The following is a 55,907-nucleotide window of genomic DNA, read 5'->3' on the forward strand; positions in this document are numbered from 1 at the left end:
GGTCTTCCGCGCCTCGGCCAGGGCCGGGTTCCAGAACGCAGAAACCGCGTAGTTGCCGGGCCTCTCGAGAGCCAACCCCATCAGCACCATCGCGAGTTGCGGGTGCTTGCAGTAGCCGGCGTTGAGAGCCGCGTTGACCAGCTGAAAGTGGCCGCCGTCCCCATATTTATTGGCCGCCCACTGTTTGACCTTCGCCGAAGGCATCGCGAGCAGAGTCTCGTCGGCCTTGAAAGCCAGCAAGTCATCGCCTGTCCCGATACCCTGCTGGCGAGCAAATTGGATGGCAGCCCATTCATTTCCTAGGCAGAGCTGGGCCCAGAAGGCGTAAGACGAAAATGCCAGATGACGGCCTGGCTCGCTTGCTGCCAACCTGCCGTAGAGATCGACAGCTTCGTCATACTGTTCCGATTGCAGAAAACCCCAGACGAACGCCGGATCGTGCCGATATATCGGGTCGATGAGAGCCGCCGAGTTGAGCAAGGCGAGGCCCTTCTTTGTGCGTCCGACACTAAAGGCGTAAAGTGCCAGCAGCTTGGGCAACTCAGGGTCGTTACCTTTGTCGAGCTGGGCGGCGAGCTGCATGCTCGCCTCACATGAGCGGAAGTCTCGCCGATTGTTATAGTACCAGCCGCGCGCGACATGTCCGACCCACAGGTTCGGGTTGGCGGCGACAGCGCGTTGGGTGGACTTGTCCTGTTCGAGCAGCAGTTCCAGCGCCTCCTTCCTCGAACCGGCATGGGCTGCGCGGATTCCGTAAGACGTCGACATCGCGCCCAGTGCCTTGATGTAGGCAGGATCGATCGAAATGGCCCGCTCGAGGTAGCGCATTGGCACGGTCTGATCTGGATGAAGCTGATGCACCCTGAATTGCAGGTAGGCAGCGAACGCTTCGGGGTCATCGGTACCACCATATTCGGCAGAATTTGCACCGACATCGAAGGAGACGCTGAGTGCGTCGGCAATCGACGCCGCGATTTGCTCCTGCACGTCGAACAAATCGGCCAACCGATGATCGAAGGTCTGCGACCACAAAATCTCGCCCTCGGAGCTTGAGAGCCGCGCGGCCACGCGCAGCCGGTCGCCGTTGCTGCGCAGGGTTCCATCGATAATGTAGGCGTTCTCGAAAACGTCGGTGACCACCTGGCCTTCACGATCGGCGGTGCCGATCCTCAGTTCAGGCATTCGCCGCAGTCTGACGATCAGCTCGTCGGTGATTCCGCTGGCGAGCGCTGCTTCGGTCTGATCTCCGGGCCCGCCTGCTGCCAACGCCCGTAGTACTACCGGTATTCGGTGTTCGCCCCGACCGACTCGCGGATCTTGCGGTTCGGCAATCCCGGGGGTGACGTTTGAGGCCGCTATCGCGCTAGGGTCGAGCGCAAGCTGATAGCCGATGCTGCGGATGGTCTTGAGTCGATGAGCCTCAGGACCGAGCGCCTTTCGTACAGCCACGATGTGTACCTGCAGGGCGTTCTCTTCGACGACAATGCCCGGCCAGACTGCGTCGAGCAGCTCGTCTTTCGTGACAATCGCACCTTGAGCTTCCGCCAGAAAAGACAAGACGTCGAGCGCGCGCTTGCCGAGAGGCTCCCGGCGACCACCCACAAGCAATTGCCGGTGCGGCTGGAGCATTCGGGATCCAAGTCGAACCTCGTCCAAACGTTCGTCCCCCGGACTATCGGCGGCGAGAGGTTACCATAGGTCGCTTGCCTTGATGAGGAGAAAGCTGGGCCTTCCGGTGGGCCAAAAGTAATCGTTGATACGCGCGACTGCGCACAGGCTTTCAGGAAAACTTCAGCGAACCTTCACGGAACCCCCAAGGAGCCTGAAGTCCGCTCGTCCTACATCCGGCGGGCTGACGGAGCGCTTCTCCTACCAAAGCGCCCCCGAGGAAATCCGGCGGCCACGGTCGTCTCTGAGCTCGAGAAGGAGGACTGACATGCGCAAGATCATCGTACCGGCCCTTGCCACTCTGACGTTGGCCATCAGCACCGCACCGGCTTCGGCAGAGACCCGCTCGATCCCAGTGCAATATACAGACCTCAACTTGAACAGCCCGGAAGGTATGGCGACCCTGGAGGGGCGTATCGAAGCAGCCGCCAAGCGGATTTGCGGCAAGGCCGAAGTGCGCCGCGTGCAGGATGGCGTCGATCATCAGCGTTGCGTCCGGGAAACCCAGGCGTCGGTCACTCTTGAAGTCGCACGGCTATCCGACACGAGCCGGGCACTGGCGTTCAGAACGAGCCGTTGATCGGCGATAGGACGCCTCGAATGCGCCGGCCCTCCCCGTGCCGGCGCGTTCCAGTTTATGTGCAGAAGCCCGCGGCACGGAGATGGCCTACTGTGGCCGATAGGGGACTGTCCGCTGATTGACGCCCTAACCGGTTAAGCAAACGGCCGGATTGGAAGCGTCCAGGTGTGACAGTCATTGACCTGAAAGGGTGGAAAGAACTGCCAAGACATCTCCTTGGCCGGTACGACGACCAATTCTGTTGACGGTGGTCAGTTCACGGGACGCCAGCCATGCTAAGCGGTTTGGGAGGATCGCACAGCGGCGAGCCAGACGGTCGTTAGGCCTGGAGGTACCCCAGCATGTCTTCGTGGATTGAAGGTCGTATCGGCTGGGTGGCAATCAGCCTCGCGGCCGTGCCCACCGCGACGGCCGGCGCGGCGGCCGTCGCGACGTCGCAGGCCCGAGACCCCGCCTATGAGGCCGCACGCCGACAAGGGCTCGTCGGGGAACGCGTGGACGGGTATCTTGGCTTTGTGGTTCCGCCTTCGCCGGAGTTGCGGAGGCTGGTTCGCGATATCAACATAAAGCGCAAGGCCCTCTTCATCGAGAGAGCCAAGACCGAGGGCGTGACGGCCGAGGCGTACGCGTTCACCGCCGGTTGCATCGCCATCGGGCGAACCGCCCCGGGCGAGAAGTACCAGGCGCCCGACGGCACCTGGCAAACGCGCGGACTTGACCCCCCAATCCGCGACAGCCGCTGTCCGTAGGGAGCTTCGGTCCCGGGATGTCAGTCAGTATGGTGACGCCTTCGCCGCAACGGCATCTTCGGCAACCGGCAATTCGATCGTAAAACGACATCCGGCGCCGGTCGCCTGGCCCCTTACCGTTGCGCCTACCGAGCGAGCGATCTTCCTGACCAGGACCATCCCCATCCCGGGCGTCACGGCATCGATGGGTGGTGGCGAACCGCCCCCGTCGTCCTCGACCACCACGCTGATCGCTTCCTCGGACGACTGGCGCAGACGGACGGCTACGCGAGTGCGCCTTCCTTCCGAATCCGCGTGCTTGAAGCTGTTGAGAATGAGCTCGTGGACGATCAGAGCCATGGCCGTAGCACTCTGGGGAGGGAGATCGCATCCGACCGTATCCACCTGGATGACCGGCGAGGTGCTGCTGTCGAGCAGCCTCGCGGTCTTTCCACACAGCTGGATAAGCAAGTCGCCCAGATCGACCGAGCCCGCTCGTCGACGGCACAGCAGATCATGAATGCGGGCGATGAGGCCGATCCGTTCGGCCACGTCGGCGGCCAGAAGCTTGAGATCGATCTCGTGGGAAGACCGGATCGGGGCGTAAGCCAGACTGGCGACGAGCTGAAGGCTGTTCTTTACCCGGTGATCGGTCTCCTGCTGATGCAACTCCAGCAAGGCGATGCGCTGATCGCGTTCCAGAACCATGTGCTCCAGCGCCGCGAGGGTCCCATGCAAATCGGGTAACGGCGGCAGCACGTCGACCGTGGTCTCTGAACGCTTCGCCGCCCGTGGATCTTCACTGCTCGCCATGGGTCACTGCCTCCGTCCCACGTGCATTCCGCTGCAAATGCTGTGGGCCGGTTTCGGCGATTCGACGATCCGGACGATAACTAGGTAGGGTTCCTCGCCGATCTTGCGGCGGGACGATTGACTTCGCTGCGCGGCCGTACACCGGCCGCCAACGCGATTTGTATCAGCTCGGGCAGGTCGCTCGCATCGAGCCGGTTCATGACCTGCGAGCGGTATAGCTCCACCGTGCGCGGACTGATGCCGAGCTCCTTGGCGATAGTCTTGTTTGTCCCTCCCTTGACCAGTCCCTCGAGTACTTCGCGTTCGCGAACCGTGAGGCGGGCGACGCGCGTCGCCGACTCCATCGCGGTCGAGTGAATCCGGCCCAGTCCGTGCATCTCCGCCATCGCCGAAGCGACCGCGGCCTTGAGCCTGTCATCTTCGAACGGTGGAATGAGGTAATCGGAGGCACCCGCCTTCATGGCAGCGATGATGGAATCGGGATCTGCAATCTCAGGCCCGATCACGACAGTGGGAAGAGTGACCGCGCGCGCCTTCAGCTCGCGGGGAATCTGCATTCCGTCCGTGGCCTTCATGCGAAGGTCGATAAGCACACACCCCGGCGTGAGCACCGGAGCGATGTCGATCAGCGCCGACGTGGACTCGAACGAACGCACCTGGAATCCGGCACCCCGCAGCATGTTCGTGAGCCGGCCGAATTCCGCGCCAGGCTTGCCGAGCGTGTAGACGTGGTTGCCGTCGTACAAGGTCAGGTCTTCGATAATGCCGCCAATGCGCGGAACCTGTCCGACATCGCCGCGAATGGGAAAGCTGGTATCGCGCAGCCAGCGAACCGATCCGTCCGGGCGGATGATGCGATACTCATGGAGGATGAGCTCACCGGCCTTTACCGATTCCAGCGCCGCGCACACCGATTGCAGGTCGTCCGGATGGATGCGCGCAAGCCAGTCATCCAGCCCCTTGGGAGCATCCTGGATGGGTTCGCCCCAAATTCGTTCATAGGCCGGGCTGCGATACTCGATCATGTTGCTGACAGGATTGATGATCCACAGCAGGTTCGCGCTGTACTCGGCGAAGGCGCGGAACCGCGCCTCGCTAGCCCGGATCGACGCTTCCGCCCGGCGGTTTTCGGACACGTCGACGACGGCACCGATAAAGGCGGTTGCCTTTCCCTGCTCGAAGGTGGTCTGACCCGATGTCGAGACGTAGCGTTCGACCCCGTCATCACGACCAATGACGCGATATTCTATATCATATCGCCCGTCGCCCGAGGGATCCAGACAGGCCGTGATGGCCTGGTCGACGCGCTCGCGATCGTCGGGGTGGATGCCGGCCTCGAATGCGAGCCGGTCGACCGGCTCGCCCGCCGGCAATCCCCACATGGCCCGCAGGCGATCATCCCATTCAAGCGCATCGCTCACCGGATTCCAGGAGTAGACCGCCAGCCCGAACAGGTCGCTCGCCTCGCGTAGCTTGGCTTCGTAAAGCCTGAGCCTTGCGGCGGTGCCGTCGCAGTCCTCCGGCTCAGGCTCCTCTCCTGTCAAGACTAGAAGATTCTCGACGGACATCGTCCGGTCGCCGTGGAGCCCGCGCTGACCGGCAAGGTATTCGGGCGTCATCGAGGAACGCCGCGGCTTCTCGTCAAGCCGTTCGGATTGCGAATGCTCCAAGGCGGAGATGTCCGACGCAATGCAGCCCCCGCCGATAAATTCGCCATCCGGCCCAAAGATTCCGAAAATCGACCAAGGCACCGCCTTGTTTTGCGTGGCATCGGCGAAATGCCGGACCTTGAGCTCGCCTTTCCAGCGGCGGGCGCGGATCACGGTCGGGAAGACGATGTCGTCGATAATCGCCTGGCTCTCGGGAACGAAGAAATCGGTGAACTTCAGGCTTTCGATGTCGGCATCCCGCGGCAGGCCGACCAGATCGCGCCCGGTGCGGTTCAGGAAAATGGGGCTGAAATTTGCATCGCACACCGCTACGAAAACCGGGGCGTGCTTGAGAACGGCGAGCGACAGCTCCGCTGGCTTAGAGGATGGCGCTCCGGTGTTGCCGGACTGACCTGATTGGCGCCCGTTTTCGGGCGCTCCTATTGATTTTTGTCTATTCGCCATATCGATTGCGCAGCACCCCTGCGGGCGTCACGCGTGTGACCGCGCCTCGGGCGTGCGTTACGGAAATGTAAAAGCCAGTGAACGCGGATTGTTCCCTAGGAACGTCCCTACTCGATTGCAGCGGCCGGGCGAGTTGAACGCGCCGTACCGACGTTTGCGCTCCGCTTGGCCGTATCGAACAGGCCCTTCATCCGGTCGAACAGACCGCTGGCACTGCCTTGGCCCTGCGTCTTGTCCTCGATTTCCGTGAGCGCCTCGTAGAGGCCGCCGAGCTCCTGCCGGCTCGCGTAACCGAGCGCCTGCGCCAAATCGAGCTGCTGGCGCGCCTCGGCGAGCAGTGAGCGCACGCGCGCAGCCTCCTGCGGCGACCGCTGCGCCTGTTCGGCAGCCGGTCGCGCGCGTTCGAGCAGATGCTCCGCGCGAACCAGGGGCAGCGGAATGATCGTCTCTTCGATCACCAGCGTCCCTAGCGCGGCCTCAAGGGTCTCGATGGCTTCCAGCGGCCGTCCGCTCTTGATGAGCGCCGCCGCCTGCCTCAGGCCGCCCGGGTAGGTGGCGAGGGGCAGCTTGGTGACGCTGTACACGTGCTCGCTGGCGAGATCCTCGATCAACCTGCGCCCTTCCTGCAACCGGCCATCGTCGAGTGCCTCCTCGGCCGCCTTGCGCAAGGCGTCGACGTCCCCTGGCGTAGCGATGAGATCGTGAGTCCTTAACTCGACAGCCACCGGCACCAACGCGAGTTCGGGATCGGCCGTGACGACGACTTCGAGCTTTCCGGTAGCGCGCGCCAGCGCGTCGGCCGCACCGTCGAAGTCTTTCTCGGCGAGCATCCCCAGCGCCGCGTATGTCTCGTCAAGCGCCTGCGCGGCATCGCCGACGAGAGCCTTTCGAGTTTCGGCGAGCGCCTCGTACGTCTGGGGCTCGCTTGAGAGGGCGTCCGCTCGCGATGAGCTGGCCTCGGAAGCTAAGGCAGATGTCGCGTCGTCGGCCTCGCGCTCGCAGCCGGCGAGCAGAAGCCCGAGCGCGAGTGCAAGCGAACAGGCGGTCCAGGGACGGGCGACGCGAGGGCTATATGTGGAACCGGGCATGAGACTTCTCCCTTGGCTATTCCCTCCGCCATCGTTCCTAGCTCGTATCCAGGCCTGCCTGCGCTGACGATCGTCAAGGCGGCGTCCTTCGCCGCGCCTAGTTTGCCTGCTCCTCAAAGGAATGGAGACGACACATGGCCAACGACAATGACATCAAGCGTGACGTGGAAGCCCAGCTCCGCTGGGATCCCGACATCGATACCACCGACATCTCGGTGTCGGTCCACGACGGCGTCGTCACGCTCACCGGATTCGTCCGCAGCTACAGCCAGAAATACGAAGCCGAAAAGGAGGCGAAGTCCGTGCGCGGGGTCCGCGGCGTGGCGAACGACATCGAGGTCAAGCTGCCGAGCCTCAACCAGCGCGCCGATCCGGAGATCGCGCGCGAGGCGGCCGAGGCGCTCAAGCGCGAGCTGCCCTATTCGAGTGAGCAGATCAAGGTCGTCGCCCGCGATGGTTGGCTGACGCTCGAAGGCGAGGTCGACTGGAAGTTCCAGAGCGAGCGCGCGGAAAAGGCGGTCCGCCGGATCAAAGGCCTCAAGGGCGTGAGCAACCTGATCAAGATCAAGCCGCGGGCCGCGCCGAGCGAGGTCAAGGAGCGGATCGAGGAAGCCCTCAAGCGGACTGCCGAGATCGATGCGCAAAAGATCACCGTCGAGGTGTCGGGCAACGAAGTGACGCTGCGCGGCACGGTGCGCTCCTGGCTCGAGCGTCTGAGCGTAGAGCACCCATCACATCTCGACATCAGGAGGTTGCAATGACGACGGTGTTTGACCTTGGAATCGAACGCGACCCGGACATTGGCCGACTTGCCGAGCTGTGGTGGGTGGTCGCCTTGCGCGGGGCCTTTGCCGTCGCGCTCGGCATCATGGCCGTGATCTGGCCGATCGCGACCCTGTTCACGCTCGTACTGGTGTTCGCGGCCTATTGCGTCGTGGACGGGGTGTTTTCGATCATCCTCGCGGTGCGCGGAGCCAAGCGCCACGAACGATTCTGGTGGTGGTCCGCGCTCTACGCCGTGGCCGCGTTGGCTGCCGCGGCAGTCGCGGTTCTCTATCCCGAGATCACCATGCTGGTCTTCGTGGCCACTTTGATCGCTTGGGCGCTGCTCCACGGGGCCTTCGCGATTGCCGCGGCAGTCCGGCTCGGCCGCGCGAATGGTCGGGCGTGGCTCGCCGCCAGCGGGGTCGCCTCGCTGATCCTCGCGGCGTTGTTGGTGGCGTGGCCGGCGATCGGGCTGTTCACGTTGACCTGGATGTTCGCGTTCTACGCCCTCACGGCAGGCATCACGCTGCTGGGATTGGCGCTTCGCCTGCGCGCGCGGCATTCGCTCGCGAGAAGCGGCAAGTTCGGCGAGCTGGAGACACCGGGCGCCACCTGAGGGCGGCAGCCGGTCTGGCCAAGTTCGGCGCGGCGGGGCAGGCGATGGCCGACCTCGTCGCGCGCCCGGCACCCTACGATCGACCCGCTCCCCCTAGCCTGCGCCAGCGCCGAAGCGTGCTGTCAAGCCATCGATGACGGCTTGGACCGACAGGCATTTGTAGAGCACCACGAAACCCTGCATTGCCCTCAGGAAGTCCTGCTGACGTGACGCGAAGCTGTCCGCCATCTGCACCAGAACGGGATTCTCGTCACACAGCATTTCGGCTGCCAAGGCGATGAACTGTTCTTCGCCAAATTCCTCGATGAGAGTGTCGATCACATCGAGCGTCTGCGCGGCGATGCGCGGCACGACCCCCCCTCTGTCACGGGCGTCCAGAGCCAGGATGCGGTAGAATTTGGCAAAGCCAGTGAAGGCGCCCGCCTCGTCGCCGTCATCCCTGGCGCAGCGCTTCGCAATGGCGAGATAATGGGGGTTTTCGGCACGCAGCTGCTCGACGATCTCCGCGACGCAGGCCTGTGGGCCAACGTCGTCGAAGTCCCGGGCTACGCGCTCCCAATGCCGCTCGGAAACAGGCTGAAGGGTGGTCATTGCTGGGCTCCAAGAACTGACTGGGAAGACCGTATGTAGGGCTCGCCACCCGCTTTCGCAAAGACGGGCGCGCGAGGCCGACACGGGAATATTGATAACCGTCATTGTTCCGCGGGGCTCGCCGTGTTTCTCCACACAGCTGGCAGAGGAGCACGACATGGCAGTTCGATCGATAGACAAGAGCCAGTGGAACGCCTTTCTCGCAGGCCTGTCCGATGCGCTGATCGGCAAGCGCGCCGAGATAGAGGTAGGTTCGCTGGACCTCGGCGATCAGATCCTCGTCGAGCGGCTCCCTCTCGTAGCGATCAGCTACGATCCCAGGGACGACCTCATCAGTGTCCGTCTGGAAAGCCTGGATCACCTGATCCGGTCGCCTCGCGAGCTTTACGTCGACGTCGGCCTGGGCGGCCTGTCGTATCTGGAAGTAGTCGACGGCGAAGGCGCTCGCCAGATCATCAAGCTGACGGATCCGCTGGCGCTCCCCGATCCCGACAGCCTCGCCCGATAGTCGGGGTTTCCCCTAGGTATCGTCCGGATACCCTAACGACCCAAGGCCCCCCATTTGAATAACGGCCAGTCAGCAGACTGGTTTGGCCGCGGGGGTTGGTGTGCGGGGCATTCCGGAGTTTCGTCATGCTCGCAGCGGACGTCTTTGCACTGACGCTCACGTCATCTCTCCCCGGCTCGGTCGAGAACGCGCGGCAAGCCATCGCGGAGCTGCGTTCGATCGCGACGACCACCAGCTGCAGGCCGGAGCAGCACTGCGACGGTGGAAGCTGCCCGGTCGCCGGCTGGGTCGAGTCTGGCATGATCCGCAAGTACGTCGTGCACGCGAACGGGCAGCGCCGCATCATCGATCTGCTGATGCCGGGCGACTTCTTCGGCCTGTCGAATGGCGACGAGCGCGACAGTTCCTTGCAGGCGGTGGCGAACGGTACGCGCGTTGCCCGTTGCTCGCGCCGGCGGCTGCTTGACCTGGCCGAGCGCAACAGGACTGTCGGTCAACTTCTACAGGAACGCGCGCAGCACGCGATTGCCCGTCTCGAAACCCACCTGCTGGTGCAGGGCCGCACGAGAGCCCCTGAAAAGGTAGGGGCCTATCTGCTATGCCTGGCCAGGAGGCTCGGCTCTCCTGCTGCCGACCTGGACCTGCCGATCACCCGCTACGACATCGCCGATCATCTCGGGATCGCGGTCGAGACCGTATGCCGTGCGATCACCGAGTTGCGGAACGCGGGCGCCATCGATCTGAACTCGCCGCGCAGGATCTCGATACGCGACGCGCACATGCTCGACCACGAAGGGTGACGATCGTCAAGGCGCGGCGCCGCTGCGTGGCTAGCTTCCGACCCAGCGAGGAGTTCCCCATGACAAATCACCGAATGCCCGCATCAGCCGATCGCGTCGACACCAGTCCCCGCGATTCCTTTCCAGCCGGCGATCGGCCGAGCTGGACCCACGCTGGCGACAGAGCGCAGGTCCACGTGGCCGAATCCCGGCGCGTTGCGGTCCCGCCGCTGTCCTCGGTCGATCACGTTCGCGGCGATCCGCAAGCGCAACGGGTTCTCATCGAATACGGCGACTACCAGTGCCCGTACTGCGCCCTTGCCGAGCCCGTCGTGGTCGAAGTCCTTCGGCGGCACAATCGCGGCCTCTTGCAGGCTTTTCGCCATTTCCCCCTCGAGGCGATCCATCCGATGGCCAAGCCTGCCGCGGAAACGGCGGAGTTCGCCGGAGCCCATGGCGACTTCTGGTCGATGCACGGCGCCCTCATGGCCCATTCGTCCACCCTCAGCCTCCCGGTGATATTCAACCTCTCGGCGCTACTCGGCCTCTCCGCCGCCCGGTTGCGCGACGCCCTGTCCGGCGGAGCGTGCGCGGCCAAGGTCAGACGCGATTTTGCGATGGGTCTCCAGGGCGGGGTGAGGGGCACGCCCACGTTCTTCATCGACGGGGAGCTTTACGAGGGCCCTGTCACCGCCGACGGGCTGAACGCGGCGCTGGACCGGCCAGCCGGCCTCGTGATCGGGTCGCCGACAATAACCATCCGGACATAGGAGGTCGGCATGATCCGCTCCGCTCGCTGGATCGAGCTTGTCGCTTGCCCCGGAAGGGAGCGCGATGTCGCCGCCTTCCTGATCGATGCGCTGCCTGTCGCCCAGCGCGATGAGGGAGTCAGATGCTGGTTCGGAATCCGGCTCGACCACAGCACATTTGCCATTTTCTATGCCTTCGACAGCGGGGAAGTGGGGGAGGCGCAGTTTTCTGCAGCCTTTGCCGAGGTGCTGAAGGATCGATCGGGAAGCCTGTTGTCGCAGGAACCGAAGATCCGCAGCGCCGACGTCCTTGCGGCAAAACTTCGGGAGGGCGACTGATATACCCGTCGCCGGCCTCGCTTTCAGTCAGACAGGCGTGGATTACCCGGACCAGCTGCCTCACCGGCGGCGGCGACCTGCTTGGTCGAGCCACCGAGGTTCCGGGGCGCTCGAGCCCCGCGACAGTCCCGGAGAGGATCACGAACAGACGGGGCCCCTCTTCACCCGTCGTCGTAACGCGGTCTCCTTTGGCGAAGCGCACGATGCAGCCGAACGCTCTTAGCTTCTCTCGTTCCTTTTTTCGCGAGAACGGGCAGGATCTGCTCGCGCTTGTCCTCCCCTTGGTAGTCCGGAACGCCATCACCCCTCGCCTGCCACAGACTATCAAAGGCTCGTTCGATGCCCGGAATGACGATCGTCAAGGCGGGGGCGGCGATGGGCGAGGACAACCTGGGTCCCCCATCATGCTTGAAGGAGATCGATCATGGCTACCCAACTTCCCACGCCGATGCGGCAGCGCGGAAGCCTGCAGAAAATGGCAGTAGACCCGTTGCTCATGGTGCAACGCGACATGGACCGCCTGTTCGGCAATCTCGTGCGCAGCATGGTCGGCAACGAGGCTGGCAACGGCGAGCTGGCCATGACACCGCGCATCGATGTTCGCCAGACCGATGGCGGCCTCGAGATAGACGCCGAGTTGCCCGGCGCCGACGAACAGGATGTGGAGGTATCCCTCGACGGTGACGAGCTCACCCTAACCGGCGAGATCAGACGCGAGCGCCAGGACGAGAACAGCGGCTATCGCCTGGCCGAGCGTCATGTCGGCCGTTTCCGGCGTGTCATCCAATTGCCGTTCGAGCCCGATCCCGACAAGGTCGATGCCGGATTCCGGAACGGGCTCCTGACCATAACCATTGCCCAACCGCCGCAGCAGGACCGCGTCAAGCGCATCGTGGTCAATTCCGGCGAGCGCGGGGCATCCGCGTCCCAACACGGGGACGACGAGAAGGAGCCGCCGCAAGCCCAGAAAGAAACCGCTGACGCCTGACGGTGGCCCAAGCGAGCCCCCCGCCAATCTCGGAGCGATCAGGAATCCTCGTGAATCCTGGAAAAGGTGGGGGGAAGCGGGTGCGGCGGCCTCGCGCCCCGATTTCCGCCCTCCTCCGAGAACCCCCCTCCTCCTTTCGCCCGGAAGGCAGGGTCGTGCCGGAAGTTTGCGCTCGATCTGCTCCCGGGTTCGCTACGCATCCATCGTGCGACGACGATGATAGTGCTGGTCCGCGATCAGCGGACGGCAAATATGCTCGACGGCCGCGATGGTTTCGGCCAGGCGCCGTGCCAGGACATCGTCCGCGTCATCCACCCAGCCGATCGCGTCTTCCCATCGATCCCGTTCGGTGTCGGAGGCCAGCTGGTCCGGGTCGCGGATGAGGGACTCGGCAGACGACATGACCTCACCATGGATCGCGCGCATTTCCTCGAACGGATGCGACGAACTCTCTCCGAAATAGGCCATGAAGCGGTACCGGCTCGCCTGGAGCTCGGAGAACAGGGCGCTTTCCTGGGTCAGCCGTTCGATGGGGGAGGCATGCGATTGATGGCGCCGATCACGGTCTTCGCCCTGCGGCGCCGAGCCGGGCGGCCGGTCGGGGAGCCGGGCCCAGATCAGCACATCGCGGGCGCGGTAGAACTGGGCGAGCACGTCTTCGGCCAGTTCGGCCTTGCGCCGCCCGACGATCTCCGCGCGCCAGGCGTCGACACCCCGGATGCCGGCCCACGCGGCAATGATCGTGGCGAGGCCAGCCATTGCCGTGCCGACAGCGGTCACCCAGTCCGCCGACAACGACACTCGCGCCCCCTGGTTCTCGAACCCTCGCGCTCCCGGAGCCTCAGCATGGCCCTCTCCTTGCGCAGGTGATCACGGCTTCGACCTCTCGCTCGATCTCGCTGCCGGTTGTCATGGCAATCTCCCATTGCGGTGGCGTCCCCCGGCTAACTTGAGGCGCCCCTTTCCGCCTTGACGATCATCAGGTCTGCGCGCCATCTCGAATTGACGGCCTCCGCTGCCTGACGCGGGCCCAGTCGGTCGTGCGTGGAGGGCGGCGGGCACCCGGGCAGCCTTTTCGACCATGGTCACCGCCACACTGCACCCGCCCCGCCACAGGGTCGCCCAGGGCGACGCCCCTTCTCGGCCGCTGAAGGATTGACCGTCGTCATGGCGTCCCCGCGCCGGTCAGCCAGATTGTCGCCGTACCACAGAGGAGCGTCGCAGATGCCGCAACACGCGACCCGGCAGGCCATGCCGCTGGAGATAACGACGCCATTCGCGAGCATCATCTCGTGCCCTGCGCCGCTCGCCACCCGTGAGGCGACAGGGCGCTGGCGCTGCGCTGATCCGGCTCCCCATCATCGCGACCGCGAGGAGTCAGTATGCTGAAGGCCAACAAAGCCGCGTCGATCGGCGATTCCGCCGGCTTCCGGCGCATGTTCGCGCCCGGCCAGCTGTCTCTCGGCGTGTTCTTCCCTATCGAGGCCTTCGCGAGGGACGAGCCCGAAATGCGCGACCAGCCGCGCCTCGCCCGCCGCGCTGAGGAACTCGGCTTTTCCGGCCTCTGGACGCGAGACGTACCGCTGCGCGACCCCGACTTCGGAGATCTGGGCCAGGTCTACGATCCATGGGTGTGGCTAGGCTCGATCGCCGCGCATACGTCGACGATCGCGCTTGCAACCGGCTCGATCATCCTCCCGTTGCGTCACCCGCTCCACACCGCAAAGGCCTCCGCGTCTGTCGACCGGCTGACCGGCGGGCGCTTCGTCCTCGGCGTCGCCTCCGGCGATCGCCCCATCGAATTTCCGGCATTCGGTGTCGACTGGCACGAGCGGGACGTCCTCTTTCGCGAAAACCTCGCGGAAATCCGCAAGGTACTCGCGGACGAATATCCGCGCCTCCAGTCGAGCTATGGCACCCTCTCGGGAACGGCGGACCTCGTGCCCAAGCCCGTCGCTCGCCTGCCGATCCTGATCACCGGGTCGAGCCGGCAGAGCCTTGAGTGGATTGCCGCGCATGCAGACGGCTGGATCACCTATCCCCGCGACCTGGCACGACAGGTCGAGCTTGTCGCGAACTGGCGCGCAGCGGTGGAGGTCGCGTCGCCGGGAGTGTTCAAGCCCTTCGTGCAATCGCTCTATCTCGATCTCGCCGAACAGCCGGCCGAGCCGCCCCGGCCCCTTCATCTCGGGTTCCGAGCAGGCCGCAACTTCGTGCTCGATTTCCTGAACGAGCTCGCCGGCGCGGGCGTCAACCACGTCATCCTCAACCTCAAATATGGTCGCCGCGCCGCGGGCGAAGTGCTCGAGGAGCTCGGCGAGGAGGTGGTCCCGCACCTGGGCCAACGCGGGCCGACGCTGCCTCTCAAAGCGGCTGCCGTAAGCTAGACCGCGAGCCCAGCCACTCCGACCTGCGCCGCATCATGGAGGCCCGGATGTCCGATACAAGCGGTAGTCGCCCACCGCCAGACGCTGCAGGGATGCTGGTCGTCGCCTGCCCCGTGGACGCGTCGCTGAACCGCGTCCCCCGCGCAAAGCTCGACCGCCATCCGAGATGCGGCAGGTGCCTCGCGCTGCTTTTCGAGGGCAAGGCCGTGGTGCTCAATGCCGCGAATTTCGAGACGCACGCGCTCAAGAGCGACCTGCCCCTCGTGATCGACTTCTGGGCGGAATGGTGCGGTCCCTGCCGGATGATGACGCCCAGCTTCGAGGCGGCAGCGCGGCAGCTCGAGCCGCGAGTGCGGCTCGGGAAGCTCGACACCGAGGCGGAGCCCGCCCTTGCCGAGCGCTACGGCATTCGCGGCATCCCGAGCATGGTCATGCTCAGGAAGGGACGGGAGATCGCGCGCACCTCGGGTGCCATGCCGACGTCGGCGATTGTCGCCTGGGTAGAACAAGCCCTGCCCGGGGCCTGACGAAGCGCCGCGTTTCGTCCACGCGTGATCGCTTTCTTTCCGGGCGGCACAGGTTTCCAGAGCCACCACCGCCTGCTCCACGGCGCCGTCGACACCGATGCTCTCATCGCGCGGAAAAGCCGGTCCGGAACCGGCTTTTCCGGCCGCTTCGATAGCCCTGTGAGCGAAGGTCGCGACCGCATCCAGGGCAATACTCGGGAGAAATTGACGATCGTCAGGGCAATGCCGGGCCACCGGCAGATAGTGCGAGGTCCAGCGTTGGAACCGGCAAGTGGAAGCAGAAGTGCGGCGGAGCCGCCGCCGCTTCAGCGCCCCCTGTTCGGCAAAGCGATCCGGCGGGACGCGCAGCCCAATCGCGCGATGCCGAGCCGGCACGTCGGAAGGCCGTCCTCGGCAGCAAAGGAACTTGATCATGGCAAAAGCGATCGGCATCGATCTCGGGACCACGAACAGCTGTGTTGCCGTGATGGAAGGCAACAAGGCGACGGTGATCGAGAACAGCGAGGGCGGCCGGACGACCCCGTCGTACGTTGGGTTCCCCGAGACGGGCGAGATCCTGGTCGGCCAGCCGGCGAAGCGGCAGAGCATAACCAACCCCGAAAATACCGTTTATGCGATCAAGCGGCTGATCGGGCGTCGATACGACGATCCGACGACCCAGAAGGACAAGGAGCTGGTGCCGTACAAGATCGTGTCCGGCGACAATGGCGACGCATGGGTGGAGGTTCGCGGCAAGAAATACAGCCCCAGCCAGATCAGCGCGTTCATCCTGCAAAAGATGAAGGAAACCGCGGAAGCCAACCTTGGCGAGACCGTCACCCAGGCGGTGATCACCGTCCCCGCCTATTTTGACGACGCACAGCGCCAGGCGACCAAGGACGCCGGCAAGATCGCCGGGCTCGAAGTGCTGCGCATCATCAACGAGCCGACCGCAGCTGCGCTCGCCTACGGCCTCGACAAGAAAGGCTCAGGCAGGATCGCGGTCTATGACCTCGGCGGCGGCACGTTTGACGTCTCGATCCTCGAGATCGGCGACGGCCTGTTCGAGGTGAAGTCGACCAACGGCGATACCTTCCTCGGCGGCGAGGACTTCGACAAGCGGGTGATCGATTACCTTGCCGACGAGTTCAAGAAAGAGAACGGGATCGATCTGCGCAACGATCGCCTGGCGCTGCAGCGCCTGAAAGACGCCGCCGAAAAGGCCAAGATCGAGCTTTCGAGCGCAACCCAGACGGACGTCAACCTGCCGTTCATCACGGCCGACCAGACCGGTCCCAAGCATCTCACCCTCAAGCTGAGCCGCGCCAAGCTCGAAGCTCTCGTGGACGACCTCATCCAACGGACGATGGAGCCGTGCCGCGCGGCGCTCAAGGATGCCGGTCTCGATACGTCCAGCATTGACGAGGTCGTGCTCGTCGGGGGCCAGACACGCATGCCCAAAGTGCAGGAGGCGGTGCAGACGTTCTTTGGGCGGGAACCGCACAAGGGCGTCAATCCCGACGAGGTCGTGGCAATTGGCGCCGCCATCCAGGCGGGCGTGCTGCAGGGCGACGTCAAGGACGTGCTGCTGCTCGACGTCACGCCGCTGTCGCTCGGCCTCGAGACGCTGGGCGGTGTCATGACCAAGCTGATCGACCGCAACACCACGATCCCGACCAAGCGGAGCCAGACCTTCTCGACCGCCGAGGACAATCAGCAGGCGGTCACCATCCGCGTCTTCCAGGGCGAGCGCGAGATGGCCGCCGACAACAAGCTGCTCGGCCAGTTCGACCTCGTCGGCATTCCGCCGGCGCCGCGCGGCGTACCGCAGATCGAGGTGACGTTCGACATCGACGCCAACGGCATCGTCAACGTATCGGCAAAGGACAAGGCCAGCGGCAAGGAGCAGACCATTCGCATCGAGGCCTCCGGCGGGCTCAGCGACGCGGATATCGATCGGTTGGTGCGCGAAGCTGAAGCGCATGCCGACGAGGATCGTCGCCGTCGCGAACTGGTCGAGGTCCGCAACCAGGCCGACGCGGCGGCTTACAGCGCGACCAAGGCCCTGTCAGACGCCGGGGACCGCGCGCCCGCCGAGATCCGGACGGAGATCGAGCGGGAAGTCAGCGCGCTCAACGAAGCGATGCAAGGCGAGGATCTCGATCGCATGCGCTCCGGGACGGAGCGCGTCACCCAGGCGGCGATGCGGCTGGCCCAGACGCTCAACCAGGCTCAGGCTACACAGTCCTCGGCCCCAGATGCAGAAGCGCGGAGCGGCAACGACGAGGTCGTCGACGCCGAATTCGAAGAAGTCGACAAGCCGTGAGCGCCAGGCCCGACAGTCGTCGACAAGACGAGGCTGACACGAGCTCCCTGACCGGTTCGGTTCCGCGCAAAGCGACAGGAGACGGTCATGGCGGATAGGTCCCCGGACAATCGAACACCGTCAGATGAGACGACTGAAGCGCCGGACATCGCTGGCCTGCAGGCGCAGAATGCATCGTTGCAGGACCGCTTGCTGCGGGCGCTGGCCGATGCCGAAAACGTGCGTCGGCGAGCCGATCGCACTGCTCACGAGGCACGAAACTACGCGGTCGCCGACCTCGCGCGCGAGCTGCTGACAGTCGTCGACAATCTTCGTCGGGCGATCGACGCAGCCGGGGATCCGTCCGGCCCTACCGCAGGTACGGCGTCCCTGGTCGAAGGCATTCGGGCCATCGAGCGTTCGCTGACGACGATGCTCGAACGTGTCGGGGTCCGCCGGATCGAGGCCAGGGGTGCGGCGTTCGATCCCTCGCGACACGAGGCAATAATGGAGGTCGTTGATCCAGAGCGGGCGCCAGGAAGCGTCGTCGACGTCATGGAAGACGGTTACACGATCCATGATCGACTGCTGAGACCCGCGAGGGTCTCCGTCACGCGCGGTCGGCCGGCAACGACCGAAGCGGAGGGGCCGGCCTGGCCCGAGGATCGCGGCTCGTACGCGAACCGGGGCGGGTGATACGGCCGCCCCCGGCGGGGCGGATGAGGAACTCGACAGGAGCAGCCGGTGGCCGACGATCCCTACAAGACGCTGGGCGTGAAGAACGACGCCTCCCAGGAAGACATCCAGAAAGCCTATCGTCGGCGCGCGAAGAAGCTGCACCCCGACCTCAACCCGGGCGACCGGCAAGCCGAAGAGCAATTCAAGGAGGTCTCCTCGGCCTACGACCTGTTGAGCGATCCGGAAAAGCGCGCCCGCTTCGATCGCGGCGAAATCGATGCGTCGGGCGCCGAGCGCCCGCAGCAGCGCTACTATCGAGATTTCGGCGAGCGCCGGGCCGGGAACCCCTATGCGAGCAATGCCGGCTTCGCTGATTTCGCCGACCTTGGCGATCCCGACGATATCATGTCGGCCTTCTTTAGCCGATCCGGTCAGACTGCCCGCAACCGCCGCGGCTCGGATGTGCGATACAGTCTCGAGATCGATTTCCTCGACGCGGTCAACGGTGGCTCACGCACGGTAACGCTTCCCGACGGATCGACCCTCGACGTCAAGATCCCGCCCGGCACGCGCGACGGGCAGGTCCTGCGGTTGCGCGGCAAGGGGCAGCCGGGGTTCGGTGAAGCCCCCCCGGGGGACGCTCTCATCGAGGTGCATGTTCGTCCGCATCCGCTTTTCCGGCGCGAGGGCGACGACATCCACATCGAGCTGGCTGTGTCGCTGCGCGATGCCGTGCTGGGCGGAAAGTTGCGCGTGCCGACGCCCACGGGGGCGGTGACGATGACCATCCCCCGGTGGAGCAACACCGGGGAGAAGCTCCGGTTGAAGGGCAAGGGGGTCCTTCGTCCGGGCGGCACCCGAGGCGACGAATATGTCACCGTGAAGATCGTCCTGCCCGAGAATCCCGATCCCGACCTCGAGCGGCTCGTGGCGCAGTGGCAACCGCGCGAGCGCGCGAGCCAAGCCGCGGAGGCATGATCATGGAACGGCGGGAGTTTCTCAACCGAGCGCGCATCGATGCGGATACCCTCGACCTCTGGATCGAGGCGAGCTGGCTCGCCCCGCGGCGCGCCGGCGGTGAGTGGGCGTTCTCCGAAATCGACCTCGCGCGGACGCAACTGATCCGCGACCTGAGGCAGGACTTCGGCGCCAACGACGAAAGCATCCCGATTATCCTCGACCTGGTCGACCAGCTGCATGGTCTGCGCCGCGCTCTTGGGGAGGTGTTGCTGGTGTTACGCGCGCAACCCGCGAACGCGCGCCAACGCTTCGCGGGGCAACTGCGCGCCCTCAGGCTCGAACGAGACGGGTATGCACGGATCGAACGATCGCGAAGGGCCCTGGACGAGGGCTAGAGATTGCACGCCGCGACACAATGCAATCATTCCCACAGACAGCCGGCTGACGGCGCGCGATGTTCCGCATTGGGACCTATGCGTTGCGATTGTGGGCGGGCCGAGCCCGGCGCTTCGTCCTGTTCGGGTTCTCGTATTCAGCCTCATCGATTTCCGGCCCTGACGTCCAGGCGGGGGGATCGCTCGCAGGAAAGGATTCGAGGTCCGCCTCTTCCACGCGGTCGATGCGCCCCGCCTTCTTTCGATTGCTTGTCATGGCTCGACTTCACCGACCAATGCTGAGGTTCGGCGCATGGGCCTTCTGGGCAACGGCGGCGAGCGCGGCGATGAGGGCCGGGGCGGTGTAGGATCCGTCGTGCCGGTTGCCGTTGACGAAGAAACAGGGCGTGCCGTTCACGCCGCTGCGGACTCCGCTGAGGAAATCGGCCTCGACCTTTGGCGCATAGCGGCCTTGCTCGAGCGCGTGGCGAAGCTCGGTCACGTCCAGCCTCAGCTGGCGTGCAAGCGTGAACAGCAGCGCCCCCGACAGCTGATGCCCGTTGGCATAGATAGCCGAGTGCATCTCCCAGAACACGCCATGAGCCGCGGCGAATTCGGCGCATTGTGCGGCGGGTTTTGCCAGGGGATGCATGGTCGAGATCGGGAAGTGCCGGTAGGCGTACCGGAGCTCCCGCCCGAAATGACCGAGGACCTGCTCGACCTCGGGCCACGCGGCCTGGCAGTGCGGGCACTGATAGTCACCATATTCGACAAGCGTTACCGGAGCGTCGGGGGGCCCGATGACGTGATCGCGGTCGTCGATGGGAAAGCGCAGGTCAGACATGGGCGGTCTCCAGCTTTGGCATCGCCTCGAGCGCGTCGAGGATGCCGTCGGCGCCGGGGTTGACCGCGATTGGCGAGCAATAGCTCCAGGCGATGTGCCCCGTTTCGTCGACGATGAACAAGGCGCGGTCGGCAACACCCTCGTCCTCGCGGTAGGCCCCGAAGGACCGGGCAATCTGCCCCTTGGGATGGAAGTCGGCGATCAGCGGGAAATGGAGCTGGTTCGCCTTCGCATAGGCCTGATGGCACCAGGGTCCGTCGACCGAGATCCCGACCAGGTCCGCGCCATGCTTCCGAAACTCCGGGAGCACCGCGTTGTAAAGGGTCATCTGGTCGCCACAAACGGGACTCCAGTCGGCCGGGTAGAAAGCGAGAATGACGCGGCGGCCCTTGAGGTCGCCGATCGAGAGCGTCTGGTCGGGCGTGACGGGCGCGTTGAAGTCGGGAACCTTGGTTCCGGGTCGCAGGATCTCACCCATGATGCAAAGCCTCGCTCTAAAGCGTCAAACCAGGGTCGGTTCTTGAGCCACCTCGCGCGGCGCGTCGTTGACCGTCGTCAGCTTTGCCGAACGATTTTCGGCGCTCGGCGTGGGGTTTGCGAAGGGGGGCCCCGCCGCCTTGACGGGCGTGAGCGCGCTAGGGAGGAGCATCATGGCCGCGACACAGATCGATCGGTGCAGCTGCCCTTCAGCCGCGAAGACGTCACCTGTGCAGCGTGACCTGCGAACCAAATGCTGGTTCGGCATCCGGCTCGATAAAGGCCCATTCGCGATTTTCGAAGCCTTCGGAAGCCAGGTCTCCCCTGACGCACCTCATTCTGGGGCGATTGTCGAGGCGCCTGTCGATCGAAGCGAAGACCTCTTTTCCTCGACGCCTGAGGCCCGGTGGACCGACATACTTGCGGTGAAATTGCCAAGTGACGGCCAGTCACCGATTTTGGACCTCTCTTTCCTCCAGATAGGAATGGATTATGGGGATCAACTGCGCACCCTCCCCGACCGCTGCCGCGACCCTCTTGGTCGACCCTGACCGAACGTCTCCGATCGCAAACACCCCCTCCACGCTTGTTTCGAAGCTGCCATGACCTTCTGCCACTTGCGTGCCGGTCAGGACGAAACCGTTCTTGTCCAGTCGCACGCCCGAACCCTGAAGCCACGACGTGTTGGGATTGGCGCCGATGAAGACAAAGAGGTGACGAGTAGGACGAGTCGTCTCCTGCCCCGTGGCCTCGTCGCGCCAGGTTACCTGCTGCAATTGCCCAGCACGTCCCTTCAGCCGGGTCACGGTCGTTCTGGTTCGCAACTCCAGGTTGGGTATCGCATTGATCCTGTCGATCAGATAGCGCGACATCGATTCCGCCAGGCTTTCACCGCGAACCAACATGTGCAGGTGCCTCACTTGCTCGGACAGGTAGACGGCCGCCTGTCCCGCCGAATTGCCGCCTCCGATCAAAACAATGTCTTCGTTTCTGCAGAGACGCGCCTCTACCGGCGAAGCCCAGTAATGCACGCTCGATACCTCGAAGCGTTCGATGCCGGGGATGGCGGGGCGACGGTAGATAGCGCCGGTGGCGATGGCGACAGTTCGCGCTCTTGCCGGGTTATTCCCTTCGACCGGTAATTGGTGGTGCCGTGTCTCGTCGGTCTCGAGGCCCACTACCGGGGCGGCCAACAACATTTCCGCGCCGAACTTGTGGGCCTGCGCATAAGCCCGACCGGCGAGGGCGCGCCCGGAAATCCCGGTAGGAAAGCCGAGATAGTTTTCTATCCGAGCCGATGCCCCGGCCTGTCCGCCGAACACGCTGCCTTCCAGTAGCAACACATGCAAACCCTCGGACGCAGCATAGAGCGCTGCTGCGAGGCCGGACGGTCCGGCGCCCGCAATTGCCAGGTCGTAGATCCGCGCGGAATCGATGTCGTGCAGCAACCCGACACAGCGCGCGACCCGCGCCTCGTCCGGATCGATGAGGACCTCGCCTGATGGACAGATCACGATCGGGAACTTGTCCGGTGTGATGTTGAACTGGTGCAGCAAGACGCTCGCTTCCGCATGCTCTTGAGGATCCAGAAGCTGATGAGGGAAGGCGTTGCGCAACAGGAAGTTCTGCAATCGGATGATCTTCGCGGAATGCGCCGGTCCGACCAGGATCGGGCCCCCCGCCCCGATGTCGAGCAGCAGGGCCCGACGCAGGATGAGCGCGCGCATGATCTTTTCACCCAGTCCGGCTTGGGTAACCACAAGGTCCCTCAGGCGGTCCGTCGGCACGAGGATGGCCTCGACATCGACTTCCGCGAAGGAATCGACCAGCGCCGGATGTCCCGCCAGTTGACCCATGTCTGCCAGAAACATCCCGGGCTCGAGGCGCGCGAGATCGCTTACCTTTTTTCCCAGGCGTTCGCGGACCACGACGAACCCGACGAGGATCACGTACATGCCCGGCACGTTTTCACCCGTCGTGGTGAGGCGTTCTCCTTTGGCAAACCGCACGAGGCTGCCGAAAGCCCTGAGTTTCTCCAATTCCATTTCCGAAAGAACCGGGAGGATCTGCTCGCCCCTTTCCTCGATCATCTTCATAGCTTGGACGGCCATCGCAGCTCTCCTGCGAGCGCGTATGAAACCCATTCACGATGGGTGGAATGACGATCGTCAAGGCGGGATGATCAAGGGGCGGGAAGAAGGGCAACACTCACGAATGGAGAGGCGATCTTGGCTAGCCAGCTTCCTGCGGTGGACGGACACTGCGGGGCCCGTCAACGATTGGCAATGAGTCCAATGGTCATGATCCAAGAGGATAGGGATCACCTGAATGGCGTTTTGACCGTGAAGATCGCTCAATCCAGGCGTATTGATCTCAAATCCGGTGATGCCTCGCCTCCAAAGAACGAAATTACCGCTCAGGAAGCTGAACAGAACGAGAAGCAGCGCGCGCATGATAAATAACTGCTAGCCTTGGGCGAACTGGTCTTATCGCACAAACATCCGCTTTGGAGTCTGGCCGATCGAGAGACCTTGAGCCGCCCTAGAGCGGAGGATACGCCGTGCTCATCACGATTTTCGCCCCTCGCAACTTGCATTTGCTTGAAGTTGCGGGTGTTCGCGATGCGCTCTTTGAGGCCAACTGCAAAATGCAGTCGGGTCAGCCTTATCGTGTGCGGCTGGTAACCAGAGACGGCACTCCCACCGAGAGTGCGTCAGGCCTGATATTTGTACCCGACGCGAGTATAGAGGATACCTCCGAGCCCTGCGATACACTGATCGTCGCCGGTCCCTTTGGAGTGCCAGATCCCCCCAGCCAAGATGTTATCCGGTGGTTGCAGACGCAAGCTGAGCAAGCGCGGCGGTACGGGTCCACGTGTACTGGCGCCTTCGTGTTGGCCCAGGCAGGGCTTCTGTCAGGGCGCCGGGTCACGACCCACTGGCAATATGCCGGGCGGCTCGCCACGGAATTTCCCGATATTCGGGTTGAGCCCGATCTGATCTTTGTTCGGGACGGGCCGGTCTTCAGTTCCGCTGGTGTGACCGCAGCAATCGACCTCGCCTTTTCGCTTATCGAGGAAGATCACGGCCGCGCAATGGCACTGTGGGTGGCGCGCCGGCTCGTCGTGTTCCTGAAGCGACCCGGCGGACAGTCACAATTCAGCGAGGCGCTGACCGCACAAACGACAGCCACCGGTCCGATCGACAAGATTCAGCTTCATATTCTTGAAAGTCCCCGTGCCGACCTCGGGCTCACAGCCCTTGCGGGAGTGGTCGGCGTGAGTGCCCGCCATTTGTCGCGGCTATTCCACGCCGAACTGGACATGGCCCCGGCCACCTATGTCGAACTGACCCGCATAGACATCGCGCGTGGCCTGCTGGAAAATAGCAATGCGCCGATAAAGACAATTGCCTTCGCTGCAGGGTTCGGATCGACGGCGACGCTGCGACGGACATTTCTGCGCAGAATTGGCGTGACGCCTCTGGATTATCGTCGTCGGTTTCAGACCACGAACTTCACTGACGCCAGTGACCAAGATGACTCCGTTTTGTCCTGAAGTGTCACTTGACCAAGGTTGAACCCCGGGCGTCAGTGCCGCATCTTCGCGACCGGAAAGCAATAAAAAACAACTTGTTCATGCCGGAGTTCAAGAAGCGAATCTGAAGAGGGCGCGGCTGCCTCGCCGGTGCGCCGGAGTGCGCTGCACTCCCGACAGGAAGATCCCTTACTGCGACGCATCATCGGAAGGCTCAGCACAAATGACCGCAATTCACCTGAGCACGCGCCGGCTTGTCGTTGTCCTGAAGCGACCCGGCGGAGAGTCGCAGTTTAGTGCAACCCTAATCACCCAGCTATCAGCGACCGGCCCGATCGACAGAATTCGGCTATACGTTCTCGAAAACCCGCAGGCGGATTTGAGTCTGGGGGCCGTAGCTCAGGCGGTGGGCCTGAGCTCTCGACACCTCTCTCGGCTTTTCCAGGCGGAGTTGGGTGTCAGCCTTGCCGCCTATGTGGAATTGAGCCGAATAGACATCGCTCGTCGTCTGCTGGATGGGAGTACCGCGCCGCTCAAGACGATCGCCTACGCGGCAGGCTTTGGATCAACAGCAACCCTCAGGCGAGCATTTCTGCGCGCGTTCGGCGTCACCCCTCTGGAATACCGCTTTCGGTTTCATTCCGCGAGCTCGTGCTGTTCGAGAGACGACTGAAGTGGCCCCAATTTGTCCTGAATTCATCGAAGTTGAAGCCCCGATCCCAGGGCCTCACGGTCGCCAAGGAGCCAAAACATGCGAATTTCTCCTGCCGCGGCACGAAAGGCGGCTTTGAGAGGGTATCGGCCCGTTTCGGCGGCTCAGCCAGCTGCCTGCTCCTCTGCAAGGGTGCCGCGCAATGATCTCTGAAGTGAATGAAGCCCTTGGTCCCCCGACAGGGGGTTCAGTCTTCAAACCTGCGCGCTGGCCCCTTTTGAGAGCGCGATCAAACCAATCGACCTTTCCCCCGAGCGCAATCGCTCTCGCCCTCGAGAATTGCAGCGACGGCCTGCTGATTGCCGACATGCGCATGAGAGGTCAGCCCATCGTTCATGTGAACCCGGCATTCGAGTCGATCACCGGTTACCCGGCAGCCGAGGCAATCGGCAAGAATTGCCGCTATCTTCAGGGCAGCGATCGTCTGCAGCCAGAAATAGCCGACATCCGTGCCGCGTTGATCGAAGGCCGTTCGTGTTCCGTGACACTGCGCAACTATCGGCGGGACGGCACGATGTTCCGCAACGCCTTGCGCCTCATTCCATTGCGTGACGACGCAGGGCAGCTGACTCATTTTGTGGGCCTGATCCGCGACGCGAGCCATGCAGTGGGTATCGATCGCCTGACCGGGCTGCTCGATCAATACGGTCTGTTCGATCGACTATCGGCGAGGGTCCCGCGGGCGTCGACTACTTTGTTGATGGTCAAGCTCGACATGGTCCGATTTCAGGACGTCAACAGCGGTTTTGGCTATGACGTTGGCGACGAACTGCTTCGCGCTGCTGCCGCACGCCTGGCGACGGTATCTGGTATTGCGGTGGCGCGTGTTGGCACGAACAGCTTTGCTCTGGTGTTCGAGATAGACGATTCGAGCGAGGCGGCTGCGGCCGTCGACGATGTCCTGGGACTGCTGAAGCCGCGATTTGTTCTTCCAGGCGCGTCGTTGACGGTGCAGTTCGCGGCAGGCTTTGCGGTCGGGCCCGTCGATGCAGATGCCCTCCAACTCATGCGGCAGGCCGGCGCAGCCCTGCAGCGCTCGAAACTGAAGCCAGGACATCTACCCCATGCGTTCGCGGCGGCAGACGAGCGGGACGCGCGCAATCGCATACGGCTGGCAAGCGAACTCCCGACCGCCGTTCCCAACCAGGAGCTGCTGTTTCACTATCAGCCTCAATTCGACCTTGGCTCCGGACAGTTAGTCGGAGCGGAGGCCTTGTTGCGCTGGAATCACGGCGCGTTCGGCTTGCAACCTCCGGGCCGGTTCATCGGGATCGCGGAGGAAACTGGGGCAATTCTGGATATCGGGGCATGGGGCCTTCGCACGATTGCCGCGTACACGGCGCAGGTCAATCGCGGCCGTCCGGCCCCCATCCGCTTTGCCTTCAACGTCTCGGTCGTCGAGTTCACGCAACGGGATATGGTGACCCTTGTCCAACAGGTTCTGGACGAAACCGGGTGCCGGGCCGAATGGCTCACGCTGGAACTCACCGAGGACCTGATGGCGCCTGAACCGGAGAATCTGCGCCGCGCGTTTGGAGAGTTGCGTCGCCTGGGAGTCGGTATCTGCGTCGATGACTTCGGCACCGGGTATTCGAACTTGCGCTACCTGGAGTGTTTCCCGCTCAGCGAGATCAAAGTCGATCGAAGTTTCGTGCACGAGCTGGTGCACAGCTCGGCCAAGCGGATCATTGTGGAAAGCGTGGTCAAACTCGGCGCCGCGCTGAATATCAGGGTTGTCGCCGAAGGGATCGAGACGGAGGCTGAACGCGCGATCGTCAGGGAGCTGGGTTGCTCGATTGGCCAGGGATTTCTTTTCGCGGCGCCCTTGGAGGAACTCCAATTCCACAAATTGCTCGACGAAAAGCCGGTCGTGCGTGAGGGGTGGGATGCACGGCGGTATCTAACGGCGATGGATGGCGGCGGAACGTAGGTCAACTAGAACGGGGACATGACCCGCCACTGGGTTTGCCGGACAGGCCCCCCCGGCGATCCAAGCTAACCCGAACCGACGAGGGCATCGCGGAGCGAGTGAACCTTCGTATTCAACTCGATCAGCTGATCGGCCGTCATGCCCGATCGTTTCAGCAGAGTATCCGATAAACAGGTGGTCTCTGCGCGCAAGGCTCCGCCTTTGGCGGTTAGGCGCACCTGGACCTGACGCTCGTCAGCGGGGTTGCGCAGGCGGCCGACGAAGCCCGCAGCTTCGAGGCGCTTCACCAGCGGCGTGATCGTGCTGGGTTCCAAGGCGAGGCGATCGGCGATTGCGGTGATCGTCCGCCCGTCCTCTTCCCACAACGCACTGAGCACGAGATATTGCGGATAGGTAATTCCAAGCGAGTCGAGCAGCGGCTTGTAGGCGCGGTTGATCGCGATCGTCGTTGCGTAAAGCGAGAAGCAGAGTTGGTTTTCCAGCGGGATGGAATCGGTCACGGTATCGATGCCCTTTACGGTTCAAGGGTACCTTACCTCAAAAATGCATATCGCGATAAGAAATATCTGGACAACGGTCCCGTGGGCCTGTACCTAATATGTATCGCGATAATGTTTATCGTGCTTATATAAGGAGCAAGGTATGACTCGCATCAAGAACATCGTCCTCGTCCATGGCGGCTTCGTTGACGGCTCAGGCTGGCAAGGCGTGCACCGCATCCTCACGGGCAAGGGCTACAACGTCACCGTCGTTCAGAACCCAACGACCTCGCTGGCCGATGACGTTGCCGTCACCGAGCGGGCGATCGCCGCCCAGGACGGCCCGGTTCTCCTCGTCGGTCACTCCTATGGCGGGGTGGTCATCACCGAGGCCGGCAACGACCCGAAGGTGAAGGCGCTGGCGTATATCGCCGCCTTTGCGCCCGACGTGGGCGAGTCCGTTTCATCGCTGATCGCCAACCCGCCTCCTGGCGCGCCGGTGCCGCCGATTCTTCCCCCTCAGGACGGTTTCTTGTTCCTCGACCGCGACAAGTTCGCCGCCTCGTTTGCAGGCGACGTGGCCCCCGATCAGGCTGCTTTCATGGCGGACTCGCAGGTGCCTTGGGGAGTTGAGGCGCTTGCCGGGGCGATCACCGAGCCGGCCTGGAAGGCGAAGCCGAGCTGGTATCTCGTCGCCGCTGACGACCGTATGATCCCGCCACCCGCGCAACACTTCATGGCCGAGCGCTCTGGTGCAACCGTTAGCGAAACGGGCGGCAGCCATGCCTTCTACGTTTCGAAGCCAGAGGCTGTTGCTGAACTACTTGAGCGGGCCGCCGCAGGTGCTACTGTTGAGGCGAGTTAGATTGCGGCGCTTCCTGGGAGCAACGAATTCGCCTCGCTCAGCTGCCGGACGGCCTTACAAATCATCCAGGCTTCCGCAGGCAGGTTCGGGAAATCCTGCCACCAACGATTCAAGGCCAACGGCAAAGCTCCGATCGAAGCCGACCAACTCGTCGAGATGATCGTGCAGCGTTTCCGATTGCTCGTATAGGGCCCACCCCAGGGTCAGGGAATAGACCGAGGCCTGGTAGGTGAGCGCCTCTGTTCGTGGTAATCCAACAGCGACCAACGGGGCTGCCAGGCGATCTGCTGCGGCGTTAGTGTCGAGGTCGATCGGACGATTAAGCGCGCATAACCGGGCCGATTCACGATGCGACATCAGGGCCTGGCGAAAGGCATGCCCAAAGGCTTTGAGCCAGTCACGCCAGCAAGCGTCATTCGGGGCGGCCGCGTAGGCGCGCGAGTAGAATGTCCCCGCCATGTGAGCCAACAGCTCATCTTTGCTTCCTACATGCCAATAGAGCGCGGAAGCCTGGACTCCCAGGCGCCCCGCCAACGAGCGCATATTCAGCGCCTCGAATCCCTCCTCATCAGCGAGGCTCAGGGCTGCTTCGACGATCTGTCGCTGATCCAGTTTCACGAAGGGATTGTTGTCCAGACGCGTTCGCTTGACAAGTGAACAACGTTCAATGAACCTTGTTCACAGAATAGGAGCGGCGCAGGACGAGGTCATGATGGAAGCTCAGCAGCGAGTGATCGATCTTTCCGCCCGGCCGACGATCATGCCGGAGCTCGATGATTGAGACGTGACAAATTCAACCCGCCTTTCAAAATATCGCCTGAGACAAATTACGAATTGGTCGTGACAACACCATAAACAATTTCACCGATCTCATATATTTCCTATTAATTGAATGAAGAGAAGAATTGAAAAGTATGTAATTAAGAAACAAAAAAGGAGCTTGGGATGCGAAAGATTGTTTGCTCGACGTCGCGTGGCGCTTTAGTCTCCGCGAGCATCGCTGCTCTGGTTTTGGCGCTCGGCGCCATGCCCGCGGCAGCCCAGGACGATCCCCAGCCAGCCGACCAGGCTTCCGAGCCAACCCCTGGCCAGGAGGCGGAAATCGTCGTCACCGCCCAGTTTCGAGAACAGCGCCTGCAGGACACGCCGATAGCCATTACGGCGGTGAACGCCGAAATGCTCCAGGCGCGCAGTCAAACCAACATCGCTGAGGTCGCCGCTCAGGCTCCTAACGTCACCCTCAAACCGCAAGGACCCGCCTTTGGACCCTCGCTCGCGGCATCGATACGCGGCGTCGGCCAATACGACTTCAACCCTGCGCTCGAGCCCGGCGTCGGTCTGTATGTCGACGACGTCTACTATGCGACCCTTACAGGCGCGATCTTCGACCTGCTCGATCTCGAGCGGGTTGAGATCCTTCGCGGGCCGCAGGGCACGCTGGCCGGTAAGAACTCGATCGGCGGTGCGGTAAAGCTCTTCTCCAAAAGACCAACCGGCGACGGAAGCGGATATGTCTATGGCGCTTATGGCAGCCGTAACCGGATCGACCTTCGCGCGGGCGCCGACTTCAAGTTAACCGACGACCTGTTCATGCGCGTTGCCGGTGTGGCGCGAAAGCAGGGAGGCTACGTCGACCGGCTCGACTTTGGCTGCGTCAATCCTCCGGGCTCGACCCTCAATCCGGCTGTTGGCGGCGTCGCCTCCCTTACCGGTGGCGATTGCCGGATCACGCGCGACGGGGACGTCAACTATCAGGCCGGTCGCGTGCAGCTGCGCTACACGCCCTCTGACCGCATCGACGTCAATATCATTGCCGATTACACAAATGACGATCGCAACGCCGCCGCCAGCGTCCTGCTTCTGGCGAACAACACCGCCAACCCGAACATTCGCGGGAATGCTACCGCCGTTCCCTATGATAGCCGGTTTATCTGCGGACAGTATTGCAACTACGCGAGCTACTTCTCGCCAGCGGGATCCTGGCAGACGCCTCCCGTCGCCGGCTTTCCGCTCATCGAGACGCGAGGCGATGGCCGGTCCAAGTTCAACGGCTGGGGCGTCTCGGGCCAGATTGACTTCGACATCAACGACGATCTGCAGCTGCAGTCGATCACGGCGTATCGCCAGTACGATCTCGATTTCACCAATGACGATGATAATTCGCCGCTGGCGATCTCCAACGGTTTCGGCAACCTCGATTACTGGGGGTTCACCCAGGAGCTCCGGCTCAACGGCTCGATGCTCGACGATGCCCTCAACTGGACGCTCGGCGCCTTCTATCTGGACCAGCGCTCCACGTACGCGACGTTCCAGGACATCCGCTACGCGCCGATCCCGCTCCAGTTCCAGGGTGACGATCCGGTCAACGCCAGCACGAAGGCCGCGTTCGCGGCGCTATCCTGGGAGATCATCGACGCGCTCACGCTAAATCTCGGCGCGCGCTACACTGACGAGCACAAGGACTATACGTTCTCCCGGCGTAATCGGGACGGCTCGCTCAACCCGTTCCTGGGCGCGCTTGACGGGGTGACCGGCGTTTACGACGGCAGCAAATTCGACTGGCGCGTGAACCTGCAGTATCGCCTGAGTGACGAGGTGATGACCTACGCGCAGGTCTCCACCGGTTTCAAAGGCGGCGGCATTGGCCCGCGGCCGTTCAATCCGGCACAGGTTCAGCCGTTCGGTCCTGAAACCCTCACCGCGTATGAAGTGGGCATCAAGACCGACCTCTTCGATCGGGTTGTGCGGTTGAACGCGGCGGCGTTCTTCTCCGACTACACCGACATCCAGCTCACCTTGCTTGCCTGTCCGCAGTTCGGCGGGCCCGGCCCCTGCGCCCTCCCGCAGAACGCCGGCGACGCGCACATTAAGGGCCTGGAACTGGAGACGACCATTGACCCGGGCAATGGACTGCTCGTTGACGGTTCACTCAGTTATCTCGACTTTGACTACACCTCGATCAATCCGCAGGCAGGCGGACCGAGCGCGCCAGGGGGCGTGCAGGAAGGGATGATTGCCCCCTACACCCCCAAGTGGAAGTGGGCGCTAGGTGTGCAGTATGAAATCGATCTTGGGACCACCGGTTCGATCACGCCGCGTGTCGATGCCTCCTACCAGTCGGACATCTTCTCAAACGCCGTTAATGGGCCAAACAACCATATCGATGGCTACACCTTGGCCAATGCTCGCCTGACCTGGAGAAATCCTGACGAGGATCTCGAGGTCTCGCTGGAAGTGACCAACCTGTTCGACAAATACTACCTGTTGACGAGTTTTGACCTGACGGGCGCCGGCGCCGGGCTTGTGTCCGGGCAGCCGGGACGGCCGCGTGAATGGGCCGTCAGCGTCAAGAAGACGTTTTGATGAGGCCAGCCCGATCTCGTTGAGCGCCACATTGGCGCTCAACGCGATTATCACGGCATCGACGTTTCCTGCCCGCGTGGAAGGCGCGAGGTAAAATGGGGTCAGTTCGCTGACGTGCCGATCCAACTGCCTGCGAGCGGAAGCTCCACATGGAAAGTCGAGCCGATGGGCACATCGGGATCCAGCCAGATCCGACCTCCGTGCCGCTCCACGATGGCCTTGGTGATCGCGAGACCTAGCCCGGTGCCCGACTGCTGCCTCTGCGATGTGGCGTCCTGCTGCGCGAAACGCGTGAAGAGCCGGCTCCTGAACTCGGGAGCGATACCCGGCCCCTGATCGATCACACTGATCCGAGCCTTGGCGCCCTCAATTTCCAGCTGCACCCGGACCTCGCTGCCGCGGGGCGAAAACTTGGCGGCATTCGAGAGCAGATTGGCCAGTACCTGTTCTATACGGAGAGGGTCGACGCGGGCCATGACCGGTCTCGCGGTCAGTTGGACTTTCAACGTCACCCCGAAGCGCTCTGCGTAGGGCTGATTATGGTCTACGGCATCTCGTACCAGGTCGCGCAGGTCGACGTCCTTGAACTCGAACTCGGCGGTTCCCGACGCCAGTTTGTCCATGTCGAGGAGGTCGTTCACAAGCGCTATAAGGCGCTCGCAGTTCCGCAACGCGATTTGCGCCAGCCTGGCTCCCTTTTCGGGCTCTACCGTTGATCCCACCATCAGCCCCAGTGACCCGGCTATCGCTGTGAGGGGGGTGCGAAGCTCATGGCTGACAGTCGAGACCAGTTCCTCCTTCAAGCGGGCAGCCTTGCGCTCGTCGGTCACATCCCGGGTAATGAGCAGGTAACGCCCGCCTGAAATTGTCCGCCCGAAAAGCTCGAGCATGCGGCCGTCCTCGCGAAGCATCTCGGCTCGCTGCTCTTCACCCTTCGCAATCGAGGTGATGATTTTGTCGGTGATCTCCGCAGGATCTCCTTCCCCCACTTCGCCGCGCTCGGCGTTGATCCTAATGAGTTCGCGCAGCTCTGTGCCGACCTTGAGCGCGTCGGGGGCAAAGCCGAACATATCGCACAACCGCTGATTCCAGATCATCAGCCGCAAGTTGGGATCGGTAAGCAGGATGCCCTGGGTGACATTCTCGAACGTGAGTTCGAGCAGCTCTCGTTCCTCTCGCGCCCGCAACCACGCCTGATGGAGAAGCCAGGCCAGCAAGGCTGCCACGAACATCAGCGCCAAAGCCAGCGCCGGGATCATTCGCCTCTCGACCTGCTCGCCGGGCTGGAACGGGGCCCAAACTATATAGCCGATGGTCAGCCCTGCCCGGTTTCGGACTGGCAGCGAGGCCTCGCCCTGGGGCTTCCAGCTGAACTTTGCGTCCTTGGCCAGGAAGTCGCGTGAGAGGCGATTGAGCAACGTTCCATCAAGATAGCGCACGCTGACGTGCAGGTATTCCGTACCCGGCTGCTGACTGCCCTCCCCCGTCTCGGGTACGATGGGCTTGATGCTCAGGATGGCAGGTCGATCCGCGACGACGACCATGTCCCACACACCGGGCGTTTCGCCTTCGCCGGCTGTGAGGGGACGCGAAGGTGACCGAAGAGTGCTGCGTAGTTCTTCGGCCAGCGGGAGGGCGTGGGTCGCTACCCGTCGAAAAGTTCCAGGATCAGCACGAACTCCTCCTTGCATTGCGTAGATCGGCTGGTCACCCGGATCGAGCAGGTAGACTTCGTCGTGTCCGTAGTACGAGTGGAACCAGATCCCGAGATTGTTGTCGATCCACCGGTAATCGAGCGGCCGCTTGCGCAACTGCTGAACCGCATCGTCCCAGCGGGTCGAAGCCTCCTGATCGTTTACGACCTTCGCAATGGCTTGCTGCATGCCAAGCGCGATCAGCCGATTTTGTCGCTCAGCGGCCAGGTCGTCGGACCGACTGGTGGAGTAATGAAGCACCGACCCGATGATCAGCGCCAGGAGGGCGATTGCACCCAGCGTCGGGAGAAACACGGTTGGCAGTGCTGCCCGGAATTTCGCTGGCGGGGATACCATGAGACGAACTAGACCGGAACAACTCCAGCAAGCTTGGTTTGAAAGCGAGCCTATCAATCCCTCGAGGTAGTGGATCGATTGGATCGGCATGAGGCGAGCCCACCCGGATCTACCGAGCCGCCCGACGTGCGAGCCAATTTGAAACGAGCGGCAAGTTAGCACTTGGCCGACGTCGTGACGCGGTTCTGTCAGTCGGCGCGACGCTGATCGTGCCTGCCGACCCCCGCGGCGGGATTCGGCCGGCGAATGGCGGCACCCTGCAGGATTTCGTCACGGCGCGGCTTAGGGCTCTTCCTGCCCAACGCGCTGGTCGGCAGGTCGACGCTGTCATTGCGTCCTGAGGCTCCTGGTTCAGCTCTGGTGGGGGCTGCACGGGCGCAATACCCTCGCGCTGTCCTTCCAAGAGGCCGTCAGAACTTTCGCCGCTTGCCCTCAAACCCGTCCTTCACATCGGCAATCCAGGCGACGATCTCCCGCTCGCTCCACCGCGCCGCAAACGGCGAAATCTTGTACTGTTTCGGGAATAGGCCCCTGCCGATCAAGTCATAGATCATCGACTTGCCGAGCCCGACACGCCGGCTCACCTCGGCAAGCCGCAGAAGCCTCTCGGGTTGCTCGCCGCTTTCAGACATGGCGTTGAACAGAACCGGGCAGGTTCTTGCGCGCTTTCGCAAATCCGCGGTCGCTGGCGACGAAGGCCGCCAGCATTTGCGGGATGAGTTCCGAGACCGGTTCGGCCTCCCCGTATGTGTCGCGGTAGACTTCGGCGTAATCGCACAAAGCCGCATGCAGCTCGGGCATGAGCGCAATCGTGACCTTGATCGGGGTACGGTCGGGCAGCTTCTGAAGGCGAAGTTCGGTCATGGAGCTTTGTCTTCCCAAGGGCGCAGGACGAGATCCTCGTTGACGATCGCGCGCACCGGCCAGCCAGGCCGGACGGTGAGCGTCGGTGAGACTTCGAGATCGCGCGCGACGATGCGATCGCCGGCACGCGCGGCGTTGTCCTGCGCGGATTCGCGCAGCGCCCGTGTCAGGTCGCCCTCGTCGTCGCCCAGGCCGATCTCGGTACCGACGCCGAGGAGGGTCGACATCGCAATGCCTTTGAGTAACCGACCAGTGTGAAAGTCGACGCCATCTTCAAGGCCGGCGTAACCCGCCCTGTCGGTAGCCGGCATATCGCCGAGTTCGACCGACGACCCGTCGGGAAAGACGACGCGCTGCCACACGAGCATCGCCCGCCGCTGGCCGTAGGCGACCCCGCTTTCATAGCGCCCCACCAGGCGCGCGCCCTGCGGGATCAGCACCGTGCGCCCGGTCGCGCTGTCGCGCACATTCTCGGTCACTTGCGCGATGACCAGGCCGGGAAGGTCCGAGTTGAGCCCGGTGACGAGGCTCGCGGCAATCACCGTGCCCGCGGTGAGCGTCCACGGCGACGGCGCCGGCCTGATCGAAGGCCCGGCTTTGACAGCCTGCGGAGCGGAAGCGATTGTCTCAGTGGCGGGCGCCATTGCCGGCGCATCCTCCGGCCCCGCACTGGCGCCTTGCCCCGAGCGCTGCACGAGCAAGCCGGACGATCGCGCCGCCTCGCGCTCGGCGGCACGGCGCTGCCGCTCCGCCTCCGCGGCAACGAGCGCCTGGTCTGCAGCGGACACTTCCTGCGCGCCGGGCGCAGGCTCCTCCAGACCGCGCTGGTGCTCGAGGATCGGCCGACCGAGGTCTCCGGGCAACGGCGGGCCGAGCTCTGGGACATCGCCGTAGCTGCCCGGGGCATCGGCAAGCGTGTCGGGGAGGCCGGCGCTTGCCGGCACGCTTCCATCATCATCGATACTTGCAACTCGAAAATTCGGCCGCTCAAGCGCGAACCAGGTCACGCCGGCGAGCCCCGCCGCGGCCGCACCCGCCAATCCGATCACGAGCCCGCGACGGAAGCGCACGGCGGTGCGCGGACGACCGCGCAGCACCAGGGTATCGGGATCCTCCTTCGGGGGAAGGACCGGCCCCCGCTCGAGCGTGGGGCCGCTCATCGCCCGCCCTTCCGCGAACGCCGCCCCGAAGCGCCGGCGCTCGTGCGAAGGATCCGCACGACCTGCTGCCGGCCCTCGCCGAGCCGCAGTTCGGCTGTGGCGAACAGGCGATCCACGACATAGTACCGCCCGCGCAGTCGATAATTGACGAGCTCGGTCACGCCTCCTTCCCCGCTGACGAACAGCGGGGGCGCCTCGCCCTGCGCGAGGGCTTCGGGGAACTCGATGAAGACCTGCGTGCCGTCGTCGAAGGCGCGCAGCGGACGCCACGGTGGATCGTCGCCCTCGATAGCATAGCCGAACGACAGGCGTTCGAGGCTGATGCCGGCCACGCGCTCCGCCGGCAGCGGGCCCGCCTCGCCCGATCGATCGAGTACCTTGAGCGCGCCCTGGGGATAGGACCACGACATGCTCGCCATCGCCGCGCCCGAGTTGCTCTCGAGCAGCACGTGATAGACACGCCGGTCGGTCGCGATCACGAGGTTGGTGCTGAGCCCGGGCGCGGTCGGCTTGACCAGCACATGCGTCCGCCGCGTCGCACCGGTGCCGCTGGCCGTGTCGCCGATGACCCAGCGCACCGTGTCGCCGGCCGCGACCGAGACCAGCGTTTCCCCTGGTTCAAGTGCGATCTCGCTGACGCGCTCGGGCGCGGTGTAAAGCCGGTAGATTGCGCCCTGCGTCCAGTCGTAGACCTGCACCGCATTGAGCCAGGCTTCGCGGCTCGGCTCGCGCACGGCCTCGCGATTGGCGGCAGCGACCCGGGATAGCGGCGGGCCGGCGGGCCGCGCGGGGGACGCCGCGGCAAACACCGGCGCCGCGATCGCAACCGGCGCGGGCGCCGCCAGCGCCTGAACCACGGGCTCGGTGAAGAACGGCGGGGCGTCTGGCTCCCTGTGCGCCTCGACCAGCGTTGACTGTGGCGGAACGGGCGGCGCGGTCTCGAGCCTTTCTTTGCCGGCGCAAGCGGAGAGCAGCATCGCGGGCAGCAGGATCGTCACCGGGATCGGGGGAGAGCTCTTCATGGCAAGGTCCTTTCGGGAGCGGTCGTGACGGGAGCCGGCCGGGGCGTAGCCGGCGCGGTTTCGAGCTCCCGCGCCCAGTCGATTGCATCGACGTAGAGCCCGAGCGGGTTCTTGCGCAGCGCCTCGGCCGTGGCCGGCGGGCGCAGGGCAATGCCAAGGATCGCGGTCCAGCGCGCGGTCCCCGCGAGACTGCCTCGCTCGTAGGCGGTCTCGGTCCATTTGACCTGGAACGAGCGGTCCGAGGCCCGCACGACGCTTGTGACCTGCACCGAGACGGTGCGGCTGCCGACCCCGGCGAAGGGGTCGGCGGCGCGGGCGTATTCGCCGAGGAACTTCGCGCCGCGGGTCGTGACCATGTCGTAGGCAGCGAGCCAGTCCTGCCGCATGAGCACCGGATCAAGCGAGACCGAGCGCACCTCGCTCACAAAGCGGGCAAGATGCCAGGCGATTTGCGGATCGGTCGGCCGGTAGCCCGCCGCAACGGGGGCAACCGCGCGGGCTTCACCCAGGCGGTCGACCTCGACCACATACGGGACGATCCGGCTCTGGCGAGATTGCCACAGGAGGCCGCCCGCGAGCGCCGCTGAAAGACCCAGTCCGCCAAGCGCCATCAGCCGCCAGTTACGTGCCTGGACGCGGGCAGAGCCAATCCGCTCGTCCCACACCTGCCCGGCGCGCTGGTAGGGTGTCTCGGGCTCGGGGGTATCGCCATATCTTTGTGCCGCACGTCTGAACTTCATGGGATCAATCCTCCCGTTCGCTGATGTCGGGGTTGATGCCCGCGCCGCCGCGATCGCCTTCGCGGATCGCCGAGAGCGCGGCGTGACGGTTGTGGCGCGCCGACTGCTCGGAACGCAGCCGCCGCGCCCATGGGGGCGCGAACGTATCGGATCGATCCCCGCTGCCGGCCGGCGCCGGGCCGCGTGTCTCGCCGGCGGACATCGCCGCGCGCCGGCCGCTCTCGACAGCGGCGGCAAGCCCGCCGGTCCCGCTCATCCGGGACCTCGCCGTGGCGGCCGCGGCGCTACCGACGCCCTTCAATCCCGCACCGAGGGAGCTTGAGCCCGAGGTTTCCTGGCCGAGGCGGTAGGCGGTCGAGGCGGCCGAGCCCATCGCCGTGCCAGCGCGCAGCGCGGCCATCGATCCGCCGGCAAGTCCGCGCGCTCCGGCGAGCGCCGCGCCCCCGCCCGCCGCGAGCGTCGCAGTCGCGGCGGCCGCCGTGCCGAGCGCGGCTCCGGCGCCGAGCTGCGGCGCGCCGGCGACGAGTCCCGAAGCGATCCCGGGTCCGAATATGCCCAGCCCCAGCAGCGCGAGGCTCCCGAGCACGAGGCTCATCGCCTGCGCGAGATCGGTCTCGCCGGAAGCACTCTGCCCCGCCGCGACGAACTCGGCGAAGAAGCCGGAGCCTATGCCGACGATCACGGCGAGCACCATGAGCTTGATACCCGAGGCCACGACGTTGCCGAGGACACGCTCGGAAAGGAAGCTGGTGCGGTTCCACAGCGCGAACGGGACGAGCACGAACCCCGCGAGCGCGGTCAGCTTGAACTCGATCACGGTCACGAGCAGCTGGACCGCGAGGACGAAGAAGGCGAGCACGACCACCAGCCAGGCGATGAGCAGCACCGCGATCGCAAGGAAGTTCTCGAAGAAGCCCACAAACCCGATGAGTTCGCCGACCTCGTCGAGCATGGGCTTGGCGGCATCGAACCCCGTGCCCGCGACAAAGCCCGGGCGCAGCAGGTCGTCGGCGCTCATCGTGCCCCCGCCGGCCGTGAGGCCGAGGCCTGCAAACGAGCGGAAGATCACCTCGGCGAGCACCGGGAAGCTGCCGAGGATCAGCGCGAAGGCGCCGACGAAGAGGATCTTCTTTAGGAAGCGGCCGATGATATCGTCCTCGCCGCCCATGGCCCAGAACAGCCCGGCGAGCGTGATGTCGATGCCGACCAGCACCGTGGTCAGGAAAGCGACATCGGGTCCGAGCAGCCCGAACCCGCTGTCGATGTAGCGGATGAAGGCCTCCATGAAGCGGTCGATGACGGAAAGGTCGTCCATCTGTTCAGGGTTCCGGTGGGTGCCAGAGAGAGCTGGGAAGAACGGGATGCCGCGGGACTCCCTGGGGGGATCATGAGCCCCGCGGCAGGCGCAGCGGAGCGGACGCCGCGCGCCAAAGCGACCTTAGGGGAGCATCAGTCGGCCCCGGGCGTATAGGCCCGCTCTCTTGCGAGGAACCGTCGCGTGGCCTCGCGCCCGTCGGCCTCGGCCTGTGCCCGGCGCGCTCGCTCGACCGCCTCGCTGCGAAACTCGGACGTCATCAACGCCTGCAGCTGGACCTGCTGCTTGACCCCGAGCGCGAGCAGCTGGCTTGCCGCCTGCTGGGCCTGCAGCGCGCCGACCGCGCCCTGGCTGCGCGCGACGAGCGCGTCGATGAGGCCGGAATCCTCGGCGATGTTTTCGGCGACCTGCGCCTGCACGCCCATCGCGTGGCGATAGCCGGTCGCCGCCGCCTCGAGCCGGGCGCGCGCCTGCGCCAGGCGCTCATTGCGCGGCAGGGCGTTCGCGGAAGCGCCGGGGAACAGCTCGGCGACCTGCCGATCGAGCGTATCGACATTGAAGTCGATCGCCTGGGCCTGGTCCATGAGGGCCTGGATGCGCTGCATCGCGTCCCTGATCTTCGCAAGCTGGGGGAAATCGATCCGCTCGAGGTTACGCGCCGCGGCCTGGACCATCTGCGCCTCGTTCTGGAGCGAGCGGATCTGGTTGTTGATCTGCTCGAGCGAGCGCGCCGCCTGGACGAGGTTCTGCGCATAATTGGCAGTGTCGAACACGGGGATCGCGGCCGCCGGGGCGGCGGGCAGCGCGATCGCCAGCGGCAGGCCGGCGGCGAGCGCGCAGGCGGTGAGCACAGTCTTCATCACATGTCTCCTTGGGGCTTGGGGGGAGCGGGAAAGTCGGGGAGCGCCGCGGCCGCCCAGCGGAGACCGCTGGCCTCAAGCCAGCGGCGCGCGAAGTCTTCGGACGGACCGTCGGCCAGGATGGCGTCGATGCGGCGCTGTGCCGCCGGGTCGGACGCGCCGCAGAGCGCGAGCGCGATCGGTCCGAGCCCGAGATCGAAGAGGCGATTGCCGCGCCGCGATTGCAGGTAATAGTCGCGCTTGGGCGTCGCCCGGGCGATCAGCTCGACCTGCCGCGCGTTGAGTCCGAAGCGCTCGTAAGCCGCGCGCGCCTGCGGCTCGACTGCGCGGTCGTTGGGAAGGAAAATCCGTTGCGGGCAGGACTCCACAATCGCCGGGGCAATCGAGCTGTCGGCAATGTCGGCGAGCGACTGGGTCGCAAAGACGACGGAAACGTTTTTCTTGCGCAGGACCTTGAGCCACTCGCGGATGCGCGCGGCGAACAGCGGGTTGTCGAGGTAGAGCCAGGCCTCGTCGAGTACGAGCAGGGTGGGGGGGCCGTCGAAGCGCTCCTCGAGCCGGTGGAACAGGTAGGTCAGCACAGGCATGACCGCGCCGGGCCGGTCCATCAGCGTCTCGGTCTCGAAGCCCTGGAGATCGCCGAGCGCGAGCCGGTCCTCGCTTGCGTCGAGCAGCGCGCCGTAGGGGCCTTCGAGCGTATAGGGTGCAAGCGCCGCGCGCAGCGGACCCGACTGCAGCAGCAGCGTGAGCCCGGTCAGCGTGCGCTCGCCGGCCGGTGCCGAAGCGAGACTCCCGAGCGCCGACCACAAGGCTTCCTTGACCTCTGGGGTTACAGCTACCTTCTCGTGCGCAAGCAGGCCGGCAAGCCACTCGGCCGCCCAGCTGCGCTGGGGCCCCTCGTCGATCCGCCGCAACGGCTGAAACGCGAGCGCGTCACCTCCCCCTTCCCCGCCCGATCCGAGCGCGTAGTGCGTTCCGCCGCAGGCGAGCACCGCGGCGCGAGCCGACCAGCCCTTGTCGAACAGCACGACGCGCGCGCCCGGGTAGCGGCGGAACTGCAGGGCCATGAGCGACAGCAGCACCGACTTCCCCGCCCCGGTCGGGCCGACGACGAGCATGTGGCCAACGTCGCCGACATGGGTCGAGAGGCGGAAGGGCGTCGAGCCGCCGGTTTCGGCAACCAGCAGCACCGGACCATCGAGGTGCGCGTTGCGCGCAGGGCCAGCCCAGACCGAGGACAGGGGCATGAGATGCGCAAGGTTGAGCGTGTGCAAGAGCGGCTGGCGCACGTTGGCGTAGACCTGCCCCGGCAGGCTCGAGAGCCAGGCCTCGACCGCATTCAACCGTTCGCGGATCAGGGTGAACCCTAGCCCGTTCACGACCCGCTCGAGAGTGCGCAGCTTCTGCTCGGCGCGCGCCGGGTCGGCGTCGGCGACGGTGATCGTCGTCGTCAGGTAGCCGAAGGCGACATAGTCCTGCCCGAGCGCCTGCAGCGCAAGGTCGGCGTCCTCGACCTTGTTGCCGGCGTCGTTGTCGATGAGCTGGACGGGCTGGTTGGTTATGACTTCGCGCAAGAGCGCGGTCACCGACTTGCGTTTGTTGAACCACTGGCGGCGCAGCTTCGTGAGCGCCCTTCCCGCCTCGGTCCGGTCGAGCGCCACGAAGCGGGCGACCCAGCGATAGGCGATATCCTGATGGTTGAGCGCGTCGAGCAGGCCGGGATGGCTCGTCCCGGGGAAGCCCAGTACGGTCACGGTTCGAAGGTGCTGTTCCCCGAGCATCGGCTCGAGCCCGCCGACGAGCGGCGTGTCGGCGATCAGCGCGTCGAGATAGACCGGCGTCTCGGGCACCGCGACGCGGTGACGCCGGGCCGAGACCGTGCCGTGCAGGAAGGTCAGCGTCTCCCCGTCATCGAGCGCACGCACCTCGGGCATGATCTGCGCCAGGAGGTCGCCGGCACGCCCGGTCTCGGACTGGAACCACGCCAGCGCCTCACGCCAGTCGCGCCCGCCCCTTTCGGCCGACCGATCGCGCGCGATGAGCGCGCGCTCGGCCCTGTCCCGGGCATCGGGCGGAGGCAGCCACACCAGCGTAAGATGGAACTTGCTCTCGTAGTGATCGCGCTCGCTCTCGAACCCCGCCTCACGCTCCTTCTCGACCAGCCACGAGGCCGCGTCGGGAAACTCGCTTTCGGGATAGCCGAGCGCCTCGACGCGCTCGGCGTCGAAGAACAGCGCCCAGCCCGACCCGAAGCGCTTGAGCACATTGTTGACCCGCGCCGCGGTCGCGACGAGCTCGGCCTCGGTCGCGCTCTCGAGATCGGGGCCCCGGAACCGGAACGAGCGCTGGAAGCTGCCGTCCTTGTTGAGCACCACGCCGGGGCCAACGAGCGCCGCCCACGGCAGATGATCGGCGAGCCGGTCGGTGCGGCGGCGGTATTCACGCAAGTTCAGCATGCGAAGTACCCCCGCTGCCGCAGGTGCCGCGCGAGCACTGCGAAGACGTCGGGATCGCGCCGCGCGGCGAAGACCGCGAGCGTATGGCCGAACGCCCAGACCACCAGCCCGGCGATCCACTGCTGCAGCCCGAGGCCGAGCGCGGCAGCGAGCGTGCCGTTGACGATCGCCACCGTTCGCGGCGCCCCGCCGAGCAGGATCGGCTCGGCGAGCGCGCGATGGATCGGGGCTTCGAAGCCCTCGATGTGAGCCGCTCCGGTCATCCGATGAGCGCCCCGCCGCCAAAGCTGAAGAACGAGAGGAAGAACGAGGAGGCGGCAAAGGCGATCGAGAGGCCAAAGACGATCTGGATCAACCGGCGGAAACCGCCGGCGGTCTCGCCGAATGCGAGCGTCAGCCCGGTGGTGATGATGATGATCACCGCGACGATCTTGGCGACGGGGCCCTGGACGGATTCAAGGACCTGCTGGAGCGGCTCCTCCCAAGGCATGCCCGAGCCCGCCGCGCGGGCCTGAACCGCAAGCAGGACCGCGGCGAGCGCCACGCCAACGGCAAGACCCGGAACCGGACGGCGCGACGGGGTGACACGTTCCTGGATCATCGGACGGGCTCCATTTCTGTTGCTTCAGGGATGAGCGGGGTGAGGTCGTAGTCGCCGGCGGCATCGAGCCCTTCGACAGCGGCAAGCGCGCCAATCCTGCGGCTCGCGCCGCGCCCGGCGATGAACACGACAAGGTCGATCGCTTCGGCGATGAGGCGCCGGGGCACGACGACCGCGGCCTCCTGAACGAGCTGCTCGAGGCGGTAGAGCGCGGCCGGCGCGCTGTTGGCGTGGACCGTGGCGATCCCGCCCGGATGCCCGGTGTTCCAGGCCTTGAGCATGTCGAGCGCCTCGCCGCCGCGGACTTCGCCGACAACGATCCGGTCGGGGCGCAGCCGGAGGGTGGAGCGCACGAGGTCGGCCATTGTGGCAACTCCGGGGCGCGTGCGCAGCGCGACGACGTCAGGCGCCGCGCATTGCAGCTCGCGGGTGTCCTCGATCAGGATCACCCGCTCGTCGCGCTCGGCCATCTCGGCGAGGAGCGCATTGGCGAGCGTGGTCTTGCCCGAGCTCGTCCCGCCGGCGACGAGGACGTTGCGCCGCTGCGCGACCGCGTCGGCGAGGACCTCGGCCACCGCGCCCGACATGATCCCGTCGGCCACGTAGTCGGCCAGGCAATGAACTCGCGATGCGGGCTTGCGGATCGAGAAGCACGGCCCCGTCGCCACCGGCGGGAGCACGCCCTCAAACCGCTCGCCGGCAAGCCCTTCGCCATGAGGCGGCAGCTCGGCGCTGACGATCGGCGCGAGGGCATGGATCTCGCTCTTCGCGTGGCTCGCAACGAGGCGCACGATCCGCTCGACCTGCGCCGGCTCCAGCCGCACGCCGGTATCGCAGCGCCCGGTACCCAGCCGGTCGAGCCTGAGCGACCCGTCGGGATTGACCATGATCTCGATCACAAGCGGGTCCGCCATGGCAGCGGCGATTTCGGGGCCCATCGCCGTGCGCAGCATCGCCCTGCTGCGCAGCGCGGTTTCGGCCGCGCTCACCGGGTCCCCTCCTCGGGCAGCAGCGCCAGCCGCCCGCTGGCGAGCTGGCGCCCGACGCGCTCGACGAACGTCGCGAACCGGTCGCGCCCGATGGCGCGTGCCGCCTCGTCGCCGTCCGCCACCGGCGGGGTCACGGTCAGCATGTAGCGCACGAACAGCGCCAGGCTTTCGAGCTCGACGTGGCCGTTTCGCTCGATCCGCGCGAGCTGGCCAGAGATCCGGTCGAGCCGGACTGCAAAACGCTGTTCGAGCGCATCGAACCCCTGCCTGTCGAGCCAGGCTTCGACCGCAGTCGCGAGCAGCCGCGACTTTGAGGCGCCAGGCGCCAAGGCAAGTTGCTCGAACCTCTCGGCAAGGGGCGCCGGCAGGAAAAGCTGATAGCGGATCGACGAACCGGCCATCAGAAGCTCGGGACCAGATCGTCGCCGCGCGCCGATCCCTCGTTGACCCCGTGGGCGGCAACGACCGGCGCCAGAGCCGCGGGCGCAACGGACGCTACACCGTCATCCTCGATGTCAAAGCCGAGCAGGTCGAGTTGATCGGGCGACGGCGTCTTGCGCCGCCGGCGGGACGGCAGGACGGGCTCGCGTGCCTGTTGCAGGCCGCCGTCCGCTGCGCCTGGGGCCTCCCCTGCCCGATCCAACGAAACGACGCTCGCCACATAGCCTGCCCAGTCGTGCCGACGCGGCTCGGGCGCGTCGGCCCAGGCACCGCCGAAGTCCATGACCGGCGGCGGCAGGACGCGGCTCGCGAAATTGCGATCCTCGTAGTAGCGCAGCTTGCTCGCGCGGACGGGGGCGAGCCCCGAAACCAGGACCAGTTCGTCGCGCGGATCGAGTTGCATGACCTCGCCCGGAGTCAATAAGGGACGCGAGGTCTCCTGGCGGCTGACCATGACATGCGCGAGCCACGGCGCGAGGCGGTGCCCGGCATAGTTGCGCATCGCGCGCAGCTCGGTTGCCGTGCCAAGCGCATCGGAGATGCGCCGCGCGGTACGCTCGTCATTGGCGGCGAACGCCACCCGCACGTGGCAGTTGTCGAGGATCGCGTTGTTCTCGCCGTAAGCCTTGACGATCTGGTTGAGCGATTGCGCGATGAGGAAGGCCCGCACGCCGTAACCGGCGAGGAACGCCAGGGCGGTCTCGAAGAAGTCTAGCCGCCCGAGCGCCGGGAACTCGTCGAGCATGAGCAGCAGCTGCCGGCCGCCGGGCTTCTCGGGCAGGCGCTCGGTCAGCCGCCGGCCAATCTGGTTGAGCACCAGTCGCACGAGTGGCTTGGTGCGCGAGATGTCGGAGGGCGGAACGGCGAGGTAGAGCGTGACCGGCCGCGCGCCTTCCATGAGATCGGCGATCCGGAAGTCGCATTCCGCGGTAGCGGAAGCGACCGTCGGGTCGCGGTAGAGCGAGAGGAACGAGACCGCGGTCGAGAGCACGCCCGAGCGCTCGTTGTCCGACTTGTCGAGCAGTTCGCGGGCCGCTGCTGCAACGACGGGATGAACGCCGCTCTCGAGATGACGCGTGCTCATCATGGCGCGCAAGGTCGCGGCAAAGCTGCGCCCGGGATCCGACAGCAGCGCCGCGACACGCGCCAGGGTCTTCTCCTCTTCGGCGTAAAGCACGTGCAGGATCACGCCCACGAGCAGCGCGTGACTGGTTTTCTCCCAGTGGTTGCGGCGCTCGAGGGCACCCTCGGGATCGACGAGGATGTCGGCGATGTTCTGGACGTCCCGGACCTCGTGTGCGCCCCGCCGCACCTCGAGCAAAGGGTTGTAACGCGCCGAGCGGGCGTCGGTCGGATCGAAGAGAAGGCAGTGCGAGAACCGCGAGCGCCAGCCGGCAGTCAGCCGCCAGTTCTCGCCCTTGATATCGTGGACTACCGCCGATCCGGTCCACGAGAGCAGGGTCGGCACGACCAGCCCCACGCCCTTGCCCGAGCGGGTGGGCGCAAAGACCATGACATGGTCGGGCCCCTCGTGTCGCAAGTACCGCCCGGCAAACCGTCCGAGCATCACTCCGCGCTCACCGAGCAGTCCGGCGCGCTCCACTTCGCCGACCCCGGCCCAGCGCGCCGACCCGTAAGTCGTGACCAATCCCGTCTGCCGCGCGCGCCAGAGCGATCCGCCGATCGCCGCCGCGCAGCCCAGAAACCCGCTCGTTCCGGCGAGCGCCCCCGCGCGATCGAACACATGAGGCGCATAGGCCTCGTAATGGTACCACCACGCGAAGAGGGCCCAGGGGCGATAGACCGGCAGGTTGCCCGCCACGAACCAGGCGGGCCCGAGCCGCGGCTGATAGCCGAGCATGGCCGCGGCCCACTGGGTGCCGACCCACACGCCGAGCCCCATGATCGCAAACACGACCAGGATCTGCCCGATCAGGAGTTTCGTTGGAGTCACGCCGCATTCCCTGCCGGCACCGCGCCGGCGTTTCGGGAGCGATGGATCGCGCGATCGCGGCGCGGGCGACAGGCCGCCCTGGACGCACCCGAACGCAGCATGACGAATCTCGATCGAGTTCGACTGCGGAGCCCTCGCGGATATTGAATCGAGCCGAAGCGCGCGGCGTCGTCTCCAGGATGGCCGTTGCTGCGTCAGATCGCCCGGACGATGCTTTTCGAGTCCGGTCTCGCCGTCAGCTGTCGCTACAGAAGCGAGAATTTCCTCCAATTCGAGGACAACGGAATACCATGACCATCGTAAATATGATCAGCGGACGTCCAAAAACGAAGTTATTCGTTGGGGCGCCACTCGCCCTTGTCAGCCGCAACGTCTATTCTGCCGGAAATTAATAAAGTGGACCGTTGTTTCTCAAGGATTCCTGTTGTAACCGAATACGCGGCTACGAGTTCTAAAGCACGGGGGGTGTGCAATGAGGACTTTCCGATACGTGGCCGCGTGCATCTCGGTGGCGCTGACAGCGCTGACGCCGGCAGCTGCGCACGCACAGGATCTAGTGGTCAATCGCAATGTGACTGTCCGCGAGGAGCCGGACCGGGACACCCCGGTCATCGACTATGCCGTTCCTGGCGACACCTTCGATGTGCTCGACGCAGGGCAACGGCAGAACGGCTATTACCATGTTCGCCTGCCCGACGCTCGCGAGGGCTGGGTCTACCAGACGTTCGTTCGCCGGCTGAATCCGGATGCGTTAGTCGCAGCCGTAAGGCCCGACGAAATGGTCGTCCATTTCATCGACGTCGACCAGGGCAACGCCGCGCTCCTCGAGTTTCCCTGTGCGGCAGTGCTCATCGACCTCGGCGGCCGCGGCGATGATGCCGCGATGCATCTCCTGGCCTACCTCAGGAAGTTTTTCGAGCGCCGGACCGATCTCAACCGCCGTTTTGCCGCAGTCTACGTCACCCACACGCACGTCGACCACAACAGCAACCTCAAGCGCTCGATCGATGGGCGCTACCTGGTGGGATCATACATCCACAACGGGAGGCTGAACGGTTCGGGACGCCCCGACGCTGTCTGGATGGCGAGCTACCTGACCGCACAGTCGCCCGACATCGTGGGGCTGGCCATATCAGAGTCCGAGGTCGAAGCCGCTGGTCCAGGAGGACTGACAAACGCGGCGATCGACCCTGTGCAGTGTGCCGGGGTCGATCCGCAATTCCGGGTTCTCGCGGGAGGACGCGCGACCAACCCGGGCTGGTCGAATGACGATTTCAAGAACGGCAACAACCACAGCGTCGTCATTCGCGTCGACTTCGGAGAAGCCTCGTTCCTGTTTCCGGGCGACCTTGAAAACGCAGGGATAGCCGATTTGCTGACGCGTTACGCGGGGACCGGGCTGCTTGATGTCGATGTCCTCGAGGTAAGTCATCACGGCGCGGAAAACGGCACCACTCCGGCGCTGCTGAGCGCGCTCTCTCCCGAGATCGCGATCATCTCGATGGGTCCGGAGCGTATCCAGCAACAGTGGACCGCCTACGATTATGGGCATCCACGGCAACTGACCGTGCAGGCGCTCGATCAGGCGGTGTCGGGCTCGCGACCTCGCAGGACAGTGCGCGTCGCCAGCGGTCAGGAGACCTTCGTCGATTTCGACCTCGACCGCGCAATCTACGCAACGGGCTGGGACGGCGACATCGTACTCACCGCAAACCGTTCAGGGGCCTTGAGCGTCCGAACGACGCACTAGCCGTCAGGTAACAGCATGGCCAAGTCACCGACACCTCCGCAAGGCCGCAATCTTGTCGTTTGCTGCGACGGGACCAACAACGAGATCGGCGTACTGCTCTCGAATGTCCTCAAGCTCTACCGGATCGCCGACAAGAACGCGGAGCAGATTACCTACTACAGCCCCGGCATCGGCACGATCGCCATGCCGGACGCCTGGGGACGGTGGCGCCAGCTGGCGCGATCCTTCTTCGAAATGGGCACCGGGGCCGGGCTCGATCGCGACGTGCTCGCCGCTTACTGCTTCTTGTGCCGTCACTATCGCGACGGCGACAAAATCTTCCTCTTCGGCTTCAGCCGCGGGGCCTACACCGTTCGGGTGGTAGCCGGGTTCATCTACCTGATCGGCCTGCTGCGCGAGCACCAGATGAACTTCGCCGGCTACGCGCTGAAGGCGTACAAGGCCGCGAGCGAGACGGATAACTACAGGGTCGCCCAGGACTTTCAGCGGGTGGTGACCCCGCAATGCGTCCCGATCCATTTCATGGGCGTATGGGACACGGTTTCCTCCGTGATAGTGCCGGGGCGCGCGCCGTTCTCGAAGCTCAGGCTCGAAGAACTTCCCTACACCTCAAACAACCCCGCGGTTGAGACTTTCCGCCACGCCATCGCGATCGACGAGTTCCGTCGCATGTTCCGCGTCAAACGCTGGGACGAGCCGCAGGATTTCAAGTTCAATCCCCACTCGGTGATCAAGTCCCCACTTAAACAGGACATACGCCAGGTGTGGTTTGCAGGCTGTCATTCCGATGTCGGCGGAGGCTTCATCGAGAAACAGAGCGCGCTGTCCAAGTTTCCGCTTCTGTGGATGCTGGAGCAGGCCAAGGATCACGGGCTCCATATCCGAACGGCGATGGTCAATCACATCGTCAAGGGTCATCCGCGGGTCAATGCCCGCACCTATGAAAAGCCCGACGCGGCCGGACCGCTGCATATCTCGATGAAATGGTATTGGCGCGTGCTCGAGATCTTTCCCAAATCTGTTCGTTACCTCGACTGGAGGCCGCGCCGGCGGCTCCTTGGCAAGTACATCCCCTGCTGCGAACCTCGCACCATTCCCGTGGACAGCTGGGTTCACAGGTCCGTTGTCGATCGCAAGGCCCGCGTGAAGGGCTACAAACCTGTAAACTTGCCGCCCAGGTTCGAGATCGAGTCGATGACTGGCCCCCTCACGCCGCCGGCCAAACGCCGAAAATAGGGGTGCTCAACCCCCATCGGACGGGATTGTCATCGACCATTCTGATCGATTATACTCGATCATCTTTCGATCAATGATCTCTCATACCCGATCATTTTTGTTGACATTTGATCATCCAAAGCCGATCAATTGAGATCAGAACGATCGATCGGAGCCGATCATGGATACGAGAGCCTTAGCCAGAAAGCACCTTGAGCGGCGCCTTGCGCCGATCAGAGGTCAGCAAAATCTCGTTCGCCCCCCGCGCGGGTGGATTCGCGCGGTGCGCGAGGCTCTTGGCATGACCACGCGCCAACTCGCGCGCCGAATGGGCAAGGTCCAGTCTGCCGTGGTCGAGATGGAACAGAGCGAAGCACGCGACTCGATTACACTCGCGACCTTGCGTCACGCCGCCGAGGCGCTCGACTGCACGCTCGTCTATGCGCTGGTCCCCAACCGGCCGATAGACGACATGCTGCGCGCGCGCGCTGCCGATATCGCCTCGCAACTGCTCGCACGCGCCAGCCACACCATGGCGCTGGAAAACCAGGCGCTCGACCTTGCTGCATTGGAGGCAGAGCGAGAGCGCCTGATCGAGGAGATCCTGCGCCGCCCCACAGCCCGTTTGTGGGACGAGTCTTTGTGACAGTGGATCTGTTAGCTGATGAGGACGGCAACACCCCACTCAGCGCCGAAGAGCGGCTCGGGCTTATCCCGTCCTACGTCACCTTGCGGCAGGAGCTGAACGAGATCGAGCAGATCAACATCACAGAAGGCGAACGCTGGGCGTTTGGCCGCGCCCGCGACATCCTCGATGAAGGCTACTTGCGCGAACTTCACCGTCGCATGTTTGGCAAAGTTTGGAAGTGGGCCGGAGACTATTCACGCGAGAACAACCGCCGCATCGGCTCCGACAGCGTCATGATCCCCCTCGATCTGCGAGGCCTTCTTGACGACGTGCGCTACTGGATCGACCATGGCACCTACCCTCCCGACGAGATCGCGCTGCGCTTCCATCACCGGCTGACCCAGATTCACCCCTTTCCCAACGGGAATGGCCGGTTTTCCCGCCTGGCGGCCGATCTTCTCGCGGTGCACCTGGGACAGCCCCGCTTCACCTGGGGCCGCACGAATCTCGTGGAGGCGGGTGCTACGCGGCGGCAATACATCGATGCACTTCGCGCCGCCGACGGTCACGCCATCGACTCGCTCCTGGCGTTCGCGCGTTCCTGACTCACCGTTCGATCTCGGGCCCCCGCCGGATCGTCCAGCTGGTGCCGGCCTCGCGCATGATCCCGGAGACCTGCTTTCCGATGGCGCGCCCGAGCACAGGCCGCCACGGCACCAGCGAGAACTCGCGGCTGTTCTCGACAACCGCGAACCGTCCCGAGGGCAGGTCGAGCCGCCGCGCCACAAGGCCCTCGACTCGAATACCCTCACCCGGGTCGACGTAGTCCTTGCCGGTCTCGCGCGCATAACCCGCGGCTACGCGCAGCAATTCCCGGCGCCTCAGCAACGCCAGCGTCCCGGTGCCCAGCACGACCTCGCCCCGATGCTCGCTCGCGAGGCCACGCTGAAGCAACCAGGCGCGCCGCAGGGCCAGCGCCGCGCGCACCTCGCGCCCGAACCCCGCGTCGCGCCCCTGTACCCCGTCGCCGGCGGCCAGCACGTCATCGAGCCAGGTGGCGCCGTCGTGCGCGGGCAAACCCTCGAGCGGAACCGGAGAGAGCACCTCGACCCCCACCGGTCGCCCCTCCAGCATGCGTGCCTCGTGCCGTTCGACGCGCGCCAGGTGATCGGCCGGAATGGCCCAGATGCCCTCGCTGTCCCGCTCGAGGCGCAGGCTTCGGCGCAAAGCCTCGAGCCGCCGTACGTGCGTCTCGATGTAGGCCGCCGTCGCGCCGGGATCGTGCCGGCGATGAAGATCGGGGCTGTACCGCCCCGAGTGGGCTGCCGCGATCGCCGATATCGTCCGATCGCTCTCGCGCACGCCGCCCGCACGCGGCACGAGGCGCACGATCGCACCGGCCGGCAAGGTCCCGATCCCATCGCCGCCGCCGATCCGCGCGTAGTGCGCGCGGCCGTCGACGGCATCGATGACGAGGTAGTGCCGGTCGCGGTGCTCGTCGTCGAGGCCCCGCGCCACGACCCGTCCGACCAGGTCCTGCCGCAAGACAGGCTCGAACACATGCTGGGCGCCGGGTGCCCGATCGAGGCCTGCGGCGGTCAGCGCGCGCTGCATCGTGCGCACGATGTCGCCGCGCTCGCCGAGCGCCCGAAGCGCATCCTCGAGACCGGCGGCCAGTTGCCAGCGACCGCCGCCGCGTTCTTCGGCCAGGCCGAGCGCCGCGAGCTTGCGCAGCCGTCCCGCCTGCAGCGCCCAGTCGAACATCGAACCCTCGCCCACAGCGACAATCCCCTGGTCGTCCGCCATGTGCAGTATCCGGCGATCGATCTCAGTCAGCCGCTCGGCCTCGACGTCGCGCCGCAGGCGCTGCTCGATTTCGCGATCGGTACGTGGGCCGAGGTCGAGCGAGACGAGCTCGCACGCACGCTCGCGCATGCCGCGCGCGATATACTCAGGCGCGATGACCAGGTTCTCGCCGCGATCGTCCTTGCCGCGCAGGATCACATGCGTGTGCGGATGCAAGGTGTCGGCATGATTTGCCGCGACCCATTCGAGCCGCGTCCCGAGGTCGTCCTCCATCCGAGCCATCAACCGGCGAATGAGGGAACGCAAATCCTCGTACTCAGCGCCATCCTCGGCCGAGACAATGAACCGGAACTGGTGGCGGTCGCTCTCGCAGCGGGAGAGGAACGAGCGACCGTCGGCCGCATCCTCGCGAGCCGAATAGAGCTCGCCCGTGCCGCCTTCGCGCCCGACCCCGTCTCGCTGGATGTAACGCAAGTGCGCGGCGGCTGCCCCCATGCCTTTGCCCGCGAGCCGTACGAGCCGGGTCTTGACCACCGCCCGGCGCGCCCGCAGGCCAGCGCGCAAATCGCGCGAACCCAGCAGGCGTCCAGCCGCAGCGCCTCGACTCAACCGGCTGCCGGCAAACCGACGTCGCCCTGCCCTGTCGGAAAGGCCGGCCCGCATCGCCGCGGCGAGCACGCTATGAAGATACTTGCGGCCACGCTTCGAACGCGCTGATCGCATCCGGCCTATCGTCGGTTCAAAAGGGTGGTCGCGCATGGTTCCTCCAAAGGGTTGTCCAGAGGATGGCGTGCAGACCCTATCCGCGACACTGGTTCACCGACGACGCTCGCGGCAAGAAGGCTGCGAGCTCAGTCGATCGCAGGGTGACCAGGGCCCCGATCCATCGGTTCGAAGGACTGAGAGACGAACCATCTCGCGCCCCGTCAGGCCGTCTCCCGGCAAAAAGATGTGCAGACAAGGACTTGGCGAGCCTTGCGAGACGGTCCCTTTATCTTGCCCTCCCCGCCCTTCTTCCTCGTGCTCCCAGCCCTCCTTCCTTGCCAGGTCTCCCTCACGCGATCGCCGCCCGATCATGGGGGCCGACGAACAGAACGAAGGGGAGCGACGCCGGGCGCGCCGCTCCCCGAAAACCTGCCGATCGAATGGCGTTCAAACTGCGCGTTCGAACGCAGCCAGCGCGTCCTCACGCCTGTCGCACCGGTGCTGCCAGAGCAGCGCTACGGCCGCCCCATCGCCATCGGCCAGGCACAACGCGGCGTGCCAGGACCCATCAAGGAAGCTGAGGATCGCCACGCGAGACAGGTCGGTTTCGCCATCATCGCAGTACTCGAAATCCCACCCGAAATGCTGCCCCAGGTAGCGCTCCGAGATACGCGCATCCCACAGGAAATCGAGCGCCTCGGCTTCCAGGATCCGGGCCGCCAGCACAGCCCCGAACTCCGCCCGCAGCGCATCCACGAGACCCTCGCAAGCGCCCGAACCCCTTACCGGATGAATGGTCATGACCGTCTCCTTTGCTTCGTCTTCCCGATCGAAGACACGCCTCCAGGAGCGGGCGGCGGGGCGGCTGTCAGGGACGCGCAAGGCTGGCCTTGCGCGCCGCGAAGCGGGGCGTGGGGGAACCGATTTGCGTGAGCAAATTGGGGGGACCGCGCATCCTTGAGAGCCGCCCCGCCGTCCGCCACACTGGGCCTCACCGAGAAGAGCCCTCCCCCTCTCCTTAGCCAGGCAAGCACAAAAAGAGCTCGGCGGCCGAAGCCGCCGGGCTCATCGTCAGGCTCAGAACGGGATGTCCTCGTCGCCGAGTTTGGCTTGGTCGCCGGCCTGATCACCTGCCTTGTCGATGCCCTCCCCGGCCTCGCCCTTGTGCGGGCGGTTGAGGAACTGGACATCGTCGGCGATCACTTCGTAGCCGAACCGCTCGACGCCTTCGCCATCGGTCCAGCGGGTGTTGTGGATCCGGCCGCGCACCGAGACCAGCATGCCTTTGGTGGCATGCTGCGCGATGATCCGTCCGAGCCCGTTGAAGCAGGTCACGCGGTGCCATTCGGTGTCCTTGGCGGTGAAACCGCTCTCGTCCTTGTAGGTCTTGCCCTCGCTGTCACGCTTCACGCGGCTGGTCCCGAGGCTGAAGGTCGAAACTTCGGTTCCGCCACTGGTGGTGCGCTTCTGCGGGTCGGCGCCGAGGTTGCCGACGAGGATCACAATGTTGGTCATGATAGGTCTCCTGTTCGTCGCCGGGACCATCCCGTCGACAGCCCGGACAAGGGCGAGGCCAGCGCGGCGGCACGCACCGCGGGCGCCAGCCAAGGGGCACCTCGGCCCAAGGCCGGCGCGGGCAGCCCGCAGGGCAACACGGGCCGCAGGGCCGCAGGTTGCGCGCCGTCGCGGCCGAGCCAGAGGGGCTGGACAAAGGAGAGGGATGGCCAGGCAACGATCATCAGCGAAGACCGTCACCAACATGCCTGAGGGCCAAGAGATCAGGTCGGAGACGCCCCGCTGCCGCAGCAACGAACCCAAGGCTGACCTTCGCTTGGGCCCGGTTGACACAGCGGCCCGCAGGGAAGAGCCTTGACGCCATGTGCAACCTCTACCGCATGACGAAGACAACCGCCGAGGTCGCCAACCTGTTCAACGCGGTCGAGCTCGGCTCGAGCAACGCGCCTGCTGAAATCTATCCGGGCTCTCCCGGCCTGGTCGTCGCCGGCGGCGAGCTTCGCAGCATGGTCTGGGGCTTCCCGCTCAGGCTCAAGGGCATGAAGCCGGATGCAAAGCCCAAGCCTGTAAACAACGCCCGGGCCGATAAGCTCGACAGTTTCATGTGGCGTTTCAGCTTTGCCGAACGGCGTTGCCTGATCCCGGTCACCGAGTTTGCCGAAGCAGAAGGCGAGAAGGGTAGCAAGACACGGACGTGGTTCTCGCTGCCCGAGGAGGATCTCTTTGCCGTCGCGGGGATCTGGCGAGAGACCGACGAATGGGGCCCGGCCTATTCCATGGTCATGACAGAGGCGTGCGTTCACGTGGCCGGCGTGCACGATCGCATGCCGGTCATCGTGAGACGCGAGGACTGGGCCGACTGGCTCGACGGACCGCCCGACGCGGCGGGCCTGCTTTGCCGGCCTTACCCCGCGATGATGAGTGTGCACCGGACGACGGACCTCTGGGTGCGGCGCTAGCCGAGCTTCCGTTGCCCCTCTTGTCTCGCATTGGTTCGGCAAATTCGCCGTCTCTTGAGCGGGCGGCCTGCCCCCCCCTAATTTGACCCGCGAGTGGATTAGCCCTGCAAAGGATTGCTATGTCGGACATGCTCATGACCGGCGTTCTTGTGGCAGGCGGCTTCGTGATCGCCTATTTTCTATCCGAGTGGGCTGCGCGCCGATGGATTGAAAAGCGCACGGCCGCGCAAGCCCAAGGAAGCATCGCCAGATCAATCTGCCGGCAATTAAAACCTCTATCACAAGTCTATTTCGGAACGGGTCAGGGGGCGCGTGATTGTCGAACTGGACGCGTCCTCGCCCTCCCCCTCCCAAATGAGCCGGCGCGTCCACCCCCCTCCCCCGCGGCAGCAGATCCACGCAGGCTATCGACCGTAGCTCCACGATGGATGGAGGCGCTTGGTTCGTGCTCGAAGGCATAGCGGCGCGCCGACCGCTATTCTTCGGGCTTGCCCCAGGCCACAATCCAGCGGGGCTTTTGCGGCTTTTCCAGAGGCTCCGCGAAAATGCGGGCCTTTCGCTCTCCGCACGCCTGGCAGCGCATGCGCCGCTCGATCGCGACGATGGCCTTTTTCCCCCGGATCTCCATCGAGAGCACTGCGGGGTCGGCGATCACGACGTGCTTGCACGCCTGACATTCAACCCGGAGGTGATAACCCTTGCGGGCAAAGTCGCTGAGCGAATCGAGGCGGTGCCGGACCATCGACCCAGCTGGAACATATGAGGAACACCCGCAAGGGTGCCGCCCAGTCGCCGGGACGGTTAGTCCACCATGTCGGCAACAAGGCGCCGAAGGTCATTAAGAGGGATGTTTGAAACGGGCCGGCTGACGTCAACCGTCAGAAGCCGGGCTCGCCCGCGCAGCGCGGGGAGGGTTGTGGCGCTCTTGAACGCGCCGAATGTTTGAAATGTCATTAAATCCTGGTGGGCGGCCACGGGCCGCCTGTTCTTATGTTTATGATTGGCCAGAGTGAATCGAGCGCCGCGGAAAGGGCGCACTCGGATCGTTCTCATGGAAACGGCGCGATCCGCCCTGTTGGCGGGCCATCGAACCAACACGGAGATGGGACGTTGGTCGCCGTTTTCAAGAGGGGCC

55 protein-coding genes (1 of these 55 only partly in view) are annotated in these 55,907 nt (G+C 64.9%); 26 read left to right on the forward strand and 29 right to left on the reverse strand.

What is annotated here, in order from left to right; genetic code table 11:
* A protein-coding gene (locus ASD76_RS08360) for a winged helix-turn-helix domain-containing protein (protein WP_055921086.1) crosses the window boundary here: on the reverse strand, positions 1–1,629 show its 5' portion. 111 nt of this gene lie to the left of the window's left edge; the window shows 1,629 of its 1,740 coding nt (coding positions 1–1,629); it begins with the start codon at positions 1,627–1,629; its stop codon lies off the left edge, out of view.
* Positions 1,630–1,936: 307 nt separating this feature from the next.
* Here ASD76_RS08360 and ASD76_RS08365 point away from each other — a divergent pair, with 307 nt between their 5' ends.
* Together ASD76_RS08365 and ASD76_RS08370 are read left to right on the forward strand one after the other, a co-directional pair.
* Positions 1,937–2,248: a UrcA family protein gene (locus ASD76_RS08365; RefSeq protein WP_055921089.1), complete on the forward strand. Its 312-nt coding sequence runs from the start codon at positions 1,937–1,939 to the stop codon at positions 2,246–2,248.
* A 341-nt stretch (positions 2,249–2,589) separates the two neighbouring features.
* A complete protein-coding gene (locus ASD76_RS08370) occupies positions 2,590–2,997 on the forward strand; it encodes a YdbL family protein (protein ID WP_055921092.1) in 408 nt (135 codons plus the stop codon).
* Positions 2,998–3,021: 24 nt separating this feature from the next.
* Here ASD76_RS08370 and ASD76_RS08375 read toward each other — a convergent pair whose 3' ends face one another.
* The 3 genes from ASD76_RS08375 to ASD76_RS08385 form a co-directional block, all read right to left on the reverse strand.
* The gene (locus ASD76_RS08375) at positions 3,022–3,789 is read right to left on the reverse strand and encodes a sensor histidine kinase (protein ID WP_055921095.1); all 768 of its coding nucleotides are present in this window, start codon (positions 3,787–3,789) and stop codon (positions 3,022–3,024) included.
* Positions 3,790–3,869: 80 nt separating this feature from the next.
* Complete coding sequence (locus tag ASD76_RS08380; protein WP_055921098.1) at positions 3,870–5,765, reverse strand: PAS domain-containing protein; 1,896 nt, start codon at positions 5,763–5,765, stop codon at positions 3,870–3,872.
* Between the two features lie 245 nt (positions 5,766–6,010).
* Positions 6,011–6,991 carry a YfdX family protein gene (locus ASD76_RS08385; RefSeq protein ID WP_055921101.1) on the reverse strand — a complete coding sequence of 327 codons (981 nt, stop codon included), beginning with the start codon at positions 6,989–6,991 and terminating at the stop codon, positions 6,011–6,013.
* 134 nt (positions 6,992–7,125) lie between these two features.
* Here ASD76_RS08385 and ASD76_RS08390 point away from each other — a divergent pair, with 134 nt between their 5' ends.
* Both ASD76_RS08390 and ASD76_RS08395 read left to right on the forward strand, forming a co-directional pair.
* Positions 7,126–7,752, forward strand: coding sequence for a BON domain-containing protein (locus ASD76_RS08390; RefSeq protein WP_055921104.1), 627 nt, complete (start codon positions 7,126–7,128; stop codon positions 7,750–7,752).
* Positions 7,749–8,372, forward strand: a complete 624-nt coding sequence (locus ASD76_RS08395; protein ID WP_055921107.1) for an HdeD family acid-resistance protein — start codon at positions 7,749–7,751, stop codon at positions 8,370–8,372. Before ASD76_RS08390 ends, ASD76_RS08395 begins: the two co-directional genes overlap by 4 nt.
* Before the next feature lie 93 nt (positions 8,373–8,465).
* Here ASD76_RS08395 and ASD76_RS08400 read toward each other — a convergent pair whose 3' ends face one another.
* Positions 8,466–8,963 carry a hypothetical protein gene (locus tag ASD76_RS08400; protein WP_055921110.1) on the reverse strand — a complete coding sequence of 166 codons (498 nt, stop codon included), beginning with the start codon at positions 8,961–8,963 and terminating at the stop codon, positions 8,466–8,468.
* A 157-nt stretch (positions 8,964–9,120) separates the two neighbouring features.
* Between ASD76_RS08400 and ASD76_RS08405 the strand changes: the two genes are divergently transcribed.
* The 5 genes from ASD76_RS08405 (at position 9,121) to ASD76_RS08430 (ending at position 12,326) form a co-directional block, all read left to right on the forward strand.
* Complete coding sequence (locus ASD76_RS08405; protein ID WP_055921113.1) at positions 9,121–9,471, forward strand: DUF5335 family protein; 351 nt, start codon at positions 9,121–9,123, stop codon at positions 9,469–9,471.
* Between the two features lie 125 nt (positions 9,472–9,596).
* Entirely contained in the window at positions 9,597–10,271 is a 675-nt protein-coding gene (locus tag ASD76_RS08410) for a helix-turn-helix domain-containing protein (RefSeq protein ID WP_055921116.1), read from the forward strand.
* A gap of 59 nt (positions 10,272–10,330) precedes the next feature.
* The gene (locus ASD76_RS17935) at positions 10,331–11,020 is read left to right on the forward strand and encodes a DsbA family protein (RefSeq protein ID WP_200943057.1); all 690 of its coding nucleotides are present in this window, start codon (positions 10,331–10,333) and stop codon (positions 11,018–11,020) included.
* A gap of 9 nt (positions 11,021–11,029) precedes the next feature.
* Positions 11,030–11,338, forward strand: a complete 309-nt coding sequence (locus ASD76_RS08425) for a hypothetical protein (protein WP_055921122.1) — start codon at positions 11,030–11,032, stop codon at positions 11,336–11,338.
* A gap of 424 nt (positions 11,339–11,762) precedes the next feature.
* Positions 11,763–12,326 carry an Hsp20/alpha crystallin family protein gene (locus ASD76_RS08430; protein ID WP_082553685.1) on the forward strand — a complete coding sequence of 188 codons (564 nt, stop codon included), beginning with the start codon at positions 11,763–11,765 and terminating at the stop codon, positions 12,324–12,326.
* Between the two features lie 192 nt (positions 12,327–12,518).
* Here ASD76_RS08430 and ASD76_RS08435 read toward each other — a convergent pair whose 3' ends face one another.
* Positions 12,519–13,127 carry a hypothetical protein gene (locus tag ASD76_RS08435; protein ID WP_156457598.1) on the reverse strand — a complete coding sequence of 203 codons (609 nt, stop codon included), beginning with the start codon at positions 13,125–13,127 and terminating at the stop codon, positions 12,519–12,521.
* A gap of 581 nt (positions 13,128–13,708) precedes the next feature.
* Between ASD76_RS08435 and ASD76_RS08440 the strand changes: the two genes are divergently transcribed.
* The 6 genes from ASD76_RS08440 to ASD76_RS08465 all read left to right on the forward strand — a co-directional run bounded on the left by ASD76_RS08440 (position 13,709) and on the right by ASD76_RS08465 (position 19,557).
* Positions 13,709–14,713 carry an LLM class oxidoreductase gene (locus tag ASD76_RS08440; RefSeq protein ID WP_055921131.1) on the forward strand — a complete coding sequence of 335 codons (1,005 nt, stop codon included), beginning with the start codon at positions 13,709–13,711 and terminating at the stop codon, positions 14,711–14,713.
* Positions 14,714–14,760: 47 nt separating this feature from the next.
* Positions 14,761–15,240, forward strand: coding sequence for a thioredoxin TrxC (trxC, locus tag ASD76_RS08445; protein ID WP_321164422.1), 480 nt, complete (start codon positions 14,761–14,763; stop codon positions 15,238–15,240).
* Positions 15,241–15,652: 412 nt separating this feature from the next.
* Positions 15,653–17,545, forward strand: coding sequence for a molecular chaperone DnaK (gene dnaK, locus ASD76_RS08450; RefSeq protein WP_055921136.1), 1,893 nt, complete (start codon positions 15,653–15,655; stop codon positions 17,543–17,545).
* A gap of 87 nt (positions 17,546–17,632) precedes the next feature.
* Positions 17,633–18,220, forward strand: a complete 588-nt coding sequence (locus tag ASD76_RS17940; RefSeq protein WP_082553686.1) for a nucleotide exchange factor GrpE — start codon at positions 17,633–17,635, stop codon at positions 18,218–18,220.
* A gap of 48 nt (positions 18,221–18,268) precedes the next feature.
* A complete protein-coding gene (locus tag ASD76_RS08460; protein ID WP_055921142.1) occupies positions 18,269–19,180 on the forward strand; it encodes a DnaJ C-terminal domain-containing protein in 912 nt (303 codons plus the stop codon).
* Positions 19,177–19,557, forward strand: a complete 381-nt coding sequence (locus tag ASD76_RS08465) for a chaperone modulator CbpM (protein ID WP_235506581.1) — start codon at positions 19,177–19,179, stop codon at positions 19,555–19,557. Before ASD76_RS08460 ends, ASD76_RS08465 begins: the two co-directional genes overlap by 4 nt.
* Positions 19,558–19,822: 265 nt before the next feature.
* On the opposite strand, the gene ASD76_RS08475 is transcribed toward ASD76_RS08465, so the two are convergent.
* The 3 genes from ASD76_RS08475 to ASD76_RS08490 all read right to left on the reverse strand — a co-directional run bounded on the left by ASD76_RS08475 (position 19,823) and on the right by ASD76_RS08490 (position 22,953).
* Positions 19,823–20,380, reverse strand: coding sequence for a DsbA family protein (locus ASD76_RS08475; RefSeq protein ID WP_055921148.1), 558 nt, complete (start codon positions 20,378–20,380; stop codon positions 19,823–19,825).
* On the reverse strand, positions 20,373–20,858 hold the full coding sequence (locus ASD76_RS08480; protein WP_055921151.1) for a redoxin domain-containing protein: 486 nt from the start codon (positions 20,856–20,858) through the stop codon (positions 20,373–20,375). Before ASD76_RS08480 ends, ASD76_RS08475 begins: the two co-directional genes overlap by 8 nt.
* 448 nt (positions 20,859–21,306) lie before the next feature.
* The gene (locus ASD76_RS08490) at positions 21,307–22,953 is read right to left on the reverse strand and encodes an FAD-dependent oxidoreductase (protein WP_200943058.1); all 1,647 of its coding nucleotides are present in this window, start codon (positions 22,951–22,953) and stop codon (positions 21,307–21,309) included.
* Between the two features lie 132 nt (positions 22,954–23,085).
* On the opposite strand from ASD76_RS08490, the gene ASD76_RS18210 reads away from it, so the two are divergent.
* The 4 genes from ASD76_RS18210 (at position 23,086) to ASD76_RS08505 (ending at position 27,034) form a co-directional block, all read left to right on the forward strand.
* Positions 23,086–23,319 (forward strand): hypothetical protein, encoded by a 234-nt coding sequence (locus ASD76_RS18210; protein ID WP_156457599.1) that lies wholly within the window; start codon positions 23,086–23,088, stop codon positions 23,317–23,319.
* Between the two features lie 98 nt (positions 23,320–23,417).
* Positions 23,418–24,413, forward strand: a complete 996-nt coding sequence (locus ASD76_RS08495) for a GlxA family transcriptional regulator (protein WP_055921161.1) — start codon at positions 23,418–23,420, stop codon at positions 24,411–24,413.
* Between the two features lie 202 nt (positions 24,414–24,615).
* The gene (locus ASD76_RS08500) at positions 24,616–25,065 is read left to right on the forward strand and encodes a helix-turn-helix domain-containing protein (protein ID WP_055921164.1); all 450 of its coding nucleotides are present in this window, start codon (positions 24,616–24,618) and stop codon (positions 25,063–25,065) included.
* 181 nt (positions 25,066–25,246) lie between these two features.
* Complete coding sequence (locus ASD76_RS08505; RefSeq protein ID WP_082553688.1) at positions 25,247–27,034, forward strand: putative bifunctional diguanylate cyclase/phosphodiesterase; 1,788 nt, start codon at positions 25,247–25,249, stop codon at positions 27,032–27,034.
* Between the two features lie 65 nt (positions 27,035–27,099).
* Here the strand turns inward: ASD76_RS08505 and ASD76_RS08510 are convergent, their stop codons facing one another.
* Positions 27,100–27,534, reverse strand: a complete 435-nt coding sequence (locus ASD76_RS08510; RefSeq protein ID WP_082553689.1) for a MarR family winged helix-turn-helix transcriptional regulator — start codon at positions 27,532–27,534, stop codon at positions 27,100–27,102.
* Positions 27,535–27,676: 142 nt separating this feature from the next.
* Between ASD76_RS08510 and ASD76_RS08515 the strand changes: the two genes are divergently transcribed.
* On the forward strand, positions 27,677–28,378 hold the full coding sequence (locus ASD76_RS08515) for an alpha/beta hydrolase (protein WP_055921173.1): 702 nt from the start codon (positions 27,677–27,679) through the stop codon (positions 28,376–28,378).
* Positions 28,379–28,432: 54 nt separating this feature from the next.
* Here the strand turns inward: ASD76_RS08515 and ASD76_RS08520 are convergent, their stop codons facing one another.
* Complete coding sequence (locus ASD76_RS08520; RefSeq protein ID WP_055921176.1) at positions 28,433–28,996, reverse strand: TetR family transcriptional regulator; 564 nt, start codon at positions 28,994–28,996, stop codon at positions 28,433–28,435.
* Positions 28,997–29,323: 327 nt separating this feature from the next.
* Here ASD76_RS08520 and ASD76_RS08525 point away from each other — a divergent pair, with 327 nt between their 5' ends.
* The gene (locus ASD76_RS08525; RefSeq protein WP_082553690.1) at positions 29,324–31,741 is read left to right on the forward strand and encodes a TonB-dependent receptor; all 2,418 of its coding nucleotides are present in this window, start codon (positions 29,324–29,326) and stop codon (positions 31,739–31,741) included.
* 101 nt (positions 31,742–31,842) lie between these two features.
* Here the strand turns inward: ASD76_RS08525 and ASD76_RS08530 are convergent, their stop codons facing one another.
* The 14 genes from ASD76_RS08530 to ASD76_RS08595 form a co-directional block, all read right to left on the reverse strand.
* Positions 31,843–33,792: an ATP-binding protein gene (locus ASD76_RS08530; protein ID WP_162249651.1), complete on the reverse strand. Its 1,950-nt coding sequence runs from the start codon at positions 33,790–33,792 to the stop codon at positions 31,843–31,845.
* A gap of 410 nt (positions 33,793–34,202) precedes the next feature.
* Positions 34,203–34,424 carry a helix-turn-helix transcriptional regulator gene (locus ASD76_RS08535; RefSeq protein WP_055921182.1) on the reverse strand — a complete coding sequence of 74 codons (222 nt, stop codon included), beginning with the start codon at positions 34,422–34,424 and terminating at the stop codon, positions 34,203–34,205.
* Positions 34,417–34,656, reverse strand: coding sequence for a DUF2274 domain-containing protein (locus tag ASD76_RS08540; protein ID WP_055921185.1), 240 nt, complete (start codon positions 34,654–34,656; stop codon positions 34,417–34,419). Before ASD76_RS08540 ends, ASD76_RS08535 begins: the two co-directional genes overlap by 8 nt.
* The gene (locus ASD76_RS08545; RefSeq protein WP_055921188.1) at positions 34,653–35,816 is read right to left on the reverse strand and encodes a TrbI/VirB10 family protein; all 1,164 of its coding nucleotides are present in this window, start codon (positions 35,814–35,816) and stop codon (positions 34,653–34,655) included. The genes ASD76_RS08540 and ASD76_RS08545 overlap by 4 nt, the downstream gene beginning before the upstream one ends.
* On the reverse strand, positions 35,813–36,838 hold the full coding sequence (gene trbG / locus ASD76_RS08550; RefSeq protein ID WP_082553692.1) for a P-type conjugative transfer protein TrbG: 1,026 nt from the start codon (positions 36,836–36,838) through the stop codon (positions 35,813–35,815). The genes ASD76_RS08545 and trbG overlap by 4 nt, the downstream gene beginning before the upstream one ends.
* Entirely contained in the window at positions 36,835–37,578 is a 744-nt protein-coding gene (gene trbF, locus ASD76_RS08555) for a conjugal transfer protein TrbF (protein ID WP_055921191.1), read from the reverse strand. Before trbF ends, trbG begins: the two co-directional genes overlap by 4 nt.
* A 4-nt stretch (positions 37,579–37,582) precedes the next feature.
* The gene (gene trbL / locus ASD76_RS08560) at positions 37,583–38,893 is read right to left on the reverse strand and encodes a P-type conjugative transfer protein TrbL (RefSeq protein ID WP_055921194.1); all 1,311 of its coding nucleotides are present in this window, start codon (positions 38,891–38,893) and stop codon (positions 37,583–37,585) included.
* Between the two features lie 134 nt (positions 38,894–39,027).
* On the reverse strand, positions 39,028–39,753 hold the full coding sequence (trbJ, locus tag ASD76_RS08565) for a P-type conjugative transfer protein TrbJ (RefSeq protein ID WP_055921197.1): 726 nt from the start codon (positions 39,751–39,753) through the stop codon (positions 39,028–39,030).
* Complete coding sequence (gene trbE / locus ASD76_RS08570) at positions 39,753–42,209, reverse strand: conjugal transfer protein TrbE (RefSeq protein WP_055921200.1); 2,457 nt, start codon at positions 42,207–42,209, stop codon at positions 39,753–39,755. The genes trbJ and trbE overlap by 1 nt, the downstream gene beginning before the upstream one ends.
* Positions 42,203–42,472 (reverse strand): VirB3 family type IV secretion system protein, encoded by a 270-nt coding sequence (locus ASD76_RS08575; protein WP_055921203.1) that lies wholly within the window; start codon positions 42,470–42,472, stop codon positions 42,203–42,205. Before ASD76_RS08575 ends, trbE begins: the two co-directional genes overlap by 7 nt.
* Entirely contained in the window at positions 42,469–42,810 is a 342-nt protein-coding gene (locus ASD76_RS08580; protein ID WP_055921205.1) for a TrbC/VirB2 family protein, read from the reverse strand. Before ASD76_RS08580 ends, ASD76_RS08575 begins: the two co-directional genes overlap by 4 nt.
* Positions 42,807–43,763, reverse strand: a complete 957-nt coding sequence (gene trbB / locus ASD76_RS08585; RefSeq protein ID WP_082553780.1) for a P-type conjugative transfer ATPase TrbB — start codon at positions 43,761–43,763, stop codon at positions 42,807–42,809. The genes ASD76_RS08580 and trbB overlap by 4 nt, the downstream gene beginning before the upstream one ends.
* A gap of 32 nt (positions 43,764–43,795) precedes the next feature.
* On the reverse strand, positions 43,796–44,200 hold the full coding sequence (locus ASD76_RS08590) for a hypothetical protein (RefSeq protein WP_055921211.1): 405 nt from the start codon (positions 44,198–44,200) through the stop codon (positions 43,796–43,798).
* Positions 44,200–46,194, reverse strand: coding sequence for a conjugal transfer protein TraG (locus ASD76_RS08595; RefSeq protein ID WP_055923087.1), 1,995 nt, complete (start codon positions 46,192–46,194; stop codon positions 44,200–44,202). Before ASD76_RS08595 ends, ASD76_RS08590 begins: the two co-directional genes overlap by 1 nt.
* Before the next feature lie 472 nt (positions 46,195–46,666).
* On the opposite strand from ASD76_RS08595, the gene ASD76_RS08600 reads away from it, so the two are divergent.
* From ASD76_RS08600 to ASD76_RS08615, 4 genes are all read left to right on the forward strand, one after another.
* Positions 46,667–47,944 (forward strand): MBL fold metallo-hydrolase, encoded by a 1,278-nt coding sequence (locus ASD76_RS08600; protein ID WP_082553693.1) that lies wholly within the window; start codon positions 46,667–46,669, stop codon positions 47,942–47,944.
* Between the two features lie 15 nt (positions 47,945–47,959).
* A complete protein-coding gene (locus ASD76_RS08605) occupies positions 47,960–49,180 on the forward strand; it encodes a DUF2235 domain-containing protein (RefSeq protein ID WP_055921218.1) in 1,221 nt (406 codons plus the stop codon).
* 160 nt (positions 49,181–49,340) lie between these two features.
* The gene (locus ASD76_RS08610; protein ID WP_055921221.1) at positions 49,341–49,805 is read left to right on the forward strand and encodes a mobile mystery protein A; all 465 of its coding nucleotides are present in this window, start codon (positions 49,341–49,343) and stop codon (positions 49,803–49,805) included.
* Positions 49,806–49,807: 2 nt separating this feature from the next.
* Positions 49,808–50,392 carry a mobile mystery protein B gene (locus tag ASD76_RS08615; RefSeq protein ID WP_235506585.1) on the forward strand — a complete coding sequence of 195 codons (585 nt, stop codon included), beginning with the start codon at positions 49,808–49,810 and terminating at the stop codon, positions 50,390–50,392.
* Between the two features lies 1 nt (position 50,393).
* Here the strand turns inward: ASD76_RS08615 and rlxS are convergent, their stop codons facing one another.
* From rlxS to ASD76_RS08630, 3 genes are all read right to left on the reverse strand, one after another.
* Entirely contained in the window at positions 50,394–52,352 is a 1,959-nt protein-coding gene (gene rlxS, locus ASD76_RS08620; protein ID WP_055921226.1) for a relaxase/mobilization nuclease RlxS, read from the reverse strand.
* Between the two features lie 393 nt (positions 52,353–52,745).
* Positions 52,746–53,099: a hypothetical protein gene (locus ASD76_RS08625; RefSeq protein ID WP_156457600.1), complete on the reverse strand. Its 354-nt coding sequence runs from the start codon at positions 53,097–53,099 to the stop codon at positions 52,746–52,748.
* Between the two features lie 276 nt (positions 53,100–53,375).
* Entirely contained in the window at positions 53,376–53,813 is a 438-nt protein-coding gene (locus ASD76_RS08630; RefSeq protein WP_055921232.1) for a single-stranded DNA-binding protein, read from the reverse strand.
* Between the two features lie 362 nt (positions 53,814–54,175).
* On the opposite strand from ASD76_RS08630, the gene ASD76_RS08635 reads away from it, so the two are divergent.
* The gene (locus ASD76_RS08635) at positions 54,176–54,772 is read left to right on the forward strand and encodes an SOS response-associated peptidase (protein ID WP_055921234.1); all 597 of its coding nucleotides are present in this window, start codon (positions 54,176–54,178) and stop codon (positions 54,770–54,772) included.
* Between the two features lie 475 nt (positions 54,773–55,247).
* Here ASD76_RS08635 and ASD76_RS08640 read toward each other — a convergent pair whose 3' ends face one another.
* Entirely contained in the window at positions 55,248–55,514 is a 267-nt protein-coding gene (locus ASD76_RS08640) for a hypothetical protein (RefSeq protein WP_055921237.1), read from the reverse strand.
* Between the last annotated feature and the right edge of the window lie 393 nt (positions 55,515–55,907).

The organism is Altererythrobacter sp. Root672 (assembly GCF_001427865.1).
Lineage (GTDB): Bacteria > Pseudomonadota > Alphaproteobacteria > Sphingomonadales > Sphingomonadaceae > Croceibacterium_A.

Coding starts and splice junctions, on each gene's coding strand:
- ASD76_RS08630 (WP_055921232.1), bottom strand. CDS start 53,813: ATGACCAACATTGTGATCCTCGTCGGCAACCTCGGCGCCGACCCGCAG.
- ASD76_RS17940 (WP_082553686.1), top strand. CDS start 17,633: ATGGCGGATAGGTCCCCGGACAATCGAACACCGTCAGATGAGACGACT.
- trxC (WP_321164422.1), top strand. CDS start 14,761: ATGTCCGATACAAGCGGTAGTCGCCCACCGCCAGACGCTGCAGGGATG.
- ASD76_RS08575 (WP_055921203.1), bottom strand. CDS start 42,472: ATGACCGGAGCGGCTCACATCGAGGGCTTCGAAGCCCCGATCCATCGC.
- ASD76_RS08395 (WP_055921107.1), top strand. CDS start 7,749: ATGACGACGGTGTTTGACCTTGGAATCGAACGCGACCCGGACATTGGC.
- ASD76_RS08410 (WP_055921116.1), top strand. CDS start 9,597: ATGCTCGCAGCGGACGTCTTTGCACTGACGCTCACGTCATCTCTCCCC.
- ASD76_RS08545 (WP_055921188.1), bottom strand. CDS start 35,816: ATGAGCGGCCCCACGCTCGAGCGGGGGCCGGTCCTTCCCCCGAAGGAG.
- ASD76_RS08465 (WP_235506581.1), top strand. CDS start 19,177: ATGATCATGGAACGGCGGGAGTTTCTCAACCGAGCGCGCATCGATGCG.
- ASD76_RS08540 (WP_055921185.1), bottom strand. CDS start 34,656: ATGACCGAACTTCGCCTTCAGAAGCTGCCCGACCGTACCCCGATCAAG.
- ASD76_RS08405 (WP_055921113.1), top strand. CDS start 9,121: ATGGCAGTTCGATCGATAGACAAGAGCCAGTGGAACGCCTTTCTCGCA.
- ASD76_RS08635 (WP_055921234.1), top strand. CDS start 54,176: ATGTGCAACCTCTACCGCATGACGAAGACAACCGCCGAGGTCGCCAAC.
- trbF (WP_055921191.1), bottom strand. CDS start 37,578: ATGAAGTTCAGACGTGCGGCACAAAGATATGGCGATACCCCCGAGCCC.
- ASD76_RS08490 (WP_200943058.1), bottom strand. CDS start 22,953: ATGAAGATGATCGAGGAAAGGGGCGAGCAGATCCTCCCGGTTCTTTCG.
- ASD76_RS08600 (WP_082553693.1), top strand. CDS start 46,667: ATGAGGACTTTCCGATACGTGGCCGCGTGCATCTCGGTGGCGCTGACA.
- ASD76_RS08625 (WP_156457600.1), bottom strand. CDS start 53,099: ATGACCATTCATCCGGTAAGGGGTTCGGGCGCTTGCGAGGGTCTCGTG.
- ASD76_RS08640 (WP_055921237.1), bottom strand. CDS start 55,514: ATGGTCCGGCACCGCCTCGATTCGCTCAGCGACTTTGCCCGCAAGGGT.
- trbL (WP_055921194.1), bottom strand. CDS start 38,893: ATGGACGACCTTTCCGTCATCGACCGCTTCATGGAGGCCTTCATCCGC.
- ASD76_RS08475 (WP_055921148.1), bottom strand. CDS start 20,380: ATGTCTGACCTGCGCTTTCCCATCGACGACCGCGATCACGTCATCGGG.
- rlxS (WP_055921226.1), bottom strand. CDS start 52,352: ATGCGCGACCACCCTTTTGAACCGACGATAGGCCGGATGCGATCAGCG.
- ASD76_RS08400 (WP_055921110.1), bottom strand. CDS start 8,963: ATGACCACCCTTCAGCCTGTTTCCGAGCGGCATTGGGAGCGCGTAGCC.
- ASD76_RS08590 (WP_055921211.1), bottom strand. CDS start 44,200: ATGGCCGGTTCGTCGATCCGCTATCAGCTTTTCCTGCCGGCGCCCCTT.
- ASD76_RS08375 (WP_055921095.1), bottom strand. CDS start 3,789: ATGGCGAGCAGTGAAGATCCACGGGCGGCGAAGCGTTCAGAGACCACG.
- ASD76_RS08370 (WP_055921092.1), top strand. CDS start 2,590: ATGTCTTCGTGGATTGAAGGTCGTATCGGCTGGGTGGCAATCAGCCTC.
- trbB (WP_082553780.1), bottom strand. CDS start 43,763: ATGCTGCGCACGGCGATGGGCCCCGAAATCGCCGCTGCCATGGCGGAC.
- ASD76_RS08505 (WP_082553688.1), top strand. CDS start 25,247: ATGATCTCTGAAGTGAATGAAGCCCTTGGTCCCCCGACAGGGGGTTCA.
- ASD76_RS08610 (WP_055921221.1), top strand. CDS start 49,341: ATGGATACGAGAGCCTTAGCCAGAAAGCACCTTGAGCGGCGCCTTGCG.
- ASD76_RS08425 (WP_055921122.1), top strand. CDS start 11,030: ATGATCCGCTCCGCTCGCTGGATCGAGCTTGTCGCTTGCCCCGGAAGG.
- ASD76_RS17935 (WP_200943057.1), top strand. CDS start 10,331: ATGACAAATCACCGAATGCCCGCATCAGCCGATCGCGTCGACACCAGT.
- ASD76_RS08525 (WP_082553690.1), top strand. CDS start 29,324: ATGCGAAAGATTGTTTGCTCGACGTCGCGTGGCGCTTTAGTCTCCGCG.
- ASD76_RS08515 (WP_055921173.1), top strand. CDS start 27,677: ATGACTCGCATCAAGAACATCGTCCTCGTCCATGGCGGCTTCGTTGAC.
- ASD76_RS08440 (WP_055921131.1), top strand. CDS start 13,709: ATGCTGAAGGCCAACAAAGCCGCGTCGATCGGCGATTCCGCCGGCTTC.
- ASD76_RS08385 (WP_055921101.1), bottom strand. CDS start 6,991: ATGCCCGGTTCCACATATAGCCCTCGCGTCGCCCGTCCCTGGACCGCC.
- trbE (WP_055921200.1), bottom strand. CDS start 42,209: ATGCTGAACTTGCGTGAATACCGCCGCCGCACCGACCGGCTCGCCGAT.
- ASD76_RS08605 (WP_055921218.1), top strand. CDS start 47,960: ATGGCCAAGTCACCGACACCTCCGCAAGGCCGCAATCTTGTCGTTTGC.
- ASD76_RS08480 (WP_055921151.1), bottom strand. CDS start 20,858: ATGGGTGAGATCCTGCGACCCGGAACCAAGGTTCCCGACTTCAACGCG.
- ASD76_RS08535 (WP_055921182.1), bottom strand. CDS start 34,424: ATGTCTGAAAGCGGCGAGCAACCCGAGAGGCTTCTGCGGCTTGCCGAG.
- dnaK (WP_055921136.1), top strand. CDS start 15,653: ATGGCAAAAGCGATCGGCATCGATCTCGGGACCACGAACAGCTGTGTT.
- ASD76_RS08390 (WP_055921104.1), top strand. CDS start 7,126: ATGGCCAACGACAATGACATCAAGCGTGACGTGGAAGCCCAGCTCCGC.
- ASD76_RS08530 (WP_162249651.1), bottom strand. CDS start 33,792: ATGGTATCCCCGCCAGCGAAATTCCGGGCAGCACTGCCAACCGTGTTT.
- trbJ (WP_055921197.1), bottom strand. CDS start 39,753: ATGAAGACTGTGCTCACCGCCTGCGCGCTCGCCGCCGGCCTGCCGCTG.
- trbG (WP_082553692.1), bottom strand. CDS start 36,838: ATGAAGAGCTCTCCCCCGATCCCGGTGACGATCCTGCTGCCCGCGATG.
- ASD76_RS08365 (WP_055921089.1), top strand. CDS start 1,937: ATGCGCAAGATCATCGTACCGGCCCTTGCCACTCTGACGTTGGCCATC.
- ASD76_RS08430 (WP_082553685.1), top strand. CDS start 11,763: ATGGCTACCCAACTTCCCACGCCGATGCGGCAGCGCGGAAGCCTGCAG.
- ASD76_RS08580 (WP_055921205.1), bottom strand. CDS start 42,810: ATGATCCAGGAACGTGTCACCCCGTCGCGCCGTCCGGTTCCGGGTCTT.
- ASD76_RS08500 (WP_055921164.1), top strand. CDS start 24,616: ATGACCGCAATTCACCTGAGCACGCGCCGGCTTGTCGTTGTCCTGAAG.